The 57,671-nt window shown below is 64.5% G+C and carries 47 protein-coding genes, 1 tRNA gene and 1 pseudogene (1 of these 49 running past the window's edge); 22 read left to right on the forward strand and 27 right to left on the reverse strand.

Annotation, left to right across the window (positions count from 1 at the left end):
• Positions 1-1,065 (reverse strand): annotated as a pseudogene (locus CCR94_RS25235) (hypothetical protein); the annotation flags it as partial.
• Between the two features lie 150 nt (positions 1,066-1,215).
• Between CCR94_RS25235 and CCR94_RS19370 the strand changes: the two are divergent.
• The 4 genes from CCR94_RS19370 to trxA all read left to right on the forward strand — a co-directional run bounded on the left by CCR94_RS19370 (position 1,216) and on the right by trxA (position 8,148).
• Entirely contained in the window at positions 1,216-2,676 is a 1,461-nt protein-coding gene (locus CCR94_RS19370) for a sensor histidine kinase (RefSeq protein ID WP_104509469.1), read from the forward strand.
• On the forward strand, positions 2,673-5,567 hold the full coding sequence (locus CCR94_RS19375; RefSeq protein WP_104509470.1) for a bifunctional [glutamine synthetase] adenylyltransferase/[glutamine synthetase]-adenylyl-L-tyrosine phosphorylase: 2,895 nt from the start codon (positions 2,673-2,675) through the stop codon (positions 5,565-5,567). The genes CCR94_RS19370 and CCR94_RS19375 overlap by 4 nt, the downstream gene beginning before the upstream one ends.
• A gap of 102 nt (positions 5,568-5,669) precedes the next feature.
• A complete protein-coding gene (locus tag CCR94_RS19380; protein ID WP_104509471.1) occupies positions 5,670-7,691 on the forward strand; it encodes a YgiQ family radical SAM protein in 2,022 nt (673 codons plus the stop codon).
• Positions 7,692-7,821: 130 nt separating this feature from the next.
• Positions 7,822-8,148: a thioredoxin gene (gene trxA / locus CCR94_RS19385; RefSeq protein WP_104509472.1), complete on the forward strand. Its 327-nt coding sequence runs from the start codon at positions 7,822-7,824 to the stop codon at positions 8,146-8,148.
• Between the two features lie 53 nt (positions 8,149-8,201).
• Here the strand turns inward: trxA and CCR94_RS19390 are convergent, their stop codons facing one another.
• The 4 genes from CCR94_RS19390 to CCR94_RS19405 all read right to left on the reverse strand — a co-directional run bounded on the left by CCR94_RS19390 (position 8,202) and on the right by CCR94_RS19405 (position 11,807).
• Complete coding sequence (locus CCR94_RS19390) at positions 8,202-8,951, reverse strand: SDR family NAD(P)-dependent oxidoreductase (RefSeq protein ID WP_104509473.1); 750 nt, start codon at positions 8,949-8,951, stop codon at positions 8,202-8,204.
• A 218-nt stretch (positions 8,952-9,169) separates the two neighbouring features.
• Positions 9,170-10,024, reverse strand: coding sequence for an SDR family oxidoreductase (locus CCR94_RS19395; RefSeq protein ID WP_104509474.1), 855 nt, complete (start codon positions 10,022-10,024; stop codon positions 9,170-9,172).
• A complete protein-coding gene (gene queG, locus CCR94_RS19400) occupies positions 10,021-11,109 on the reverse strand; it encodes a tRNA epoxyqueuosine(34) reductase QueG (protein ID WP_244594144.1) in 1,089 nt (362 codons plus the stop codon). Before queG ends, CCR94_RS19395 begins: the two co-directional genes overlap by 4 nt.
• Positions 11,110-11,114: 5 nt before the next feature.
• Positions 11,115-11,807 carry a glutathione S-transferase family protein gene (locus tag CCR94_RS19405; protein WP_104509528.1) on the reverse strand — a complete coding sequence of 231 codons (693 nt, stop codon included), beginning with the start codon at positions 11,805-11,807 and terminating at the stop codon, positions 11,115-11,117.
• Positions 11,808-12,069: 262 nt separating this feature from the next.
• On the opposite strand from CCR94_RS19405, the gene CCR94_RS19410 reads away from it, so the two are divergent.
• Genes CCR94_RS19410 through CCR94_RS19425 form a run of 4 tightly spaced genes read left to right on the forward strand, consistent with a single transcriptional unit; the run spans position 12,070 to position 17,959 of the window.
• Positions 12,070-13,599, forward strand: a complete 1,530-nt coding sequence (locus tag CCR94_RS19410) for an N-acetylneuraminate synthase family protein (RefSeq protein ID WP_184421572.1) — start codon at positions 12,070-12,072, stop codon at positions 13,597-13,599.
• A gap of 2 nt (positions 13,600-13,601) precedes the next feature.
• Positions 13,602-15,611 carry a thiamine pyrophosphate-binding protein gene (locus CCR94_RS25735; protein ID WP_206605870.1) on the forward strand — a complete coding sequence of 670 codons (2,010 nt, stop codon included), beginning with the start codon at positions 13,602-13,604 and terminating at the stop codon, positions 15,609-15,611.
• 1 nt (position 15,612) lies between these two features.
• Positions 15,613-17,016 carry an NAD-dependent epimerase/dehydratase family protein gene (locus CCR94_RS19420; RefSeq protein WP_104509476.1) on the forward strand — a complete coding sequence of 468 codons (1,404 nt, stop codon included), beginning with the start codon at positions 15,613-15,615 and terminating at the stop codon, positions 17,014-17,016.
• A gap of 7 nt (positions 17,017-17,023) precedes the next feature.
• Positions 17,024-17,959 carry a glycosyltransferase family 2 protein gene (locus CCR94_RS19425; RefSeq protein ID WP_104509477.1) on the forward strand — a complete coding sequence of 312 codons (936 nt, stop codon included), beginning with the start codon at positions 17,024-17,026 and terminating at the stop codon, positions 17,957-17,959.
• A gap of 8 nt (positions 17,960-17,967) precedes the next feature.
• On the opposite strand, the gene CCR94_RS19430 is transcribed toward CCR94_RS19425, so the two are convergent.
• Complete coding sequence (locus tag CCR94_RS19430) at positions 17,968-18,930, reverse strand: glycosyltransferase (RefSeq protein ID WP_158254839.1); 963 nt, start codon at positions 18,928-18,930, stop codon at positions 17,968-17,970.
• 86 nt (positions 18,931-19,016) lie between these two features.
• Between CCR94_RS19430 and CCR94_RS25240 the strand changes: the two genes are divergently transcribed.
• Entirely contained in the window at positions 19,017-20,516 is a 1,500-nt protein-coding gene (locus CCR94_RS25240) for a radical SAM protein (RefSeq protein WP_158254840.1), read from the forward strand.
• Entirely contained in the window at positions 20,513-21,859 is a 1,347-nt protein-coding gene (locus CCR94_RS25245; RefSeq protein WP_158254841.1) for a lipopolysaccharide biosynthesis protein, read from the forward strand. Before CCR94_RS25240 ends, CCR94_RS25245 begins: the two co-directional genes overlap by 4 nt.
• A 4-nt stretch (positions 21,860-21,863) precedes the next feature.
• Here CCR94_RS25245 and CCR94_RS19440 read toward each other — a convergent pair whose 3' ends face one another.
• Genes CCR94_RS19440 through rfbF form a run of 5 tightly spaced genes read right to left on the reverse strand, consistent with a single transcriptional unit; the run spans position 21,864 to position 27,649 of the window.
• Positions 21,864-22,844, reverse strand: coding sequence for a UDP-glucuronic acid decarboxylase family protein (locus CCR94_RS19440; RefSeq protein ID WP_104509479.1), 981 nt, complete (start codon positions 22,842-22,844; stop codon positions 21,864-21,866).
• A 43-nt stretch (positions 22,845-22,887) separates the two neighbouring features.
• Positions 22,888-24,426, reverse strand: a complete 1,539-nt coding sequence (locus tag CCR94_RS19445) for a hypothetical protein (protein ID WP_104509480.1) — start codon at positions 24,424-24,426, stop codon at positions 22,888-22,890.
• A 1-nt stretch (position 24,427) separates the two neighbouring features.
• Positions 24,428-25,774 carry a lipopolysaccharide biosynthesis protein RfbH gene (rfbH, locus tag CCR94_RS19450; RefSeq protein WP_104509481.1) on the reverse strand — a complete coding sequence of 449 codons (1,347 nt, stop codon included), beginning with the start codon at positions 25,772-25,774 and terminating at the stop codon, positions 24,428-24,430.
• Positions 25,752-26,885, reverse strand: a complete 1,134-nt coding sequence (rfbG, locus tag CCR94_RS19455) for a CDP-glucose 4,6-dehydratase (protein WP_244594149.1) — start codon at positions 26,883-26,885, stop codon at positions 25,752-25,754. The genes rfbH and rfbG overlap by 23 nt, the downstream gene beginning before the upstream one ends.
• Positions 26,879-27,649 (reverse strand): glucose-1-phosphate cytidylyltransferase, encoded by a 771-nt coding sequence (gene rfbF, locus CCR94_RS19460; RefSeq protein ID WP_104509482.1) that lies wholly within the window; start codon positions 27,647-27,649, stop codon positions 26,879-26,881. Before rfbF ends, rfbG begins: the two co-directional genes overlap by 7 nt.
• A gap of 173 nt (positions 27,650-27,822) precedes the next feature.
• Between rfbF and CCR94_RS19465 the strand changes: the two genes are divergently transcribed.
• Complete coding sequence (locus CCR94_RS19465) at positions 27,823-29,682, forward strand: hypothetical protein (protein ID WP_104509483.1); 1,860 nt, start codon at positions 27,823-27,825, stop codon at positions 29,680-29,682.
• A gap of 70 nt (positions 29,683-29,752) precedes the next feature.
• Here CCR94_RS19465 and pnp read toward each other — a convergent pair whose 3' ends face one another.
• Positions 29,753-31,912: a polyribonucleotide nucleotidyltransferase gene (gene pnp, locus CCR94_RS19470; protein ID WP_104509484.1), complete on the reverse strand. Its 2,160-nt coding sequence runs from the start codon at positions 31,910-31,912 to the stop codon at positions 29,753-29,755.
• A gap of 224 nt (positions 31,913-32,136) precedes the next feature.
• Entirely contained in the window at positions 32,137-32,406 is a 270-nt protein-coding gene (gene rpsO / locus CCR94_RS19480; RefSeq protein WP_104509533.1) for a 30S ribosomal protein S15, read from the reverse strand.
• A gap of 260 nt (positions 32,407-32,666) precedes the next feature.
• Here rpsO and CCR94_RS19485 point away from each other — a divergent pair, with 260 nt between their 5' ends.
• The 3 genes from CCR94_RS19485 (at position 32,667) to CCR94_RS19495 (ending at position 35,549) form a co-directional block, all read left to right on the forward strand.
• Complete coding sequence (locus CCR94_RS19485) at positions 32,667-33,740, forward strand: OmpA family protein (RefSeq protein ID WP_104509486.1); 1,074 nt, start codon at positions 32,667-32,669, stop codon at positions 33,738-33,740.
• A 124-nt stretch (positions 33,741-33,864) separates the two neighbouring features.
• Complete coding sequence (locus CCR94_RS19490; RefSeq protein ID WP_104509487.1) at positions 33,865-34,791, forward strand: ABC transporter ATP-binding protein; 927 nt, start codon at positions 33,865-33,867, stop codon at positions 34,789-34,791.
• Positions 34,788-35,549, forward strand: a complete 762-nt coding sequence (locus CCR94_RS19495; RefSeq protein WP_104509488.1) for an ABC transporter permease — start codon at positions 34,788-34,790, stop codon at positions 35,547-35,549. The genes CCR94_RS19490 and CCR94_RS19495 overlap by 4 nt, the downstream gene beginning before the upstream one ends.
• On the opposite strand, the gene CCR94_RS19500 is transcribed toward CCR94_RS19495, so the two are convergent.
• Complete coding sequence (locus tag CCR94_RS19500; RefSeq protein ID WP_104509489.1) at positions 35,531-36,994, reverse strand: amino acid permease; 1,464 nt, start codon at positions 36,992-36,994, stop codon at positions 35,531-35,533. The two genes, CCR94_RS19495 and CCR94_RS19500, sit on opposite strands and share 19 nt — an antisense overlap.
• A 113-nt stretch (positions 36,995-37,107) precedes the next feature.
• On the opposite strand from CCR94_RS19500, the gene CCR94_RS19505 reads away from it, so the two are divergent.
• On the forward strand, positions 37,108-37,581 hold the full coding sequence (locus CCR94_RS19505) for a J domain-containing protein (RefSeq protein WP_104509490.1): 474 nt from the start codon (positions 37,108-37,110) through the stop codon (positions 37,579-37,581).
• Here the strand turns inward: CCR94_RS19505 and hemW are convergent, their stop codons facing one another.
• A complete protein-coding gene (gene hemW / locus CCR94_RS19510; protein ID WP_104509491.1) occupies positions 37,582-38,754 on the reverse strand; it encodes a radical SAM family heme chaperone HemW in 1,173 nt (390 codons plus the stop codon).
• 113 nt (positions 38,755-38,867) lie between these two features.
• On the reverse strand, positions 38,868-40,067 hold the full coding sequence (locus tag CCR94_RS19515) for an amino acid aminotransferase (protein WP_104509492.1): 1,200 nt from the start codon (positions 40,065-40,067) through the stop codon (positions 38,868-38,870).
• A 295-nt stretch (positions 40,068-40,362) separates the two neighbouring features.
• Between CCR94_RS19515 and rpoH the strand changes: the two genes are divergently transcribed.
• The gene (gene rpoH / locus CCR94_RS19520) at positions 40,363-41,271 is read left to right on the forward strand and encodes an RNA polymerase sigma factor RpoH (RefSeq protein WP_104509493.1); all 909 of its coding nucleotides are present in this window, start codon (positions 40,363-40,365) and stop codon (positions 41,269-41,271) included.
• A 61-nt stretch (positions 41,272-41,332) separates the two neighbouring features.
• Here the strand turns inward: rpoH and CCR94_RS19525 are convergent, their stop codons facing one another.
• Positions 41,333-42,454, reverse strand: a complete 1,122-nt coding sequence (locus CCR94_RS19525) for a hypothetical protein (protein WP_104509494.1) — start codon at positions 42,452-42,454, stop codon at positions 41,333-41,335.
• Between the two features lie 3 nt (positions 42,455-42,457).
• Positions 42,458-43,753 carry an adenylosuccinate synthase gene (locus CCR94_RS19530; RefSeq protein ID WP_104509495.1) on the reverse strand — a complete coding sequence of 432 codons (1,296 nt, stop codon included), beginning with the start codon at positions 43,751-43,753 and terminating at the stop codon, positions 42,458-42,460.
• Positions 43,754-44,200: 447 nt separating this feature from the next.
• Between CCR94_RS19530 and CCR94_RS19535 the strand changes: the two genes are divergently transcribed.
• Together CCR94_RS19535 and CCR94_RS19540 are read left to right on the forward strand one after the other, a co-directional pair.
• Positions 44,201-45,082, forward strand: coding sequence for an outer membrane protein (locus CCR94_RS19535; protein WP_104509496.1), 882 nt, complete (start codon positions 44,201-44,203; stop codon positions 45,080-45,082).
• Positions 45,083-45,280: 198 nt separating this feature from the next.
• On the forward strand, positions 45,281-46,189 hold the full coding sequence (locus tag CCR94_RS19540; RefSeq protein WP_104509497.1) for an outer membrane protein: 909 nt from the start codon (positions 45,281-45,283) through the stop codon (positions 46,187-46,189).
• Between the two features lie 102 nt (positions 46,190-46,291).
• On the opposite strand, the gene CCR94_RS19545 is transcribed toward CCR94_RS19540, so the two are convergent.
• Both CCR94_RS19545 and CCR94_RS19550 read right to left on the reverse strand, forming a co-directional pair.
• Entirely contained in the window at positions 46,292-46,555 is a 264-nt protein-coding gene (locus tag CCR94_RS19545) for a hypothetical protein (protein ID WP_104509498.1), read from the reverse strand.
• Positions 46,556-46,570: 15 nt separating this feature from the next.
• Positions 46,571-49,192, reverse strand: coding sequence for a sensor histidine kinase (locus CCR94_RS19550; protein ID WP_104509499.1), 2,622 nt, complete (start codon positions 49,190-49,192; stop codon positions 46,571-46,573).
• A 266-nt stretch (positions 49,193-49,458) separates the two neighbouring features.
• On the opposite strand from CCR94_RS19550, the gene CCR94_RS19555 reads away from it, so the two are divergent.
• The 3 genes from CCR94_RS19555 (at position 49,459) to CCR94_RS19565 (ending at position 50,555) form a co-directional block, all read left to right on the forward strand.
• Positions 49,459-49,824, forward strand: coding sequence for a phasin (locus CCR94_RS19555; protein ID WP_104509500.1), 366 nt, complete (start codon positions 49,459-49,461; stop codon positions 49,822-49,824).
• A complete protein-coding gene (locus tag CCR94_RS19560; protein ID WP_104509501.1) occupies positions 49,824-50,402 on the forward strand; it encodes a phasin family protein in 579 nt (192 codons plus the stop codon). The genes CCR94_RS19555 and CCR94_RS19560 overlap by 1 nt, the downstream gene beginning before the upstream one ends.
• A 76-nt stretch (positions 50,403-50,478) precedes the next feature.
• Positions 50,479-50,555: transfer RNA gene (locus CCR94_RS19565), tRNA-His, on the forward strand.
• Positions 50,556-50,962: 407 nt separating this feature from the next.
• Here the strand turns inward: CCR94_RS19565 and cmk are convergent.
• The 7 genes from cmk to ccmA all read right to left on the reverse strand — a co-directional run bounded on the left by cmk (position 50,963) and on the right by ccmA (position 55,773).
• On the reverse strand, positions 50,963-51,598 hold the full coding sequence (cmk, locus tag CCR94_RS19570) for a (d)CMP kinase (protein WP_104509502.1): 636 nt from the start codon (positions 51,596-51,598) through the stop codon (positions 50,963-50,965).
• On the reverse strand, positions 51,595-52,935 hold the full coding sequence (gene aroA, locus CCR94_RS19575) for a 3-phosphoshikimate 1-carboxyvinyltransferase (protein ID WP_104509503.1): 1,341 nt from the start codon (positions 52,933-52,935) through the stop codon (positions 51,595-51,597). Before aroA ends, cmk begins: the two co-directional genes overlap by 4 nt.
• A gap of 2 nt (positions 52,936-52,937) precedes the next feature.
• A complete protein-coding gene (locus CCR94_RS19580; RefSeq protein WP_244594146.1) occupies positions 52,938-53,519 on the reverse strand; it encodes a DsbE family thiol:disulfide interchange protein in 582 nt (193 codons plus the stop codon).
• Positions 53,516-53,659 carry a heme exporter protein CcmD gene (locus CCR94_RS19585; protein WP_104509504.1) on the reverse strand — a complete coding sequence of 48 codons (144 nt, stop codon included), beginning with the start codon at positions 53,657-53,659 and terminating at the stop codon, positions 53,516-53,518. The genes CCR94_RS19580 and CCR94_RS19585 overlap by 4 nt, the downstream gene beginning before the upstream one ends.
• Positions 53,656-54,399, reverse strand: a complete 744-nt coding sequence (locus CCR94_RS19590; protein WP_104509505.1) for a heme ABC transporter permease — start codon at positions 54,397-54,399, stop codon at positions 53,656-53,658. Before CCR94_RS19590 ends, CCR94_RS19585 begins: the two co-directional genes overlap by 4 nt.
• 61 nt (positions 54,400-54,460) lie before the next feature.
• Positions 54,461-55,132 carry a heme exporter protein CcmB gene (gene ccmB, locus CCR94_RS19595; protein WP_104509506.1) on the reverse strand — a complete coding sequence of 224 codons (672 nt, stop codon included), beginning with the start codon at positions 55,130-55,132 and terminating at the stop codon, positions 54,461-54,463.
• A complete protein-coding gene (ccmA, locus tag CCR94_RS19600; protein ID WP_104509535.1) occupies positions 55,132-55,773 on the reverse strand; it encodes a heme ABC exporter ATP-binding protein CcmA in 642 nt (213 codons plus the stop codon). The genes ccmB and ccmA overlap by 1 nt, the downstream gene beginning before the upstream one ends.
• Before the next feature lie 162 nt (positions 55,774-55,935).
• Between ccmA and acnA the strand changes: the two genes are divergently transcribed.
• On the forward strand, positions 55,936-57,671 hold the 5' portion of the coding sequence (gene acnA / locus CCR94_RS19605; RefSeq protein WP_104509507.1) for an aconitate hydratase AcnA. The gene runs 991 nt beyond the window's last position; the window shows 1,736 of its 2,727 coding nt (coding positions 1-1,736); it begins with the start codon at positions 55,936-55,938; the stop codon falls past the right edge of the window.

The raw sequence follows: 57,671 nt of genomic DNA on the forward strand, positions 1-57,671 counted from the left end.
TCCCGAGCCTGTCGCGGCTGCGGCCGCCTCGACGGGGGCGGCCGCAGCCGCGACAGGCTCGGGAGTTGACACGACGGGCGCGGGCGCCACGGGCGCGGGAACGGGCGCCACATGAACGGCCGGAGCGAGGGGCGCGACGAAACGGGCCGACGCGGCAGAGCCGGTCTGTAGTGCGAAACGGGCGCCCATCGCGGTAAACAGGGCGGCGACTTGGCCAAAGGCGCCTTGCTCGAAAGCTGGCGCGGGCTCGGCGACCGGCGCGGGGGGAACCTCGGCCTGAGCTTCGGGTTCGGCGATGGTTTCCGGTTCAGTTCCGGTTCCGGTTCCGGTTCCGATTTCGGCTTCGGCTTCGGGTTCAGGAATGGGGTCCGGCTTCGGATCCTTCAGGCGCGCGCGGGCCTGGAACACCGCATCGGGCGTGCGCGCGAAGCGCACGCGCGGCGCGTCGGCGTCCGCATCCTGGTTGACGCCGCGCATGGCTTGGGCGATGGCCAGCTTGGTCTCCTCAAGGCGCCGCGTGTCCTCTTCGATGCGCCGCGCTTCCGCCTCGGCGCGCAGGCGGGTCTCCTCGGCGACGCGGCGGGTCTCTTCCTCCAGCGCGCGCGCGCGCGCTTCTTCCTCGTCGCGGCGGCGCTGGATGAAGGTCTCGGGCGTGCGGGTGAAGCGCACGCGGCCGGGATCTGCGCTCCAGACCTCCGGCGCGGCCGGCGCCGGCTCGGCGGTCGCCGGCGTTTCGGGCTCGACCCAATCGCCGCGCAGCATCCGCCGCGACTTCAGCGTCGCGGCGGCTTCCTGTTCAGCCAGGTCTTGAGCGCCGGGGGCCGGCGCCGACGCCGGCGCGGCGGGCGAATCGATAAGGATGTCGCCGCTGCGGGGCAGACGGACATAGGTCTGGTAGGGCGTCGGCTGATCGTCGAAATCGAAGCTGCGGTCATAGGCGTCGATCTGGCGGAAATCCATGCCGTCATGGCCGTAATAGGCGCGCTGGGCGAGAAGCGGGACGCTCCTGTCGCGCCGGCTGGCTCCAAACAGACGCGCCAGCCATTGATCGAGAATCGTGAACATGGGGTACCCTACAGAACGCTACCGAACAGGATGAGACAATGAAGCCTCACGGTTAAAGAGCGGTTTCCCGTTTCGCATCCTCGTTATGACCAATCGCTAACTTGCCCGCGAAGCCGGCATGAATCATGGTGAAAAAAAAGGGGACGCGCCTTGCCGCCGGCGGAATTCAAGAACACGACATTGGCCCGCCTCGGTTCGGCGGACCGATTCTTTCGCACCACCTCGTTCAAGCTGGCGCTGGCCTATGTCATCATCGTCGGGCTCGGCTTCACCCTGGCGCTGGGTCATGTCGGAGACAATGTCCGCGCCCTGATCAACGAGCAGATCACCCAGACGCTCGACGTCGAATTGAAGGGCCTGACCGACCAATACGAGGAGGGTGGGCTCACCCAATTGGTGAATGTGGTGCAGCGGCGCGCGCAGGCGCCCGGCGCCTCCATTTATCTCGTCGCCGCCCCCAACGGGATCGGGATCGCCGGCAATGTGCTGGAATTGCCGGCGGACGTGCTGAGCCAGACCGCGCCGATGGAAATAGCCTATGAGCGGCCGGGCGAGGCGAACGTCCGCCGCCGGGCGCTGGCGCGCGCCTATGTCCTGCCGGACGGATTCCGACTTCTCGTCGGCCAGGATCTCGAGGACCGCGAGCGCCTTGGCCGCATTCTCAGCGCGGCCCTGATGGGATCGCTGCCCTGGCTGCTGGCGATCGGCGCGTTCGGCGGCTTTATCGTGGCGCGACGCCTGCTCCAGCGTGTGGACGCCATGAGCGCCAAGGCCACGACCCTGCTGCAGGAAGACCTTACGGGACGCTTGCCGCTGTCGGGCGCGGGCGACGAGATCGACCGGCTCGCGCAGAATCTCAACGCCATGCTCGACCGCATCGCCAAGCTGGTGGAGGGCATAAGGCAGGTGTCCGACAACATCGCCCATGATCTGCGCACCCCGCTGACGCGGCTGCGCAACAACGCCGAGCAGGCCCTGATGGCCGACCGGGGCGATTCGGCGGACGGCGATTCGGCGAGCCGACAGGCCTCGCTGAAGCAAGCGCTGGAGCATGTGATCGAGGAGGCCGACGGCCTCATCCGCATCTTCAACGCGCTGCTGCTGATCGCCCGCGCCGAGACCCACACTTCATCGGAAGGGTTTACCGAACTTGACGGGGCGGCGCTCGCCGCCGACATGGTCGAACTCTACGAACCCTCGGCGGAGGAGCGCGGCGTGCATCTCAAGGTCGCGGCGCGAGGCGCGGAAAAGTTTCGCGGTCATCGCGAGTTGATCGGCCAGGCCCTGGCCAATCTCATCGACAACGCCCTGAAATATGGCGAACCGCCGCTGCCCGGACAGTTCGGCGAAGTGACGGTGGGCGCGGCCGGCGACGCCCGCGCGGTCGAAATTTTTGTCGCGGATCGCGGGCCGGGCATACCCGCCGCCGACCGCGAGCGTGTGCTGGAGCGCTTCGTGCGGCTGGAGGCGTCGCGCTCGCGCCCCGGCTCCGGCCTGGGCCTGTCGCTGGCGGCGGCCGTGGCGCGGCTGCACGGCGGCCAGTTGCGCGTCGAGAACAATGAACCCGGTTTGCGCGTGACGCTGCGCCTGCCGCGCGAGGCCGCGTCATGACCGCGCTGGCGTTCCCCCGTCCGGCGCAAAAGACGCACGCGCAGGTCCGTCTCAAGGACCTGCTCGTGGAGGCGCCCGACCTCGCCGACCTGCCGCAATGGCCCGCCTTTCAACCTCTGGCCCTGGGGCTGGCCGACCAGTCGCCGTTCTTGTGGGGTCTGATCACGCGCGATCCCGACCGGCTCAAGCGCATCCTGCGCCAGGAGGAGCCGGAGGCGGCGCTGGACGCCGCTTTGGCGCCGCTCAAGGAATGCGGGACGGCCTCATGTTCGGAAGCCCGCGCGATGACCCTGCTGCGCAAGGCCAAGCAGGAAAGCGCGCTGCTGATCGCCTTGGCGGATCTTTGCGGCGTGTTCGACGTGGTGGCGACGACCGGGGCCTTGTCGCGCGCCGCCGACGCCCTCGTCGGGGCCGCCCTGCGCGCGGCTTTGCGGCTTGCGGGCGACAGGCTGGACTGGGGGGGCGGCGAACCCGACGAGTTGCGTTGCGGCCTGACCGTTCTGGCGCTCGGCAAGCATGGCGCGAGGGAGTTGAACTATTCGTCCGACACCGATCTCGTGGTGTTTTTTGACGGCCAGTCGCCGGTTCTGGACGCGGGACAAGGCGCCAAGACCAATGCCGTGCGCCTGACCCAGCATCTGGTCAAACTGCTGAACGAGCACACCGGCGACGGCTATGTCTTGCGCGTCGATCTGCGGTTGCGGCCCGACCCCGGCTCCACGGCGATCGCGGTCTCGCTCGACGCCGCGCGGCATTATTACGAGACGCTCGGCCAGAACTGGGAGCGCGCCGCCTTCATCAAGGCGCGGCCGATCGCCGGCGACATCGCCCTTGGCGAAGATTTCCTGGCCGAACTGTCCCCCTTCATCTGGCGCAAATATTTCGACTACGCGGCGATCGCTGACGTCCACGCCATGAAACGCCAGATTCACGCGGTCAAAGGCCATGCGGAAATCGCCGTCGCCGGCCATGACGTAAAGCTCGGGCGCGGCGGCATCCGCGAAATCGAATTTTTCGTGCAGACCCAGCAGCTCATTTTCGGCGGCCGCCGCAAGCAATTGCGCGGCTCGCGCACGCTCGACATGCTGAAACAGCTCCAGGCGGACCAGTGGATCACGCCGCAAGCGGTGGCCGAACTCAGTGAGGCCTATTGTTTTCTGCGCGGCGTCGAGCATCGGCTGCAAATGCTCAACGACCTCCAGACCCAGCGCCTTCCCGCCGATGAAGACGCGTTAAAGGCTTTCGCCCGGTTCTGCGGTTTTCCCGGCGTCGCCGGCTTTTCCGCCGCTTTGATCAAGCGGCTGCGCGCGGTGGAGAAACATTACGCCCGGCTGTTCGAAAGCGCGCCGGGCCTGGATTCGCGCGCCGGGAGTCTCGTCTTCACCGGCTCCGGCGACGACCCGGAAACGCTGGACACGCTGCGTGAAATGGGGTTTCGCGACCCGGCCGGCGCGGCCGAGACCGTGCGCGGCTGGCATTTCGGCCGCCGCCCGGCGGTGCGCAGCGCCCGCGCCCGCGAGGTGCTGACCGAGCTCATCCCAGCCCTGCTCAACGCCTTTTCGAAGTCGGGCGACGCCGATTCGGCCATCGCCGCCTTCGACGAGGCGATGGCGCGCATGCCGGCGGCGGTGGAGCTGTTCTCGCTGTTGAAATCGCATGAGGCGATGCGGCAATTGTTCGCCGACATTCTGGGCGGCGCCCCGCGCCTCGCCGAAGTGGTGGCGCAAAAGCCCAATGTGCTGGACGCGGCCATCGACCAGGGTCTGTTGGCCATCGTCGGCGACGAGGAGGATTATCTGCGCCGTCTCGAAGGTTTTCACGAGAGCGGGTCCAGCCTCGAAGACTTTCTCGACATCGCCCGCACCTTCGCCACGGAAGAAAAGTTCTTGATCGGCCTGCGGCTGTTCGCGGAGTTGATCGAGCCGGAGCAGGCGGCGCGCTCCTATTCGGCGTTGGCGGGCGCGCTGATTCGCGCTTGCCTGACGCGCGTCGAGGAGGTTTTCGTCGCCGAACACGGCGGCCCGCCGGGCGGCCGCTTCGCGGTGCTCGGCTTCGGCAAGCTCGGCTCGCGCGAAATGACCGCGACCTCCGATCTCGATCTGGTGGCGGTCTATGATTTCGACCCGGAAAACCCGGAATCCGACGGCGCCAAGCCGCTGCACGCCTCCGTCTATTACGGTCGCCTCACCCAGCGCCTGATCGCCGCGCTCTCGGCGCCGACGCGCCGTGGAAAACTCTTTTCGGTGGACATGCGGCTGCGCCCGTCCGGCAACCAGGGCCCGGTGGCGGCGCGGCTCTCGACTTTTGGCGCCTATCAGGCCGAACATGCGGAAATCTGGGAGCATATGGCGCTGACCCGCGCCCGGCCGATCGCGGGCGACGCCAGTTTACGCGAAGATGTCAGGGCGATCATCGACTCCACCTTGTTCGTCAAGCGCGATTTCGCCCTTCTGGCGAAGGAGGCGCTGACGATGCGGAGGTTGATCGAAAAGGAGAAGGGTTTTGCGGGGCCGTGGGATCTGAAACTGGCGCCGGGCGGGCTGCTCGACATTGAATTCATCGCGCAGACGCTGGCGCTGGCCCACGGTTTCAAGAAACGCAGTTTTCGCACGCAGGGCACGGCGGAGATTCTGGCGGCCGCGTCGGGCCGCGCGCTCGACCCGGACGTCGCGGCGCGGTTGGGCGAGGCTTTGGCTTTATTCTCCAAGGTGACGCAATGGCTGCGGTTGAGCCTCGGCGAGGGCGCCGATCCCGCCCAAGCGGCTGAGGGCGTCAAGCGGCGGTTGGCGGTGGCGGCGGGTCTGCCGGATTTTTCGCGGCTGGAGCGGGATTTGGCGGAACGGCGCAAGGAGGTGCGGCGGATTTTCGAGGCGTTCATGGCGGCAAGCTGAAGATCACCCGCCAATGTTGGACCTGCGGCGGCGCGGAGCCGTCGTCGAAAAGCCCGGCTTCGGCGTTATTGACGCCCTGACCCGAACGCGCGACAACCTCCGATGACCTTGAACCCGCAAACAGCGAAACCCCTGTTCTCCTACCGCAAATATTGGGCGCACCGCTTTGGCGTGGCCCCCTTCCTGCCCATGTCGCGCGCGGAAATGGAGGTTTTGGGCTGGGACTCCTGCGACATCATCCTCGTCACCGGCGACGCCTATATCGACCATCCCAGTTTCGGCATGGCCATCATCGGCCGCCTGCTGGAATCCCAGGGTTTTCGCGTCGGCATTATCGCGCAGCCCGACTGGAGCGGCGCGGAAGCTTTCAAAATTTTGGGAAAACCCAATCTGTTCTGGGGCGTGACCTCCGGCAACATGGATTCCATGGTCAACCGCTACACGTCCGACCGGAAATTGCGCCACAATGATTCCTATACGCCGGGTGGCGAGGGCGGCAAACGGCCGGATCGCGCCGTCATCGTCTATGCCCAGCGCTGCCGCGAGGCGTTTCCCGAAATCCCGATCGTCATCGGCGGCATCGAGGCCTCGCTGCGCCGCATCGCCCATTACGATTACTGGTCCGACAAGATTCGCCGCTCGGTGCTGATGGATTCCAAGGCCGACCTGCTGCTTTACGGCAATGCCGAGCGCGCCCTGGTCGAAACCGCCCACCGCCTCGCCAAAAAGGGTCTCGACCAGGATTTTTCCGACATTCGCGGCCTCGCCTTTATGCGCGACTCCGCGCCTGAGGGCTGGACCGAAGCCCCCGCCGACGACCTCGATGGAGACGAGGGCGTTCATGTCAAGGGCGACAATGTCGTGGTGCGCCTGCCCGCCTATGATCAGGTGGTGGTGGAACCGGAATCCTATGCCCGCGCCTCCCGCGTGCTGCACCGCGAGAGCAACCCCGGCAATGCCCGCCCCCTGATTCAAAAGCATGGCAAAAGGGAAGTCTGGCTCACGCCGCCGCCGATCCCGCTGACCACGCCGGAAATGGATGCGGTTTACGGCCTGCCCTACGCCCGCGCGCCGCATCCCGCCTATGGCGAGCGCAAAATCCCGGCGTGGGAGATGATCCGGCATTCCGTCACCATTATGCGCGGCTGTTTCGGCGGCTGTTCCTTCTGCTCGATCACCGAGCACGAGGGCCGTGTGATCCAGAGCCGGTCGGAAGACTCGATCCTCAAGGAAATCGAGGAGATCCGCGACAAGACCGAAGGGTTTACCGGCGTCATCTCCGATATTGGCGGCCCCACCGCCAACATGTACCGCATGGCCTGCAAGGACAAGCAGACCGAAAGCGTCTGCCGCCGCCTCTCCTGCGTCTATCCCGACATCTGCAAGAATCTGGACACCAGCCACGACGCCCTGATCCAGCTTTACCGCAAGGCCCGCGAACTCAAGGGGATCAGGCGGGTGATGGTGGCCTCCGGCGTGCGCTACGATCTCGCGGTGAAAAGCCCGGCCTATGTCAAGGAACTGGTCGCCCATCACGTCGGCGGCTATCTGAAAATCGCGCCGGAGCACACCGAGACCGGGCCGCTGTCCAAAATGATGAAGCCGGGCATAGGCGCCTATGACAAGTTCAAGGACATGTTCGACCGCGCCGCGCGCGAAGCCAATAAGGAATATTATCTCATTCCCTATTTCATCGCGGCCCATCCCGGCACGACCGACGAGGACATGATGAACCTCGCGCTCTGGCTCAAGCGCAACAAATACCGCGCCGATCAGGTCCAGACCTTTTTGCCCTCGCCGATGGCGCTCTCCACCGCCATGTATCATTCCGGCTTCAATCCATTAAAGCCCGTACGCCACGGCGCCTCCGAAGCGGTGGGCGCCATCAAGGGGCTGCGCCAGCGCCGGTTGCATAAGGCGTTTCTGCGTTACCACGATCCGGAAAACTGGCCGATGCTGCGCGAGGCTCTGAAAAACATGGGCCGCGCCGACCTGATCGGGCCGGGCAAGCATCAACTCGTGCCCAACTGGCAACCGGCGGGAACCGGCGGAAAGGACGCGCGGCCGGGTTCGGGGCAACGAAACGCCAAGGCGCGGAAATTCCTGACAAAAGGCGTGATCTAACGCCGTTTGGTCAACGCGCGTTCACCCCGTTCGCCCCAATCCGCGCCTTGACGGCGGATGCCGCCAACCCTAGGTTTCACGCAACTGGACGCGCCCAAGATTCGCGCCCTCCCCCATCAGCGAGGTTCTCATGTCCACCGTCAAAGTCACCGACGCCACTTTCGAATCGGACGTTCTGCAATCCGCCGAACCGGTGGTGGTTGATTTCTGGGCGGAGTGGTGCGGACCGTGCAAGATGATCGGCCCGTCGCTCGAAGACCTCGCCAAGGATTATGCCGGCCAAGTGAAGATCGCCAAGGTCAATGTCGATGAAAACCCGGGCATCGCGGGCAAGCTGGGCATCCGCTCCATTCCGACCCTGATGCTGTTCAAGGACGGCAAGGTCGCCTCGCAAAAGGTCGGCGCGGCGCCCAAGGGCGAACTCGACAAATGGATCAGGGCCGGCGCCGGCCTCTGATCGGTTGTTCCAAATAAAGGGGCCGCTCGTCGTCCGCGAGCGGCCCCTTTTTGTTACCGACGCTTCACCGCGAAACCGCCCCCCGCCTGGCAGGTCGGCATCAGCTCCAGATGGTTGATGTTGACATGCGGCGGCAACGAAACCAGCCAGGCCACGGTTTCCGCGATATCCTCCGGCGTCAGCGACTGCGTGCCCTCGTAAACCGCCGCCGCCTTGGCCTTGTCGCCGCCAAACCGCACCAGCGAGAATTCAGAACCGTCGGCCATGCCCGGCTCGATGTCGGTGGCGCGCACATTGTAGCCGGCGAGATCGCTGCGCAAATTCTGCGTGAACTGGCGCACGAAAGCTTTTGTCCCGCCATAGACGTGGCCGCCGCCATAGGCGTAATTGGCCGCCACCGAACCCAGATTGACGATCAGTCCGTCATTGCGCGCCACCATTTGCGGCAAGACCGCGCGGGTCATGTGCGCGAGGCCGGTGACATTGGTGGCGATCATCCGGTCCCAATCGCTGAGATCGGCCTCCCACGCCGGCCCAAGTCCAAGAGCAAGGCCCGCATTGTTGACGAGCACGTCGATCTCGCGCCAGCCTTCCGGCAGAGACGGGACGAAAGCGGCGATGGCCGCCGTATCCATCATGTCCAGCCGCCTCGGCAGGAGGTTCGGCCCGAGTTCCGCGGCCAGTTCTTCGAGCCGCTCCAGCCGCCGCCCCGTGGCGATCACCCGATGACCGTCGCGAATGGAGCGTCGCGCGATGGCCTCGCCAAAACCGGCCGTCGCGCCGGTGACCAACAACGTTTTCATGCAAATGTCCTGCGTTGGAGGGAGAACAGTCTGGCCCATCCTGTACCGGGATGGCAAATGACCAAAGGCCGGGATTATCCGCCCCTAAACCCGGGGTTCCATACGACTGCCGATGAGGGCCATGTCGAAGCTGGGAGGATCGAAACAGGCGTCGCCGGCGACGAGGATGATGGCGCGGGCGTTTCGGCCCAGCGCCTCCATGTCCACTCTGAATAATTCTAGGGCAAAAGCGCCTCTATCCCTTGCCGATATGTTGGAAATCGAAGTTTAACACCGAGATCGGCAACAATTTTCGCGTTGCGCACGCGCTTGTTGTCTCCATAAAAACTGCGCGCCATCGGCGAGAGTTGCGCCGCGACAAATTCCTGTTCCGGCGGCGGCTCGATTCCCAAAAGCTCGGCGGCATAGGTCACCACATCCTGCGGCGGCGCTGGTTCGTCGTCGGTGACATTATAAACCCCGCCCGGCGCCGAGCCGGTGAAACAGGCGTTGATCGTCTGGGCGATGTCGGCGACGTGGATGCGATTGAACACCTGGCCGGGCTTGATCAGGCGTTTTGCCGTGCCGTCGCGCAGTTTTTCGATCACGCTGCGGTCCGGCCCGTAAATGCCGGACAGGCGCAGAACATAAACCTGCTTGCCGGTTCGCGCGCCAAGGGCGAGCCAGTCGTTTTCCGCCGTCACCCGCCAGCGGGTGCGGTCATTGGAGGGGCGCAGCTCCGACGTCTCGTCGATCCAGGCGCCCTGGTGGTCGCCGTACACCCCGATGGTCGAGAGATAGACGATTTTGCGCAACCTTCGCGTCGCCGCGATTTTTTCCGCCAGTCGCCGCAGCACGGGGTCGCCTTCAGCGGTCGGGGCGGCGCTGACCAAGAGGGCGTCGGCGGCGTCCAAAGCTTCGATCAGGCGCGGGTCGATTGCGTCCGCGTCGCCGTCGAACGGGAGCAAGCGGCAACGGCCCTCGGCCGTGGCTTTTGGCGCGCGTTTGGTGGCCGTCACCTGCTGAAAAACCTGCGCCGCTTCGGCCGCATAAAAACCGGCGCTGTAGCCGAGCCCGAAGATCAGAAGATTCACGGGTAAAACCCCCATTCGGACCGGACGCTGGGGTCCGGCTCATTGTTTTGTGCGGCCAGAGTCGCAAATTCGTCGCGCGGCAGCAAGCGCGCCAAAGCCCAGACCGCCATGCCGCGCACCAGGGCTGACTCGTGGCCGAGCCGCGCCATCGCCAACGGCGCGAGCGAAACATCGCCGGAATTGCCGAGCGCGAGCAGGACGTTGCGCAGAAAGCGCGCGGAACCGACGCGCTTGATCGGATTGCCAGAGAAAAAGGCGCGAAACTCCCCCTCGTCCATCGTCGCCAGTTTGGTCAGCGGCGGCGCGACCAGATCGGCGCGCGCGCGAAATTTCGCCTCGTGGGCCTGTTGCGCGAATTTGTTCCAGGGGCAGACGGCGAGGCAATCGTCGCAGCCATAGATGCGATTGCCAATCTTTTCGCGCAAGTCGCGGGGGATCTGCCCCTTGGCCTCGATGGTGAGATAGGAGACGCACAGGTTCGCGTCGATTTTTCCCGTGTCGAGCGCGCCGGTCGGGCAGGCGTCGAGGCAGGCGCGGCACGAGCCGCAATGGTCTGTTTCCGGCGCGTCGGAGGCCAGGTCGAGGGTGGTGAAAATGCTGCCGAGAAACAGCCAGGAGCCAAAATCGCGCGACACCAGATTGGTGTGCTTGCCCTGCCAGCCGAGGCCGGCGGCGGCGGCGAGCGGCTTTTCCATCACCGGCGCGGTGTCCACGAACACTTTGACTTCGCCCGCCACGCCCAAAATTTTCGCGCGGGCGAGCAGCGCGCCCGCCAAAAGCTTGAGCTTGCCCTTGACGACATCGTGATAGTCGCGATGGCGCGCGTAAACGGAAATGTTGCCGGCCCGAGGCGGAACGGGGAGGATTTCCGGCCCGTAGTTCATGGCGAGCATGACCACGCTGCGGACCTCCGGCCAGAGTTTTAGCGGGTCGGCGCGCCAGTCGCGCCTTTCGGCCAGCCAATCCATGTCGCCGTGGCGGCCTTCGGCTATGAAGGTTTCGAGCGCTGCGGGGGCGTGGGGGATGGCGTCAGGTTTGGTGACGCGGCAGCCGTCAAACCCGAGTCTGGCCGCCTCGCCGCGCAAAAAGCTTAAAAGTCCACTTCCGCGTAAATCGGATTGACCGCGACGCCCGGCGCCCGATCCGCCAGCAGCGGGCGAAAACTCGGGCGGCTTTTCAGGCGCTGGTACCATAGTTTGGCCGCTTCTTCCTCGTCCCAGGGCACGTCGCCGAGAAAATCCACGCTCGACAGGTGTGCGGCGGCCGCGAGATCGGCGTAGGTCATGCGGTCGCCGCCGAGCCAGTTGCGGTTTTGCGACAGCCACGAGATGTAGCGCAGGTGATGGCGCACATTGGCGCGGGCCGCGCGCACCACGTCCATGTCCGGCGCGCCGCTGCCGATTTCGGTGGCCATGAAGCGCTTATAAACCTTCTCCGTCACCAGCCAGTTCGAGACTTCGCCGAAAAACTTGTCGTTGAACCAACTCATGAGGCGGCGGGTTTCCACACGCTCCAGCGGCGAGACCGGCAGCAGGCGGTGCGGTCCCAGCGTCTCGCCATAGGTTTCGTCGAGCCATTCGGCGATGACGCCCGCGCCGGGAATGACGTTGCCCTCGTCCGTCACCAGGACGGGGGTCTGGCCGGCGGGATCGAGCATGAGAAATTCGCGCCGGCGCTCGTGGACCCGTTCCTCAATCAACTCGGCCTCGACGCCATATTCGCCGAGCGACAGGCGAATGAAGCGCGAGAGCGGACAGAGCGGATGATGATAGAGCTGGATCATGCCCATCTTGTAGGACGTTTCGCGACGCGCCGCACCCTATAGAAGCCCGCACGGCGGTGAACAAGCCCTCAAGTTTGAATGAAAGGCTTAACGGGTCGTTAACATCATTTCATTAACCATCCCTGCCATCCCGGCGGGACGCTCAGGAAAACGTAATCGCGGACGTGTCTTCAATTCTGCGCAAGGAATTCACGAATTCTCACCCAGGGTCATGTTTGATGATCCGAGAACCGCCCTCTCTTGTTCCGGAAGGAAACGCGCGATGAATTTCCAACCCGCCGTCCCCAGCAAGAAACTTTTGCCCGAACGTCTTTTCGTGTTCGAACTCGCCAACAATCACATGGGCGATGTGGCGCATGGGCTGCGCGTCATCGACGAGATCGCCGGCGCGACGCAGGGTTTTCCGTTCAGCTTCGCCTTCAAGTTGCAATATCGCGATCTCGACACCTTCATTCATCCTGATTTCGCCGATCGGATGGACATCAAATACATCAAGCGCTTTTCCGAGACGCGGCTCGACCGCGACCAGACCCGCCGTCTGGTGGCGCGCATCAAGTCGCATGGTTTCCTCACCATGTGCACGCCCTTCGATGAAACCAGCGTGGACCGCATCGTCGAGGACGGTTTCGATATTCTGAAGATCGCCTCCTGCTCCTTCACGGACTGGCCGCTGTTGGAGAAGATCGGCGCCACGGACCTGCCGATCATCGGTTCGACCGCCGGTATCAGGCTGAACGATCTCGACAATGTCGTCGCCTTCATGCGCCACCGCGAAAAGGCATTTTCCCTGATGGCCTGCGTCGCGCAATATCCGACGCCCCGAGCCGACCTCCAGCTCAACCAGATCGACGTGCTGAAAGCCCGCTATGCCGATCTGCGCGTCGGCTATTCCACCCACGAAGACCCGTCCGAAACGCTGCCGGTGGCCATGGCCATCGCCAAGGGCGCGAGCATTTTCGAGAAGCACGTCGGCGTTCCCACCGAAAAATACGCCTTGAACACCTATTCCGCCGATCCCGCGCAGGTGCGCGTCTGGCTTGAAACCGCGCGCCAAGCTTTTGTCATGGCCGGCGTCGAAGGCGAGCGCATCGAGCCGAGCGCGGGGGAACTGAAAGCGCTGGCTGGACTGCGCCGGGGCGTGTTCGTCAAGCGCGCCGTCAAGGCGGGCGAACGGCTGCGCGACGTGGATGTGTTCTTCGCCATTCCCACTGAAACCGCGTCGATCACCGCCAACGACTGGTCGAAATACAACCAGTTCCAGGCCACCCAGGACATTCCCGCCAAGGCGGCGGTCACGAGCGAAAACACCGAGCTTAGGCAAGTGCGCGCAAAAGTGCGCTCGATCGTGGATCGCGTCAAAGCCCTGCTCGACCAGAGCCGCGGCGTCGTGCCGGGCGAGGCCGAGCTGGAGATTTCACATCATTACGGCATCGAGCGCTTCGACGAGTTCGGCATCACCATGGTGACCGTGGTCAACCGCAATTATTGCAAGAAACTGATCGTGGTGCTGCCCGGCCAGAAACACCCCGAGCAATACCACGAGAAGAAGGAAGAGACGTTTCACGTGCTGCATGGCGTGTTGCAACTGGAACTGGACGGTGTGAAACGCGTCTGCGGTCCAGGCTCCGTGATCACCATCACGCCGGGCATGCGCCACGCTTTCCAGAGCGAGACCGGCGCGGTGTTCGAGGAGATTTCCTCGACCCATTTCGTCAACGATTCCTTCTACACCGATCCCGCCATCGGCCAGAACGCCGAGCGGAAAACCCTTTTGCGGCACTGGATCGACTGACGATGACCATTCAGAACATCAAGGCGGAAGCCGACGCCATCGGCCCGGTCTCCGTGCGCCTCGCCGACTATGTCGCCAGCTTTGTCGCGAGCCAGGGCGTGAAAACCGTGTTCCTGGTGCCCGGCGGCGGCGCCATGTTCCTGATCGACGCCTTCGGCCGGTCCACGGAACTCGATTACGTTCCAAACCATCACGAACAGGCCTCAAGCATAGCGGCGGAAGCCTATGCCAGAGTCAACGGTCATCTCGGTTGCGCCGTGGTGACGACGGGGCCGGGCGCCACCAACGCCATCACCGGCTGCGCCGGCGCGTGGATCGAATCCGTTCCGCTGCTGATCCTGTCGGGTCAGGTCAAGCGCGCCGACCTCATCGGCGCCAGCGGTGTGCGGCAGATGGGGCCGCAGGAGGTCGAGATCGTCAAAATGGTGGCGCCGATCACCAAATATGCGGTGACCGTGCTCGACCCCGAAGACATCCGCTTCCATCTGGAAAAGGCGGTTCATCTCGCCACCACCGGCCGGCGCGGACCGGTCTGGCTCGACATTCCGCTCGACGTGCAGAATGCGTCCATCGACGTGTCCACCCTGCGCGGTTTTACGCCCGAACCGATCGCGCCGGCATGCGACCTGGAAACCGAGGCTGGCGCGGTGCTCGACGCCTTGCGAAAAGCCGAGCGGCCGCTGTTGCTCGCCGGCCATGGCGTGCGGCTGGCCGGCGCGGCGGAAATTTTTCGCGAGCTTTATGAAACGCTTGGCGTCCCCGTGGTCACCACTTGGAACGTGATGGACCTGATCCCGGCGAGCCACAGGCTGAGTGTCGGCAAGCCGGGAACCGTGGCTTTGCGCGCGCCAAACTTCGCCGTGCAGAATTGCGATCTGCTGCTGTCCATCGGCGCGCGGCTCGACAATGTCGTCACCGCCTACAATCCGAAAAAGTTCGCGCGTTCGGCGCAAAAGATCGTGGTCGATGTCGATCCCGCCGAGTTGAACAAGTTCCCGGAGGATTCCGGCATCAGCCGCAAGATCGAGGCGGACGCCAAGATTTTCGTCGAGACGCTGCTGCGGCTGGCGAAACAGGCGCCGGAGTCCCAAGCTCCCGGGTCTCAAGCTCCCGCGCCTCAAAAAGCCGCGCCGGAAAAGCCTTCGCCCATCTCAAGGCTGTCCGCCTTGTTCCGCCGGACGAAACCGGCTCCCGCGCCCGAACCCGCATCCAAGCCTGACGTCTGGCTCGACCATTGCGCGCAATGGAAGCGCAAATATCCGCTCGACGCCACGCCCTTCCCGACCTCGGGCAAGATCGGCCATTTCCATCTCACCAAGGCGCTCTCGGACGGCCTGCCGGACAACGCGCTGATCGTCACGGGGTCGTCCGGCCTTGGCGTGGAGTTCTTTTACACCGGCTTCGCCAACAAGCCGGGTCAGCGGGTGTTCCTCACCTCCGGCCTCGGCGCGATGGGCTATGGCATGCCCGCGATGATCGGCGCCTATATGGCCTCCGACAGAAAGCCCTTCTTCGGCGTCGAGAGCGACGGTTCGCTGATGATGAATTTGCAGGAAATGCAGACCATAGCCAGCCAGAACCTGCCGTTGCGCATGTTCGTCATCAACAATCGCGGCTATGCCTCGATCCGCGCGACCCAGCGCAATTATTTCGACGGCCGCTATGTCGGCACCGGCCCGGAAGCGCGGCTCGGACTGCCCGACCTGCCGGCGCTGGCCAAAGTGTTCGGCTGGGAGGCTTTCGTCATCGATGACGCCGCCGATCTCGAAGCGGGCATCGCGCGCGCGGTGGCGCACGAGGGCGGGCCGCTCTTGATCGACGTGCGCGTGGTCGAGAACGAAGCGCTGTTTCCGAAATCGGCGGCCCTGTTCAATGAGGACGGAACCATCCTGTCCATGCCGCTTGAGGACATGTCGCCGCTGCTGCCGCGCGACGAATTCCGCGCCAACATGATCGCGCCGCTCGATCCAGCTTCGGAAAACGTGCCGGCGCATCTGCTGCCGAAGGCCTGAGATGCGGACGCTGGACGGCTTTTCCGTCTCCGATCTCGACCAGGCGTGTGGCCGGGTTCAGCCGGCGCTGGCGGCGCTCGACGGCGCCTCGCTGTTCCTCACCGGCGGCACCGGCTTTTTCGGCCGCTGGTTGCTGGCCTTGCTGGTCCACGCGCGGGCGGAAAAACTTTTCCAATGCGACGTGACGGTCCTTTCGCGCGCGCCTGAAAAATTTCGCGCCGAGCATCCCGATTTCGCCGACCTGCCGTGGCTGCGGTTTTGCGAAGGCGATGTCGGCTGTTTCGAGTTTCCCAAGGGCCGCTTCACCCATGTCATCCATGCGGCGACGGACACCAGCGCCGAGGCCGACCGCAACCCGCGCCGTCTCGTCGGCTCTATCGTGGACGGGACGCGGCGCGTGCTGGATTTCGCCGAAATGACCGGGGTCAAGCGGCTGCTTTATGTCAGCTCTGGCGCTGTCTATGGCGCGCAGCCCGGCGATCTCGAAAAAATCCCCGAAGATTACGCCGGCGCCTGCGATCCGCTCGATCCGCGCACGGCCTATGGCCAAGCCAAGCGACTGGCGGAGAATTCTTGCGCCGTCGCCGCGCGCGACGGTCTGCAAACCGTGATCGCCCGAGCCTTCGCCTTTGTCGGGCCGGGCCTGCCGCTCGACGGCCATTTCGCCATCGGCAATTTCATTGCGGATGCGCTGGCGGGCCGCGAGATCCTCGTCAAGGGCGACGGGACGCCGCTGCGCTCTTATCTCTATGCCGCCGATCTTGCCGCCTGGCTCATAAGACTCTTGGTCGAAGGCGAGAGCGGCGCGGCCTATAATGTCGGCTCGGACGCGGCCATTTCCCTCGGAGATCTCGCGCATCTGGTTGCCCGACGCCTTGGCGCTCCCGGCGTGAAGATGGCTCAGTCGCCGGGCGCCGGCGGCCTGCGGTCGCGCTATATCCCCGCGATCGACAAGGCGCGGCGCGACCTTGGCCTCGACGTCTGGACCGGTCTTGAAGAAGCGGTCGCCCGCACGGCGGCTTACGCGCGCGAGCAAGAGACGACGCGCCGACCCGCGCCGGTTCACCGCAACGAGCATGGCGGCGGCAAGCAACTGACTTTCGTGGTCGATGTCGATGGCGTGGTCGCCAGCCTGACTCCGAGCAACGACTACAACCTCTGCACGCCGCTGACGGGGACGATCGAGATCGTCAACCGCCTCCACGACCAGGGCCATCGCATCGTCATGTTCACCGCGCGCGGTTCAGCCACCGGCCTCGACTGGTTGCAGGCGACACGCGACCAATTCGCCCGATGGGGCCTGAAATATCATGAATTGCGCTTCGGCAAGCCCGCCGGCGACTATTACATCGACGACCGGCTGATTTCGCTCGGCGAAATGCGGGCCCTCAGCGAACGGACATAAGCTCCCGATGAAAACCATCAGCATCGTCACGCCCTGCTACAACGAGGAGGCCGGCATCGCCGAATGCCATGAGGCCTGTCGCAAGGTGATGGAGAGCGAACTCTCCAACTACGCCTATGAGCATATCTTCATCGACAATTGTTCGACCGACCGCACCGTGGCGATTCTCAAGGAGATCGCGGCGCGCGACAAGCGCGTGAAAATCATCGTCAACGCGCGCAATTTCGGGCCGCAGCGCTCGCCGCACCACGCGACCTTGCAGGCAGGCGGCGACGCGGTGACGACCGTGCTGGCCGACTTGCAAACGCCCCCGTCGATCCTGCCGGCCATGGTCCGGCAATGGGAGGCGGGCTACAAGGCGGTGATCGCGGTGCGGCGCGGCGCGACGGAAGGGTTTTTCATCGGACTGGCGCGGAAAACCTTTTATGCCTTGATCAAGCGCCTCTCCAAGATCGAGCAGATTCCCAATTTCATGGGCTACGGCCTCTACGACCGCCAGTTCATGGATGTCGTGCGCACGCTCTACGAGCCGGAGCCCTATTTTCGCGGCCTCGTTTCCGAAATCGGGTTCGAGCGGGCCATCGTCGAATATGACCAGCCGGAGCGCAAGCACGGCAAGTCCCGCCACAGCCTGTTCGACCTGATCGATTTCGCCCTGATCGGCCTGACGACTTTTTCCAAGGCGCCGATGCGCCTGATGACCGTGATCGGCTTTGTCGTCGCCGGCTTGAGCCTGCTCAGCGCCTTCGTCTATCTCTGCGTGAAATTGCTGTTCTGGAGCCAGGTGCCGATCGGCGTCACCCCCATTCTGCTGGCGACTTTCTTCCTGGGCGCCGTGCAGCTTCTAGCGCTGGGCTTGCTCGGCGAATATGTCGGCCTGCTGCTGCAATATGCGCGCGGGTTTCCTCTGGTCGTCGAGAAGGAGCGGGTCAATTTCGATTGAGTCCCCGGTCAGGCGAGCAAGAACAGGCCGATATTCTTCAAGGACGAGTTGAACCAGAGTCCGTGCCGGACCAGCGCCAGCCTCCGTTCGAGCGGCCCGAGCTGCGGAAAACGTGCGAGCGCTTTCAACGCGGCCAATTCATCCGCAGGCAATCGCGCGGCATGAATATCGGCGAAGGCGCCGGCCTGTCGTGACGCCTGACCGAGCACGTGCTGGACGCGCTGGCGCGCGCTTGTCGGCGCGGACACGAGGCGGCCGAGCGCGCCCGACAAGGACGACGTGAACGGATCCTTGGTGGCGTTGGCCCCATGCCGGAGGTAGCGCATGGTGATATCGGGCAAAAGAATGAGCTGGCCAAACGCGATCGCCACCAGAGCCATCCACCAGTCCTGATAGACCGCGCCCGGCGGCATGGGCAGCGCCTGCGCGAGCAAGGCGCGGTTGACCGCCATGGTCGAACCCAGCGCGGCCGATTCCATCGCCGTGCGGCGCGTGGACGAGCGGGCGGGCGGACCGCTTCGGGTCCAGCGCCAGTATGAGGCCGCGACCAGGCGCCCCTCGTGATCGACCACCTGTGCGTCCGTGCTGATGGCGATGGGCGTGTGTTCGCCGAATTTCGCTTCCGCCGCGCGCAAGGCGCCAAGCGTCAGGGCCACGCGGTTGGGCAACCAGCGGTCGTCGGGGTCTGCGGTGAGAATCCAGGGCGCGGTCGTGGCGGCGAGGACCTTGTTGTAATTGCCGATAATGCCGAGATTGGGCGAGGGTCCCTCGCCATCGACGAGCAGCATACGCGGCCCCAGGCGGTCCCGCCATTTCCTCAGGACGTCGGCGGTTGCATCCGCCGAGCCGTCATCGCGCGCCACCAGACGCCACGCGCAATCCAATGTGGACAGATCTTCAATGAAATGATCGATCCATTGCGCCGCATTGTAGCAGGGAAATACAATGTCTATTTGAGTATCTGAGTGCAAATACTTGGTCTCGCTTGTTAACGACCCTTTAAAGCCTGCCAGCTAACGTAGCATAGCCTGATTCGTGCTTTTTGAGGAACCGACGCATGAAGTCGCCCGCCGACATGAAGGTCATCCAGATCGAGATCACGAACGCCTGCCCGTTGAAATGTTCGGGCTGCACGCGTCTGTGCGGGCATCATGAAGAACCCTTCTTCATGGATTTCGAGACCTTCAAGGCGGCCGTCGATTCCCTGAAGGGATTTGACGGCATCGTCGGCGTCATGGGCGGCGAGCCGACCATCCATCCCGAATTTCCGCGCTTCATGGACTATTATCGCGCCAACGTCGGCTACGACGATCATACGACCGGCTCCTACAAGCCGACCGGCGATTACATGCGCCACGTCCTCGCCAACACCTGGCACACCGATTACAGCAACAAGCGCGGTCTGTGGTCGATGATGCCGCCGAAATATTACGAGCATTTCGAACTCATCCAGGACACGTTCGCCTACCAGTCGCTGAACGATCATTCCAAGCCGAGCCTGCACCAGACCCAACTGGTGACCCGCAAGGAGCTGGGCATTCCCGACGAGGAATGGTTCAAGCTGCGCGATCGCTGCTGGGTGCAGAACCTGTGGAGCGCGTCGATCACGCCCAAGGGCGCTTTCTTCTGCGAGGTGGCGGCGGCCATGGACGCGACGCTGGGCGGCCCCGGCGGCTGGAAGATCGAGCCGGGCTGGTGGCAACGCAAGCCGGAAGATTTTGGGGACCAGCTTAACTGGTGCGAGATGTGCAGCGCCTGCCTGCCCATGCCGAGCCGTGACGCGCGCGACCAATGCGACGACGTTTCCCCCGTCTGGGCCGAGAAACTCGAAGGCATCAAGAGCCCCAAACTGCGCAAGGGGCTGGTCAATGTGTTCGACCCCCAGGTCTGGCAAAAGGACAAGCATTCGATCATCCAGACCCACATGCCCTATATGGACGATCAGGAAACCCGGATGGGCAAGGTCCGCGACCGCATGACGCCGCACAAGATCACCGAAGTGCTTTGGCTGACCTGCGCCCTGAAGGACGACGCCGCGCGCGCGCTGATCGACGCGATGAAAGCGGCGGGCCGGCTCGCCGCCATCGCCTCCCGCGACGAAAACGCGGCGGCGCTCGCGGAACAGGCGGGGGTTCCTTTCGTCTCCGGCGCGCATGCGCTCAAGGATCTGATCGCCGCGACAAACGGCAAGGACTGGGCCTTGCTCTGCAAGGACGCGGCCATGCCCGTGGAGTTCCTGGACTTCGCCAAAACCTGCGTGTTCAACCCCGGCGTCATCCATGGCGGCGGCCCAACCACGCTGGACTATCAGTTCTTCAACTTCCGCGCCCTGTCGCTGCGCAACGGCGGCGATCTCTTCAATCTCGCCAGCGCCTATCCGGCGCGCAAGGTCGTGACGCTGAAGTCTTGGAAGAAGAAGGACTACGTGCTTTCGGACGTCGGCATGTTCCTGCGCCGCCTGCTCAAGCGCTGGGTCTGGTTCAATCGCAAGATTCGCGGCAAGGAAGCGGCGCGCGGCTCCTTTGGCGCCTGGAAGGGAAACAAGGTGTCGGTGTGACGCCGGCGCGGGCGCCCTCTTCGCTCGCCGCGCCCGAGGAGAAACGCGGACGGCGCGCCGTCACTTCGTCCGTGGTGGGCGTCGGTCAGCGCCTGCTTCAGATCGCGAGCGTGCTGTTCATCATGCCGCTCGTCCTGCACATGCTCGGCCGGGACGGGTTTGGCGTCTGGTCCGCCGCCGTGTCGCTGTCGTGGATGGCCGTCACCGTGGATTTCGGCGTGGGGCAGGCCTTGCTGACCAGCGTCGCCCGCAATCGGGCGCGGGGCGACCTTGCGGAAATCCGGCGTGAAATCGGGGCGGCGGTGGCGCTGGCGTGCGCCCTTTGCGCCATCGGCGTCGTGCTCGCGCTCACGATCATCCCCGCAGTCGCCGCGCGGGAGACGGCGGACGCCTATCTGATCTCGGCGCTGTGCCTCGCGGCCAACATTCCCTTCAGCCTCTCCGGCAATATCTGGACCGGCTTGCAGCGTTTCAACATGGCGTTGATCTGGGAAGCGTTCCAGACGATCATCACGGTTTGCGGCCTGTTCGCGCTCACGCGCGAGAGCGCGGACGTGCGCTGGTATGTGGCCATCACGGCCGGCGGCCTCCTCGTCGCCAATGCCTGTAGCACCGTCCATCTCTTCGTCCGGCATCCCGAACTGCTTCCAAACTGGGGCGCCGGCGCGGCCGCGTGTTTCGTCCGCCTGCTGCGAAGCGGCGCGCCGTTCTTCCTGCTCGGCCTCGCGGCCATGCTGTCGATCAATCTCGACAGCGTGATCACTTTGTCGGCGCTCGGGTCGGACGCGGCCTCGCGCATGGCCGTGGCGCAGCGGGCGTGCCTGACCGCCTATGGCCTGCTTTGGGTGGTGACGCAGCCGCTCTGGCCCGCCTTTACCGATGCGACGACGCGCGGCGATCATTCCTGGGTTCGCCGCCACATTTTCACCGCCCTCGGCATCGTGGGTCTTTGCGCCATTTCCGGTTGCGCCGTTCTCGTCCTGTTTGGACAGCGCCTCGTTGCGATCTGGATGAACGGCGAACTAGAGATCGACCGGGCCATCCTGTTGGCAGCCTCCGCATGGATCATCGCGTTGAGCATGGGCCGCGTGGTCGATGTCCTGCTGAACGGGGTCGGCGCGGTCTGGTTTCAGGCCCGCATGGCTCTCGCGCTCGGCGTCGTCGCCTTCGCGCTGAAATTTGCCTTGGCTCCGGTCCTTGGCGTCGCCGGGATCGTCGGGGCGACCCCACTCGCCTATGCCCTGATTGTCGCGCCGGCCTATGTGGTCTGGCTGCGGCGCTGGCTGCGGCAGGGCGTCTCGACCGCGGCCGCCGCGCGAGACGAGGCGCTCGACACGGCGTGAAGTCTCAGCAGGCGCGGATGGCGCCGATCGCGCGGGAGGGTTCGTTGTTGCGCAGGTAATTCTCGAAATAGGCGATGGTCTTGCCAAGACCTTCCCGCAACTGAATCGTCGGGCGCCAGTCGAGGATCTCGTTGGCCTTGGCGATGTCGGGCTTGCGCTGCCGAGGGTCGTCCGAGGGCAAAGGCCGGAAGGTCACGCGCGATCGGGAACCCGTCAGTTCGATGACCTGCTCGGCCAGTTGCAGCATGGTGAATTCGTTGGGATTGCCGATGTTGATCGGCCCGACGGTTTCCGGCCCGGTCGCCATCATGCGGATCATCGCCTCGATGAGGTCGTCGACATAGCAGAACGAGCGGGTCTGCGCGCCGTCGCCGAAAATCGTGATCTCCTCGCCCTTGAGCGCCTGCATGATGAAATTGGACACGACGCGGCCGTCATTGGGATGCATGCGCGGGCCGTAAGTGTTGAAGATGCGCACGATCTTGGCGCTCAACTTGTGCTGCCGGACATAGTCGATCACCAGGGTCTCGGCGCATCGCTTGCCTTCGTCGTAGCAGGAGCGCAATCCGATCGGATTGACGTTGCCCCAATATTCCTCGGGCTGGGGATGCACGCTCGGATCGCCATACACTTCCGAGGTCGAGGCCTGAAGGAATTTGACCTTCAGCCTTTTGGCGAGACCGAGCATGTTGATCGCGCCGATGACGCTGGTCTTGGTCGTCTGCACCGGATCGAACTGGTAATGGATCGGCGAGGCCGGGCAGGCGAGATTGTAGATCTCGTCCACTTCGACATAGAGCGGGAAGGTCACGTCGTGACGCAGCAACTCGAACGCCTTGTGGTCGAGCAGATGGGTCACATTGCGCCGTGTGCCCGTGAAGAAATTATCGACGCAGAGAACGTCGTGCCCGGCCTCCAGCAGCCGTTCGCACAAATGCGACCCCAGAAAGCCTGCGCCGCCCGTCACGAGAATTCTCTTGTGCATTTTGACTTTCCTGAGTGGGGACGTGATTGCGCTTCAGGCCCGGTCAGCGGTCCTTGAGGACTGGATGATCGGGCCAGCAGCGACCGGCGCCCATTGTTTCGAACGATTCGTCGCGGGTGGGTTGCGGCAGCAACCAGCCCGGCGCGCCTCTGGTCGGCGCGATGTAATTGGTGGGGACGCCGCCAGGGGTCAGTTCATCGGTCGCCGTGATCAGATTGCAGGCGCTGATGTTGTAGCGCGGCAGCAGCAGGGCTTCCGAGATTTCGATCAGCGGGCCCCCCGCGCCGACAATGACCAGCGCGAGGCCGGTCATGCGCGCGAGACGTTGGGTGGGTTCGAGGGCGAGCAAGGTCGAAATGAAGGTGAACGCCAACAGGAACAAGGGCGCGATCGAGCCGCGCATGACGAGATCGTTGCTGGGGCCGAATTTGTAAAGCGGCAGCAGCAGGAGAAACCCAACCGAAATGACCAGGAGCGGCTTCAACTCCGGTCGCACGCGGGGCCACAGCGCCGCGAGAAACAGCGCATGGGGAATTTCGACCAGAAGGAACAGAGAATATGTGCTCCAGAACCCGGTCGCCCGCGCAACCGCGTCATGGGAGATGGAGCCGGCGTCGGCCACCAGATAGACGGCCACGGGCAGAAAACAGGCCGCCGCCGCGCCGCCGAGCCAGAACCGAAGCGATTTCGGCGCTTCCGCGCGGTCGCGCCAGACGAACCACACGAGGAAGGCGGGCGCCGCCAGCGGCGCGAGCGGCGACCAGAACAGCAAGGCCGCGAAGATCGCGCCCAAGGCGCCGAGATCGAGTTCGCGCCGCGCCACGGCCACCACCGCCAGCGCGAAGAACCAGCCGGGGAAGGCATGGTTGGGCACGTAAAAAATCTGGGTGACATGGGCCGAATACTGGAACAGGCGCGCCCACCATTCCGGTTCGCCGCGCATGGTCCAGACGCCGGTCTGAACGTAGTCGTGGATGATGGAGGAAAACCACGGCAGCAGATCGAGGCCGCTGAAGACAACCAGCAGCAACGCCATGGCGAGGCCGCCGCCGAGGATCGCGGCAAGGTAGAGCACAATGGCGAGCAGGAGCGCGTTCTGCGCCAGCAGCACGACATGGGCCGCCATCAGGCCGAAAAAATGTCCGACGAGGCCGGGGATCATGTACATGCCGAGCGGCGCGCGCAAAAAGTAAGTTTCGTCGCCAAGCCGGTAATATACCGGCGCGACATGGCGCGTGACATCGGCGAGCACGGCGTCGCGCGTCAGCCAATCGGCGTTGGCCCAGAACAGATGCGTTTCGCCGCCAAGCAGGCACAGCGTGAGCGCGACGAGGCCGCAGGTTCCCAACAAGCGCGCGTCAATCGGCGCATCGAGCAGGACGCCGGAGGCGCGATGGGTCAGCAGCAGCGCGGCGACGCCACAGCAGCCGATGAGAACCGCGATCATCGCCGGCGCGGCTAGGCCGGTCGCCCAGATCGCATTGCCGGCGACGAAAACCAGCCCGGCGGCGTTGAAGACCGCCCGGTTGGTGACGACGACGGCCTCGGGCTTGGCTTGGGGCAAGGCGTCCGTCGCCGTCATGTCAGGCGCTCTGGCGGGTTGCGGCGGGACGGCGCAAAGCTTCGCGCATGGCGTCGATCATGTGGTCGAGATGGGCGACCTCGAGTCCGGGATAGACACCGATCCAAAAGGTGCGGTCCACGACGATGTCGGCGTTGGCGAGCGCGCCGGCGATGCGGTATGCGCGATCCTTCATGTAGGGCTGGCGCACGAGATTGCCGCCGAACAGAAGCCGCGTCCCGATCCTTTCCGCGTTGAGTTGCTGGACGAGCGCGTCGCGCGAAACCGGCGCGGTCTCGCGCAGCGTGAGTGGAAAGCCGAACCAGGACGGCTCCGTCCCAGGCGTCGCCTCGGGCAGGATCAACACATCTTCAAGGCCGCGCAGGCCGTGTTTCAGATGCTCGAAATTGCGACGGCGGGCGGCGATAAAATCTTCGAGGCGGTCGAGTTGCGCCAGTCCCACCGCCGCCTGCATGTCGGTGATCTTCAGGTTGAAGCCGAGATGCGAATAGACATATTTGTGGTCGTATCCCTGGGGCAAATCGCCGAGTTTCCAGCCATAGCGCTTGTTGCAGGTGGCGTCCTTGCCGGGCGCGCAATAGCAGTCGCGGCCCCAGTCGCGAAAACTCTCCATGATCTTGGCGAGTTGCGGATTGTCGGTGAAGACGGCTCCGCCCTCGCCCATGGTGATGTGATGGGCCGGATAAAAACTCAGCGTGCCGATGTCGCCGAACGTCCCGACATGCCGGCCATCGACGGTGGCGCCGAGCGCGTCGCAGCAATCCTCGATCAGCCACAGGCCATGCTTGTCGCAGAGCGCCTTGATCGCCTTGACGTTGAACGGATTGCCCAGCGTGTGCGCGACCATGATCGCTTTTGTCTTGGGACCGATGGCGGCCTCGAGCGCGGCGACATCGATGTTGTAAGTGGGGATGTCCACATCGACGAAAACCGGAATCGCGCCCCAAAAAATCGCCGGATTGACGGTGGTGGGAAAGCCGGTGGCGCAGGTGATGACCTCGTCGCCCGGCCTGATCTGGCGGTCTTTCAGGCGCGGCGAGGTCAGCGCCGAGAAAGCCACCAGATTGGCCGAGGAGCCGGAATTGACGGTCAGCGCATATTTCGCTCCGACGCGCGCGGCGAGTTTTTGCTCGAAGGCGTCGTTGAACCGTCCGGTGGTCAGCCAGAAATCCAGCGCCGCATCGACCAGAGTCTGCATTTCGCGCGCGCCATAGACCCGGCCGGAGACCGGGACGCTCGCGCCCGGCGCGAACGCAGGCTGGCGGTGCGCGAGGTCGTGGTAGCGCCCGACCAGATCGAGGATTTGCGCGCGCAGGGCTTCGGCTTCAGGCGATTCTTTCGGCTGCATGCTGTTCCTGGGTCGCGCCCGACTCATGCGCGGGAAAGGGAGAGGTCAACCGCACACGCTGACCGAGATAGGCGTCGATCTGGTCGAAGGTTTTTCCGCGCACGTCCGCGCCCGTTGCGTGGGCGCGATACCAGCGCGCCGTCCAGTCCACGGCCTCGTCGAAGCTCAGCAGCGGCCGCCAGTCGAGCTTCTCGCGCGCCTTGCTGGCGTCGAGGCGCAAAAGACCGGCCTCGTGCGGATGCGCGGCGCGATCGGGGGTCCAGCGCGCGCCGGGGCCCCAGGCGGCGATGAAGCGGGTGATGAGCGCCTCGACATCCCGCTCGCTATCGGGACCGGGGCCGAAATTCCAGCCGTCGGCGAAAGCTTCACCGTGACGCGCGGCTTGTTCGGCCAGCATGAGATAGCCCGACAGCGGCTCCAGCACATGCTGCCAGGGACGCACCGCCTTTGGCGCGCGCACGTCCAGCGGACGACCGGCGGCAAAAGCGCGCACGGCGTCGGGAAGGATGCGGTTGTCGGCGAAATCGCCGCCCCCGATCACATTGCCCGCGCGGGCCGTGGCGATGGTCGCCCCTTGGGCGAAGAACGAGGCGCGATAGGAGGCGGTGACGAGTTCGGCGCAGGCCTTGCTGTTGGAATAGGGATCGCGGCCGCCCAACGGATCGGTTTCGCGATAGCCCCGGAGCCATTCGCGATTGTCGTAGCATTTGTCGGTGGTGACGTTGACCAGCGCTTGCAGATTGGGGCAGGCGCGCGCGGCTTCGAGCACGTTGACCGAGCCCATCACATTGGTCTGGAAGGTGGCGACCGGATCGGCATAGCCGGATTTCACCAGCGGCTGGGCCGCCATGTGGATGACGATTTCCGGATCGGCGGCGATCATGACGCGGCGCAGCCTGTCGAGATCGTTGACGTCGCCGCGCACATCTTCAAGCGTGTCGCCGACCGACAGGAGATCGAACAGGGACGGGTCGGTGGGGGGGGCGAGGGCGTAGCCGGTGGTCTCGGCGTTCAGCCGCGCCAGCATCAGCGACAGCCACGCGCCCTTGAAGCCGGTGTGGCCGGTGACAAAGACGCGTTTCCTGCGCCAGAACCCTGAGTCGATCACCATACCCTCCATGGCGCCGCCCCGCTCGCCCATTGCTCTTCGAGAAAGGTCTTGTCGCGCAACGTGTCCATCGGCGCCCAGAAACCGGGATGGCTGTAGGCTTGAAGCTCGCCCATGGCGGTGAGCCTGCTCATCGGTTCGCGCTCCCAGACGGTGTCGTCGCCGTCGATCAGGTCGCAGACCTTGGGCGACAGCAGAAAGAAGCCGCCGCTGATCCAGCCGCCCTCGTCATCGGGCTTTTCGGTGAAGGCGGTGACGCGCGCGCCGTCGAGTGCGATGCTGCCGAAGCGCTTGGCCGGCCGCACGGCGGTGACGGTGGCGAGTTTGCCATGGGCGCGGTGGAAGGCGAGTTGGCGAGTGAGGTCGATGTCGCCCACGCCGTCGCCGTAAGTGAGGGCGAATGCGTCGTCATCTCCGACAAAATCGCGAATGCGCTTGATGCGACCGCCGGTCATGGTCTTCTCGCCGGTGTCGATCAGCGTCACGCGCCAGGGTTCGGCATGTTCGCGATGCACTTCCATCCGGTTGGCGCGCATGTCGAAGGTGACGTCCGACATGTGCAGGAAGTAGTTCGAGAAGAATTCCTTGATGTAATAGCCTCTGTAACCGAGACAAATCACGAATTCGTTGAAGCCATGCGCCGAATAGATTTTCATGATGTGCCAGAGAATCGGACGCCCGCCGATCTCGATCATGGGCTTGGGCCGGACCGCCGTTTCCTCGGCAAGCCGTGTGCCCATCCCGCCGGTCAGGATAACCACCTTCATGAAATTGCCTCGACTCGCGGCGAACCCGCGTGGGAATCGGGCCATCGTTCCGGGGCCAGCATGGCTGACGCGGCGTAAAGGATACGTTAAGGCGGGCTGCGGCGGCCCTTGCGTAAGCGTTCCTTAAGGCGCGCGTGGCAGAACGGAACCGATACAATTCCGGGAGCGAAGGCGTGACGCAATATTTTGGGACCGCTTCCGGCGCGCCTGCGGCGGGCGAGGCGCGGGCGGGCGATCTTGGCGCCTGGGCGCCCTGGCTGGCGGTTCTCGTCGCGCTGGCCGGCTATCTCCTTCTCGGGTCCGATCGTGTTCTCGACATCTGGCGCCATGGCGCCTTTTACGACACCGACGACGCCACGCGCATGGTTCAGGTGCGCGACCTCCTCGCAGGACAGGCCTGGTACGACATGACGGCTTGGCGGTTCGATCCGCCCCACGGCATGTTCTCGCACTGGGCTCGTGTCGTCGATGCGCCGCTCGCCGCGCTGGTGCTGCTGTTCCGGCTGTTTCTCGATGGCGTTCTCGCCGAGCGCGCCGCCCGCATCGCCTTTCCCGCTCTGCTCGCAATGGGGCTTTTCGTCGCCGGCCTTTACGCCGCGCGCGTGTTCGCCGGCCGCTCGATGCGGCTGTTCGGCGTCGCCGCCATGCTGTTTTGCGGCGTGCTGTTCTGGCAATTTCCCGCCGGACGCATCGATCATCACGCGCCGCAGATCACCGCGCTGCTGGTCGCGGTTGCGGCCATGGCGGCCTGTTTCGGCAAGGTCGAAACGCGCAAGGCGTCCGCGCTTTCCGGCGTCATGACCGCGCTGAGCCTTTCGATCGGGCTGGAAAACCTGCCCTTTCTCGCCCTCGTCGCCGCCGCGCCCATGGCGCTGTATGTCTGGCGCGGCCTGGAGGCGCGCGAAACCCTGTACGGCTTCGCCTGTGGCCTTGCCGGCGCGCTGATTCCGCTGTTCCTGGCGACCGTCGGTCCGAAGCACTGGTTCTTTCCCGCCTGCGACGCGCTTTCGGCGCCCTATGTGCTCGCCTGCCTTGCCGGATGCGTCGCCTATGCGCTGATGGCGCGGTTTGGCGCCGCCTCGCCGCCGCGCGCGCGCCTCGCCGTCGCGGGCCTCGCCTGCCTTTGCGCCGTTGCGCCCCTGGGCTTGATGCCGGCCGCCTGTCTGGCCGATCCCTATTACGGGATCGATCCGCTGGTGCGGAAATACTGGCTGGATCCCAATCCGGAAGTCATTTCCATTGTGCGACAGGCGCAACTCGACGCCAATCTCGCGCTGCTCTTGGTTGCGCCCACCCTGGTCGGACTTGTGGCCGCGCTGTTCGGCGTCTGGCGCTGCTCCGGAAGCGCCCGCGCGCGCTGGGCGTTTCTGGCTGCGCAGATCGCGCTCGGCGTCGTGCTCGGCGCCTTGCATATCCGCATCTTCTCGACGGTGATGCCGCTGGTCGCCATCGGCCTGCTGGCCCCGGTCGCCTTCATCCGCGAGGCCGTCGAAAGCCGCGTTTCCGAACAAACCCGCGGTCTCATTGGCGCGCTGACCGGCCTGATCGCGTTGTTCGCGCTGTCCAACATGGGCCTGATGATCGAGCTTCCCGAGATCGGGCCTGCCGCGCCCACCGATATCGGCGCCGGGCGCGACCGCTGCATGAATTCCGCCAGCTACGAGCCGTTGCGGGCGCTGGAGCCGGGCCTCGCCGTCTCCATGATTTCGCCGGGCGCCTATCTGCTGGCCCATACCGACCTCGGCGTGATGGCCGGTCCATACCATCGCAATCGCGGCAATCGCGGCGCGCTCGACATTCTGTTCGCGCCCCCGGACAAGGCGGAAGCTCTCGCGCGCGCGGCCGGCGCCCGCTATGTCATCCTGTGCTGGGGTGCCGATGCGGCGGCCTCGTGGAAAAGCTGGTCGCCCGACGGGCTGGCGGCGCGGATCGCGCAAGGTTCCGTTCCCGGGTGGTTGCGGCCGGTACAGGTCGAGAATACGCCGGTTCACGTTTACGAGCTTGTGGGCGCGGGCGAGAACAGCGCGAACTGAACGAACGGTCCAGACAGCAAAAAGGCGGCCGCTTGGGCCGCCTTTCGCATTTTTAGTTTAGCGCGAAAACTTACGACTGCTCTTCGGCGGCTTCGGCTTCCTTGGCTTCCGCCTTGGCCTTGGCTTCGAGGTCCTCGCCGGTCTGCTGATCGACGACGCGCATCGACAGCCGCACCTTGCCGCGATCGTCGAAGCCGAGCAGCTTCACTTTGACCTTGTCGCCTTCCTTGACCACGTCGGTGGTCTTGGCGACGCGGGTGGCGGCGAGCTGGGAAATGTGGACGAGGCCGTCCTTGGCGCCGAAGAAATTGACGAAGGCGCCGAAGTCGGTGGTCTTGACCACGGTGCCGTCATAGATCAGGCCGATTTCCGGATCGGAGGCGATCGACTTGATCCAGTTGATGGCGGCCTTGATGGAATTGCCGTCGCTGGAGGCGATCTTCACCGTGCCGTCGTCCTCGATGTTGATCTTGGCGCCGGTCTTTTCCACGATTTCGCGGATCACCTTGCCGCCGGAGCCGATGACTTCGCGGATCTTGTCCACCGCGATCTTCATGGTTTCGATGCGCGGCGCAAACTCTCCGAGCTCCGCGCGGGCGTTGGTGATCGCCTTGGACATTTCGCCGAGGATGTGCAGGCGGCCGTCCTTGGCCTGGCCCAGCGCCACCTTCATGATTTCCTCGGTGATGCCGGCGATCTTGATGTCCATCTGCAACGAGGTGACGCCATATTCGGTGCCGGCCACCTTGAAGTCCATGTCGCCGAGATGGTCCTCGTCGCCGAGAATGTCGGAGAGCACCGCGAAGCGCTCGCCTTCGAGGATCAGGCCCATGGCGATGCCGGCGGTCGGACGCTTGAGCGGCACGCCGGCGTCCATCAGCGCCAGCGAGGCGCCGCAGACCGTGGCCATCGAGGACGAGCCGTTGGACTCGGTGATCTCCGACACGACGCGGATCGTGTAGGGGAATTCGGCCGAGGTCGGCAGCATCGGGTGAACAGCGCGCCAGGCGAGCTTGCCATGGCCGATTTCGCGGCGGCCGGGTGAGCCGATGCGGCCGGTTTCGCCGACGGAATAGGGAGGGAAGTTGTAGTGCAGCAGGAAGCTTTCCTTGTAGGTGCCTTCCAAGCTGTCGATGAACTGCTCGTCCTCGCCCGTGCCCAGCGTGGCGACCACCAAAGCCTGCGTTTCGCCGCGGGTAAAGATGGCGGAGCCGTGGGTGCGCGGCAGCACGCCCACCTGCGCCACGATCGGGCGCACGGTTTTCAGGTCGCGGCCGTCGATGCGCATGCCGTCGTCGAGGATGTTCCAGCGCACGACCTTGGCCTGCAATTCATGGAACACGTCGGCGATGAGCTGCTTGTCGAATTTCGCGTCGCCGCCCTCGGGCAGCAGCGCGGCATTGACCTTGGCCTTGATGGCGTCGATCGCCTTGTAGCGGTCCTGCTTGACGGTGATCTTGTAAGCTTCGCGCAGTTCGGCCTCGGCGATTTCCGCGATGGCCTTCTCGACCTCGCCCTTCTCGGCCGGGGCGAAGTCGCGCGGCTCCTTGGCGGCGCGCTCGGCGAGGCGGATGATGGCCTCGATCACCGGCTGGAAACCGGCGTGGCCGGCCATGACGGCGGCCAGCATGGTCTCTTCCGAAAGCTCCTTGGCTTCGGATTCGACCATCAGCACGGCGTCGGCGGTGCCGGCCACGATGAGGTCGAGGTCGGAGGTCTTGGCCTCGTCAACGGTGGGGTTGACCTTGATTTCGCCGTTGATGTAGGCGACGCGGGCGCCGCCGACCGGACCCATGAAGGGCACGCCGGACAGGGTGAGCGCGGCGGAGACGGCGACCAGGGCCAGAATGTCCGGATCGTTCTCCATGTCGTGGCTGAGCACGGTCACGATCACCTGGGTGTCGAAGTAATAGCCGTCCGGGAACAGCGGGCGGATCGGACGGTCGATCAGGCGGGAGAGCAAGGTCTCGCGCTCGGAGGGACGGCCCTCGCGCTTGAAGTACCCCCCAGGGATACGGCCAGCCGCGAAGGCCTTTTCCTGATAGTTGACGGTCAGCGGAAAGAAGTCCTGGCCGGGTTTGGCTGTCTTGGCCGAGACCACGGTGGCGAGCACGGTGGTCTCGCCATAGGTGGCGAGCACGGCGCCGTCGGCCTGACGGGCGACGCGGCCCGTCTCAAGCGTCAGCTTGCGGCCGAACCAATCGATTTCTTCGCGGTGGATTTCGAACATTCGTCTGTCTCTCTCATGGTTGTGGGTCGCGCCAACCATGTGCAAGACGACGAGAGGCCGTTTTTCGCGGCATCCGGTGATCCTGCCATGGTCCGGTCGGACCTGTCGCGGCGGCCCCTGCCGCCAGCGGGTGAGACCGCCTCTTGCGTGGCGGGATTTCGGCAATCCCGCCTGAAGCGCGGCCTCAAGGAAAAGCGGCCGGCAAAAGCCGGCCGCGAAAAGTTTTAGCGGCGGATGCCGAGACGCTCGATCAGGGTCTTGTAGCGCCCCTCGTCATTCTTCTTGACGTAGTCGAGAAGCTGACGCCGCAACGAAACCAGCTTCAGAAGGCCGCGACGCGAATGGTTGTCCTTCGCATGGGTCTTGAAATGCTCGGTCAGGTTGACGATTCGTTCGGTCAGGATGGCGACCTGAACTTCCGGCGAGCCGGTATCGCCCTGCTTGGCGCCGTATTCCTTGATGAGCGCGGTTTTGCGCTCTGCCGTGATCGACATCGGATACCCTTTCTGATTGGGATATTGAGGTTCGAAAATTTCGAGGCCGCTCCGGGATGTCGTCCAGCGCGGTCGCAAATCTCCGTCTCCAGCGAACATGTTCGCGGGAATGGCGCGCTTATACACCAAACGCGCGCAATCGCCAGCACAAAGCGACTTTCCCTATGGAAAGCACAAAATTCCCACTTCACGCAGCGAACAAAAAGTTTAGTTTAAGGCCCCGGTATCGACCAAATCAGGCTCGTCGGGAGTAATTCGCAATGATTAATATTTTCGCCCACTATTGGGGCTGGCTCCTTCTTGTCACGGCCATCGGGTTCGTCGGCGGCATGATGGTGCACCCCGACGAGGAGGATCGCGGCTTTCCGTTCTGGTTTCTCCCGTTGGCGGGCCTGTTGCTCCTGGGTTACCTCGCCAGCGAGTTCAACCTGATCGGCGGAGACCTTTCGGTCGGGGTCGAGGGCGGCGCGATCGCCTTTGTCGGATTCACGCTCGGCGCGCTGGCCGGCGGCTTCGGCAAGAAGTTCGGCTTGCGCTGGGGACCGCTGCTGGTCGCAGCGCTGGTGTGGGTCTGCGGCCTCTACATGACGCCCCCGACGGGACTTACGCCGCCCCCGGCGACCGCCGCCGCTCCGGCTTCGGACGCCGCGGCCAAGGCCGAAGCGGACGCCAAGGCTGCCGCTGTCAAGGCGGAAGAAGAGGCCAAGGCCGCTGCGGTCAAGGCTGAAGCGGACGCCAAAGCCGCCGCCGCCAAGGCGGAAGAAGAAGTCAAGGCCGCCGCGGCCAAGGCTGAAGAGGCCAAGAAAGCCGAGGCTAAGGCGGCAGAGGCCAAGCCGGCTCCGGTCCCCGCGCAGGAACCCGTCGCCGCGCCCGAACCGGCGGCCGCCGCCGCTCCCGCGAGTCTGGCTGACAAGAAGGCGGCCGCGATCGCCGCCGCCGCCGCCCTGCCGGCGACCGGCCCGCTCGACGTCGGCCAGTGCCAGACCGCGCTGTCCGGCCTGGTCGCCAAGGAGAACATCAAGTTCGCCGCCGGCGGCGCCAAGCTGGCGCCGGAGTCGAAGCCCTTGATCGGCAAGATCGGCGCGGCGCTCGCCCGTTGTCCCGCCACCGTCAAGGTCGAGGTCTCCGGCCACACCGACAACGCCGGCGAAGCCGCCAAGAACAAGGCGCTGTCGAAGAGCCGCGCGCAGGCCGTCGTGGATGCGCTCAAGGCCAAGGGCGCCAAGGCCGGCCAACTCGCCGCCGTCGGCTACGGTCAGGAAAAGCCGGTGGCGTCGAACGACACCGCCGAAGGCAAAGCCGACAACCGCCGCATTGAATTCGCGGTGAAATAACCAGCAGGCTGGGTTCGAGGGCGCCGGCGCAAGTTCGATCTTGCTCCGGCGCCCTTGCTTTTTGCGGGTCGCCTGTTGTCTTGACCAGACAGATTCACGCCAGGGATTTAGGGATTAAGGGCTCTTGACCACGATTCTCGCCATCGAGCGCCTGAACAAGACTTATGACAACGGTTTTGTCGCGCTGAAGGGTGTAGATCTTTCAATAAGCAGCGGTGAGATTTTTGCGCTGCTCGGGCCTAATGGCGCGGGCAAGACCACGCTGATCGGCATCGTCTGCGGCCTGGTGCGCGCGAGTTCGGGAAAGGTGACGGTGGACGGCAACGACATCGCCATCGACTACCGCAAGGCGCGCCAAACGATCGGGCTGGTGCCGCAGGAACTGTCCACCAACCAATTCGAGACCGTGATGGATGCGTTGCGCTTTTCGCGCGGGCTGTTCGGCAAGGCGCCCGATCCCGGTCATCTCGAACGCATCCTGCGCGATCTTTCGCTGTGGGATAAGAAGGACGAGCGCATCGGCGCGCTCTCCGGCGGCATGAAACGGCGCGTGCTGATCGGGAAGGCGCTCGCCCATGAACCGCGGATCCTGTTTCTCGACGAGCCGACCGCCGGGGTTGACGTCGAACTGCGCCGGGACATGTGGGAGATGGTGCGCCGCCTGCGCGAACAGGGGGTCACGATCATCCTCACCACCCATTACATCGAGGAGGCCGAGGACATGGCCGACCGGATCGGGGTGATCGACCAGGGCGAACTCATGCTCGTCGAGGAGAAGCGCGCCCTGATGCGCCGCCTCGGCCAGGTTCACGTGACCATCGGCCTCACCCAAAAACTCGACGCGCCGCCGGAAAACCTGTCCGGCGCCAAACTCGACCTCTCGCCCGACGGCATGACCCTCTCCTTCACCCAGAAGGGCCAGGATTGCGACGCCGCCCTCGCCGCCCTGCTGAAAACGCTGGTCACCGAGGGTATCGAATTCCGTAGCGTCAATTCGGAGCGTTCCTCGCTGGAGGACATATTCATCGATCTGGTGGGGCGACGCCGATGAATGTTTACGCCATCCGCGCCATCTACACCGCGGAACTGGGCCGCACCTGGCGCACACTTTTCCAGAGCATCGCCTCGCCGGTGCTTTCGACCGCGCTCTACTTCGTGGTGTTCGGCTCGGCCATCGGTTCGCGCATGCAAGCGATCGACGGCGTTTCCTATGGCGCCTTCATCGTGCCGGGCCTGATCCTGCTCACCGTGTTGACCGAAAGCGTTTCCAACGCGTCGTTCGGCATCTACCTGCCGCGATTCACCGGCCAGATCTACGAATTGCTGTCGGCGCCGGTTTCGGCTGTGGAGGTTATCGCCGGCTTTGTCGGCGCGGCGGCGACCAAATCGGTGATCCTCGGCCTGATCATCTGCGCCACCGCGCGTCTGTTCGTGCCGTTCGAGATCGTCCATCCCGTGCTGGCCTTGCTTTATCTCGTGCTGATCTCCGCGACCTTCGCCTTGTTCGGCTTCATTCTCGGGCTGTGGGCGGACGGTTTCGAGAAATTGCAGATCATTCCGCTGATGGTGATCTCGCCGCTGACTTTTCTTGGCGGCACCTTCTATTCCATCGACATGCTGCCGGGCGTGTGGCGGCAGGTCGCCCTGTTCAACCCCATCGTCTATCTGATCGAAGGGTTTCGCTGGGCTTTTTACGGCATCTCCACGCTGGCGCCGCTGATCAGCCTCGCCCTCACCTTCGGCATGCTGGTTTTGTGTTCGGCCGTCGTGGTCTGGATTTTCAAGACGGGCTACCGGCTGCGAACCTGAACGGGCGTTCCCCTTTTCGCGTGACGCTGGCCATAGGCGAAATAGACCGCCATGCCCACGCCGAGCCAGATGAACAGCCGCGCCCAGGTTTCCCAGGGCAGGCCCGCCATCAGGCCGAGACAGGCGAGCACGCCGAGCGCGGGAAGGGCCGGCGAACCCGGCACGCGGAACGGACGCGGCGTTTCCGGATGGCTGTGGCGCAGATACATCACGGCCATGCAGACCAGGGCGAAGGCCGCGAGCGTGCCGATGCTGACCATTTCGCCGAGGACATCGATGGGAAGCAGGCCGGCGAGCGCTGCGACGCAGAGGCCGACCAGCGCCTGGCTGGCCGCCGGGGTGCGGAAACGCGGATTGATCCGGGCGAACAAGCCGGGCAGCAGGCCGTCATTGGCCATGGCGAAGAGAATGCGCGCCTGCCCGAACAACAGCACCAGAATAACCGTGGTGAGGCCGGCAAGCGCCGCGAATTTCACCACCACCGCCAGCCAGGGCAAGCCGATGGCGTCGATCACCGCTGAAATGGGATCGGGCCGGTCGAGCGCCGCAAAGGGAACCACGCCGGTCAGCACGGCGGATACCCCGATGTAGAGCACGGTGCAGACGGCGAGCGAAGCGATCAGGCCGACGGGCACGGTGCGTTGCGGATCCTTCGCCTCCTGCGCCGCCGTCGACACGGCGTCGAAGCCGATATAGGCGAAGAAAACGACGGCCGCGCCGCGCAAGACTCCGCTCCAGCCGAAATGGCCGAACTCCCCGGCGTTTTCGGGGAGGAACGGCGCCCAGTTCGCCGGGACAACGTGCAAACCGCCGGCGATAATCACCACCAGCACCACCGCCAGCTTGAAGCCGACCATCACATTGTTGACGCGAGCGGATTCGCGTGTGCCCAGCACGAGCAGGCTGGTGATGGCGAGCACCACCAACGCCGCCGGCGCGTTGAACAGGCCGCCCCCCCCCACCAGGGGAGACGTGAATTGCGCGGGGAGGTGAAGGCCGAGGCTCGCGAGCAGGCTCACCAGATAGCCGGACCAGCCGACCGCGACCGTCGCCGCGCCCATGGCGTATTCCAGCACCAAATCCCAGCCGATGACCCAGGCGAAGATTTCGCCCAGCGCGATATAGACATAGGAATAGGTGCTGCCGGAGACCGGAATCAGCGCCGCGAGTTCCGCATAGCACAGGGCGACGATGGCGCAGGCGAAGCCGGCCAGCGCGAAGGACAGGACGACGGCGGGGCCGGCATAGCGCGCGGCCGCCGCGCCGGTGAGAACAAATATGCCGGCGCCGATGATGGCGCCGATGCCCAGCGCCGCCAGCGAGACCGGCCCGAGGCTGCGATTGAAGGTTTGGGACTCGTTCGTTCCGCCTCTGGCGTCGTCAATCGTCTTGCGCGCGAAAAAATTCTGTTTCAAGGCGGCCTCACAAACCTGTCGGGGCGCCATGCTAATGCGCGCAAGCCACTTGCAGCAAGACTAAGCGCGCCAAAACTTTAGGCGCCGGAACGAGGCGGGTTGGCTCCGATCGTGCTTCGTGTCCGTCGCAAGCGGGAATCGACATGGGCGACAAGCGGGAATGGGTGGTCTGGAACGGCTCCATCGGCATTCTGGACATGGCGGCGCTTGGCCGCATTGAACGCGGCAGCGCGTGGCTGGCCGAACCCTATGATGTGGTCGGCCCCTTCAGTCTGGATCAACTGGAGACGACCGGCCGCGTCGTCTTTCAGGCCTGCCTGGTGATGTCGAGGGTGCGGTGGCAGGCGGAGCAGGTCGATTTGCGTCGAGAGGCCCAGGCGCGGCGTCGCGAATACGCCAGCCGGTTCGCCTTGTTCAACGCGGACAAGAGCGATGAGGGATACCGCGCCGTGCTCGACCTTCCGGAGAAAGGTCCGTTGAGCGCGGGGAAGATCAATTCCGCCTTCCGCCACCTCGCCAAAAAGGCGCATCCCGACGCGGGCGGCGATCACGACAGCTACATCCGCCTGAGCGAAGCCCGCGACATTCTGCTGGAGCGCGCCGCCGTCGCCACTTGATCAGGCGGCGAGATCGGCCACCACGGCGTCGAGCACCGGAAAGCCTTCCGACGTCACGCGGATGCGGCCGTGGCGGGTATATTCCACCATGCCGTGGGCGATGAGATCGGCGACGCGCGAGGCCTCGAAACGCTTGCCGGTGAGGGTCTGGAAGCGCGCGGGATCGATGCCCTCCGTCAGGCGCAGGCCCATCAACAAAAATTCGTCGCCCTGCGCCTCGGTCGAGAGGTTTTCGTCCTCGACCAGCCCATTGCCCTCGGTTTCGACCACGGTAAGCCACATTTCCGGATGCGGCTCGGTCGCCTGCGCCCTTCTTCCTCCGCGCGCGCCGATGATGCGGCCGTGGGCGCCGGGACCGACGCCGGCATATTCGCCATAGCGCCAGTAGATCAGATTGTGGCGGCTCTCGCAGCCGGGCCGGGCGTGATTGGAGATTTCATAGGCGGGCATGCCCGCCTTTTCCATCAGTTCCTGCGTGACATCCCACAGGGCGCGGCCGACATCCGCCTTGGGCATTTTCAGCTTGCCGGCGTCGAACAGCCGCTCGAACATCGTATCCGGCTCAATGGTAAGTTGGTAAAGCGAAAGATGTTCAGGGGCGCGTGCGAGCGCTTCGGTCAGCTCCGCCGCCCAGGCCCGCGGCGTTTGGCCGGGCCGGGCGTAAATCAGGTCGAACGAGGCGCGCGAAAAGGTCGATGTGGCCACGTCGAGCGCGCGCATGGCCTCTTCGACGCTGTGCATGCGCCCGAGCATTTTCAGGTCGGCGTCGTTGAGCGCCTGTACGCCCAGAGAGACGCGATTGACGCCCGCCGCGCGATAGCCGGCGAAACGCGTCGCCTCGACGCTGGTCGGGTTGGCCTCCAGCGTGATTTCCGCCTGGGGATCGAGCTTCCAGTTCTTGCCGATCGCCTCGATGATCCGCGCCACCGTTTGGGGCGACATCAGCGAGGGCGTGCCGCCGCCGAAAAAAATCGAGCGGACCACGCGGCCGGGCGTGAGCGCGGCGCGGTGCTTCAGTTCGGTGAGAATGGCGCTGAGATAGCGGTCTTCTTCATAGGACCCGCGCCGCACATGGCTGTTGAAGTCGCAATAGGGGCATTTGGCCAGACAGAAGGGCCAATGGACGTAAACGCCGAAGCCGGGATCCTGCGGTTTGGGTGCGATTGAAGCCATGAGTCCTTATGCCATGCCGCGCCGCTGTGGTCACGCGGAGGCTTTACGGATTGTTCACCTTCCTTGCGCGGAGGTTAACGGCGCCGGGGAAAGACCGGCGCCGGCTTTTCGCGTCACGCCTCCTGCATCACCTTGGCGATGGATTCGGCGACATAATCAATATTCTTCTCGTTCAGCGCCGCGACGCAGATGCGGCCGGAATCAAGCGCATAAACGGCGTATTTCTCGCGCAGGAGAATCGCCTGCGGTTTGGTCAGTCGCGAATAGGAGAACATGCCGTTCTGCCGCACAATGTAAGAAAAATCGCGGTCGGGCGCGCGCTCCGCGAGCTTGTCGGCGAGCAGCCGCCGCATCTTCTTGATGCGGACGCGCATGGCGCCAAGCTCCTCGTCCCATTGCCTGCGCAGGGCGGGGTCGGCGAGCACGGCGGCGGCGGCGGCGGCGCCGTGGCTGGGAGGCGAGGAATAGGTGATGCGGGCGATGCGCTTGATCTGGCTGAGCACGCGGGCGCGCTCCTGCGCGCTCGCCGTCAGCACGCTCAGCGCGCCGACGCGCTCGCCGTAAAGCGACAGCGATTTCGAGAAGGAGAAGGACACGAACATCGGGCCGCCGTCGGAGGCGAACAGGCGCACCGAAAAGGCGTCGGTCTCAAGGCCTTCCGCAAACCCCATATAGGCGGTGTCAAGGAAGGGGGTCAGATTTCTCGCACGCACGACCCGCGCGATTTGACGCCATTGGTCCTGCGACAGGTCGAGGCCGGTCGGATTGTGGCAGCAGGCATGCAGCAGCACCACGTCGCCGGCGGGGATGATTTCCAGCGTCGCGAGCAGGCCGGCGAAATCCAGTTCGCCGTCGGCGCCGTAATAGGGGTAGGTTTCGACGGTGAAACCTGCGGCCGAGAACAGCGCGCGATGGTTCTCCCAACTCGGATCGCTGATCCAGACCCTGGCGTTCGGCGTCACCACCTTGACCATTTCCGCGCCCAGCTTGAGCGCGCCCGTGCCGCCCAGCGCCTGGACGGTGACGACCTTGGCGAGGTCGCAGGAGTCGGCGAAGACCAGTTGCGCCACGACGGCGTTGTAGTGGGCGTAGCCGTCGATCGGCACATAGGTGTGCGGGCCGGCCTTGGCGAGCATGGCCTCTTCGGCCTGCTTGACGCAGGCGAGCAGCGGCACCTTGCCGTTCTCGTCCTGGTAGACGCCGACACCGAGATTGACGCGATGGGGTGTCTTGTCGGCGACATAGGCCTCGGTGAGGCCGAGGATCGGGTCGCGAGGCAGTTCTTCGACTTGAGCGAACAGGGCGTTGGTCATGGCTCTCTCGAAATAAGGCTGTTTGCCGCTTGTTAGCGCAAAGCGCGCGAAAAGTCAGACGCAAATTCTAAAATTGCCGGCCAAGGAACTCTCGACGGCGATCCGACGTTACCAAATTGTAATAGGGAGGAAAGCGCCTCGCCCTCTTTCGGCCATGGTTCCCGGTCCCTATATGTTCCGTTCGAAAGCCGGTTGCGCCTCTCCCAAGGGAACGGTGTATACCGGTTTGGAAACAGCCGGCTGTTGCGGCTGGTTCGGACGCGCCGCGAACGGGCGTCCGCGTTTGGAGGGTTAGATGGCTGCTGCGCTCCCTGTTCTTGCCGGCGACTCCGGCCTGTCGCGTTACCTTGATGAAATCCGTCGGTTCCCGATGTTGGAGCCGCAGGAGGAATATGTCCTCGCAAAACGGTGGCGCGAACATTCCGACGGCCCGGCCGCGCACCGGCTGGTGACCTCGCATCTGCGTCTCGTCGCCAAGATCGCCATGGGCTATCGCGGCTACGGCCTGCCGATCGGCGAAGTCATCTCCGAAGGCAATATTGGCCTGATGCAGGCCGTCAAGCGGTTCGAGCCGGAGAAGGGTTTTCGCTTGGCCACCTATGCTATGTGGTGGATCCGCGCGTCAATTCAAGAATATATCTTGCGGTCGTGGAGCCTGGTCAAAATGGGCACCACCGCGAACCAGAAGAAGCTGTTCTTCAACCTGCGCAAGGCCAAGAGCCAGATCTCGGCTTTGGACGAAGGCGACCTCAAGCCGCACCAAGTGGACACCATCGCCACGAAGCTCGGCGTCAGCAAGCAGGAAGTGGTTGAGATGAACCGCCGGCTCGGCGGCGACGCCTCGCTCAACTCGCCGCTGCGCGAGGACGGCGACGGCGAATGGCAGGACTGGCTGGTCGATGATTCCGCGAGCCAGGAGAGCCTGCTCGCCGAGGCCGAGGAAAGCGACAACCGCCGCGCCGCGCTGTCTCAGGCGCTCAACGTGCTTAACGAACGCGAAAGGCGGATTTTCGAGGCGCGTCGCTTGAGCGACGAGCCCATTACGCTGGAAGATCTCTCGACGGAGTTCGGGATTTCCCGAGAGCGCGTGCGCCAGATCGAGGTGCGCGCCTTCGAGAAAGTGCAGCAGGCCGTGCGCGAGAGCGTCGCGCGCGTCGAAGCGGCGCCGCGGCGTCCGCTCCTGACGGCCGCCGCGCGCGCCTGAACCTCTTCCGCCAAGACGGGCCGCCACCAAGACGGGCCGCCGCGTTTCCGCGCGGCGGCTTTTATTTGCCGTTCCACTCCGCGAGAACGTCGGAGAAGACTTTCCGTCCGCCGGCGCCTTTCTCCATGGTGATCTTGGCGATCGAGCCATTGGCAAGACTTAGCTGGATGTCCATCCAGTTCGGCGCGTCGAGGAGCGCGCGATTCTGTTCGGCGCTCGTCTGGTTGAGGCCGGCCAGAAAGGCGTTGGCTGCGATCTGGACCGGCAAGCCTTGCAGCGCCACGCCCTTTGGCGCCTCGTCGGCGCGCATTTCCGGCATGCCGATCGCGTTGATGGCGCCAATCGGCGAGCCATCCCCTGGAATGAACCGCACATTGATCGTATGCGAGAAGGACAGCGACGGATCGAAATTCTTCTCGATCACCAGCGTGGTCTTGAGCTTGGCGTCGGGAATGTCGACGTCGGCGTGAATGGCGCTGACCAATTGCTGATTGGGTCCGCGATTGGTGGAATCCCGGCGCCAGACCACGGTTCCGACATAGGTCTTCACGCCGCCGGGTTCGGACGGGTCGCGTGTGAGCACGGCGGCGCGATAGGCGATCGGCAAGGTTGGCCCGGCGTTCGGTTCGGGTTGCGCGACGTTTTCCCCGCCGACGCGCTGGCCTATCTTGGCGCCGGACTCCGGGTTCGCGTTCTCGGTTGGCGGCGCAAGTTTGGCGAGGTCTTCCGGACGATCGCGCAACTTCCACGCCGCGAAGCCGACCAGCGCGCCGACGCCGGCGAGAGCGCCGAGAATGATGACCAGGCGTCGCAGTCCGCCGCTTTCCTGCTTGACCGGCCTGGGCGCGGCCGGACGCAGATTGTCCCGCGTCGAAGCCTCGTCGCGGCTCGGTTCACCCTCGGGGGCTTCGTCGCCGGGATAGGCGTCGGCGGGCGACGGCGCTTCTTCCGCGCGCGCTTTCGCGATGGCGGCCACGGCGAATTCGCTCTCAAGCCGTGCGACGGCTTCGTCGAGCGCCTGGGCCTCGCGGTCGATTGCGCCCTGGGGGGGCGGCGGCTGCATGGCGTGGAGCTGCCCGAGCAAAGCCTTTTTCGCTCGATCGTAAATGGCCTTGCGCGTTTCCGGCGTGGAGTTCGGCAGTGCGGCGACCGCCCGCGCCAACAGGGGGTAGTAGTCAGCCATGTATTAATCCTGGAAAGGATTATGCATCAAAATGGTGTCGTCACGCTCGGGGCTGGTGGACAGCAGCGCGACGGGCGCCTGGATCAATTCCTCGACCCTGCGAACATATTTGATCGCCTGCGCCGGCAGTTGCGCCCACGAGCGCGCCCCGCCGGTCGGCTCGCGCCAGCCCTCGATCGTCTCGTAGATCGGCTCGACCTGGGCTTGGGCCGCCTGGGAGGCCGGCAGATAGTCGATGGTCTCGCCGTCGAGCCGGTAGCCGACGCAAACTTTTATCGTTTCGAATCCGTCAAGAATATCCAGCTTGGTCAGAGCGATTCCGTCAATCCCCGAAGTTTTCACGGTCTGGCGGACCAGAACGGCGTCGAACCAGCCGCAGCGCCGCGCGCGTCCCGTCACCGTGCCGAATTCGCGACCACGCTCGCCGATGGCGCGGCCGGTCTCGTCGTTCAATTCCGTTGGAAAGGGGCCTTCGCCGACACGGGTCGTGTAGGCCTTGGCGATGCCCAGCACATAGCCGATCGCCTTGGGCCCAAGTCCGGCGCCGGTGGCGGCGTTGGAGGCGACGGTGTTGGACGATGTGACAAAGGGATAGGTGCCGTGGTCGATGTCGAGCAAGGCGCCTTGCGCGCCTTCGAACAGGATGCGCTTGCCGGCGCGGCGCAGGTCGTCGAGCAGCGACCAGGTGCGGTCCATATAGGGCAGGACCTGGGGCGCCACCTCCTCCAACTCGGCGCGGATCGACTCAGGCTTGATTTCCTCCAGGCCGAGGCCGCGGCGCAGCGCGTTGTGGTGGCTGAGCAGTCGGGCGATCTTGCCGTCCAGCGTGGAGAGATCGGCGAGGTCCATCACGCGGATGGCGCGGCGGCCGACCTTGTCCTCATAAGCCGGGCCGATGCCGCGCTTGGTGGTGCCGATTTTCGCGTCGGCGGAGGCGGAATTTTCGCGCAGGGCGTCGAGTTCGCCATGGAGCGAGAGAATCAGCGGCGCGTTCTCGGCGATGCGCAGGTTGTCGCGGGAGATGGCGACGCCCTTTTCGCGCAGGGCCGCGATTTCCTTTACAAGATGACGCGGATCGACGACGACGCCATTGCCAATGACGGAGAGTTTTCCCGGACGAACGATGCCGGAGGGCAGCAGCGACAGCTTGAAGGTGACGCCGTCGATCACCAACGTATGACCGGCGTTGTGGCCGCCCTGGTAGCGCACCACCACATCGGCTTCCACTGAAAGCCAGTCAACGATCTTGCCCTTGCCTTCGTCGCCCCACTGGGCGCCGACCACCACCACATTCGCCATCGAACCCAACTTCCATCAACTGCGCGGCGCTGGCGCGGAAACCTCGCGCCGCTGTCAAATCCGGCGTGGCTTCCTCCCGGCTGACGAGCCTTGGAGAGAAAGCGCCGGACGCCCAGCCTCGTCGGGGCGGAACTCCTGATGCGACCGAGGCTTTTTCACGGTCAAGCCGTAGCGGATCGGATCGCTTTAGTAAAGCATTTCCCTGCGTGACGCACTGAGCGGTGTGCCGAAACAAAACAACTTGCGGGGATTATAATGAAAAAATGCGGTTAAAGGTTAGGGTTAAGAGCTGTTTAAGTAATTGCTGGCAACACTTGCGGTCGTCAAAGCCATGTCGGCGTCCAGGGCTGATGAGGATTGACGGCGACTTCGGCGCCCGCGTCGCCAGTTTTCGTTGTGTTAACCGCATGGTCCGTCGCGGCTGTGCCCCGAAGAAGGAAATTCGCCATGGGCCGCTTCAAAGCCCTTACTCTCGCGAGTGTGCTTGCACTCGGCGCGGCTCAGGCGGCCCAGGCCGCCGACCTCCTGCCTCCCCCGCCTCCGCTCGAAGAGCCGTCACTGCGTGGCGCGGTGATCGACGAACCGAGCGGCTTCTACCTCCGCGGCGACATCGGGGTCGGCATCAACGACGTCTCCAGCCGGAGTTCGACTTTCGCGGATCCGGCGACCATGTCTTCGCTCAACGCCTGGTATGGGTCTTCCGAGGCGAGCGCCAGCTATCTGCTCGGCATCGGCGGGGGCTACAAGGTCAACAACTGGTTCCGTGTGGACGCGACGGGTGAATATCGCGGCAACGCGCTCTACAAATCGAAGAACTACTACACCCAGGCCAATTCGCCGGCCTGCGTCGGCTTGCCGAGCGGAACGTGCGGCGACAAATATTCGGGATCGGTGAACATTGGTCTTTTCCTGCTCAACGCCTATCTGGACGCGGGAACCTGGTACGGCGTCACCCCCTACATCGGCGCGGGCGTCGGCGCGGCCGCCTGGTCGATGGGCAATGTGACGGACCAGAGCATGCAGGTTCAGGTCGCGGGAAACCAAGACCCGATCGGATCGGGCGTCAGCGATGCGACCTCCGGCGTGAATCTGGCTTGGGCTCTGATGGGCGGCTTATCCTGGGACGTCGCCGAGAACGTGAAAATCGATCTTGGCTATCGCTATGTAGACATGGGTCGGATCAACACCGGCACAATTCTCTGCAACGCGACGTGCTGGTACGAACGGCAGCACTTCGATCTCGCCTCCAGCGACGTGCGTCTTGGCTTGCGCTGGATGGCGGCGGCGGCCCCGGCGTTCGAGCCCCTGCCGGTTCGCGCCAAATATTGATCGGCGCCTTCAACGGCAAACTCAAAGGCGGGGGCGGAAGCTTCCGCCTTTTGCTTTAGGGCGTTGCACTTCCTTCCGCAGAGGAAATTAAATACGAAAACGTCTTTCAGCAAAGCATTAAGGTTAAGTCGACATTAACCCTCCCTGTTCATTCTGCATTCAACTTGAACGAGACGTGGAAGACCGAAGAGGTTCGTTATGCGGAGAGTCACGAAGGCGGCGGCGGTCGCTACGGTTGTGCTGGCCGGCGGCGTTGCGCAAGCCCTGGCTGCCGACATGAGCCTGCCGCCCATGTACGAGCCCGAATCCCAGCCCATGGTCGAGTTCGGCTCCGGTTGGTACCTGCGCGGCGACCTCGGCTATTCCAGCATTTCCCTGCCGATGGGCTCGCCGCCCGGCAGCGTGTCAGGTTCGTCAGCGCCGTCTTCGGCGGCGAGTTTCTTGAGTAATCGCACTGTCCACGATGGCGTGCTCTCGTCGTCTGTCGGCGTCGGCTACCAGTTCAATCAATGGTTCCGCGCGGATGCAACCTTTGACTGGCGCGAGAGCAATACAGTCAAGGTCAATAGCTATGGCTTGAACTGTGCGCTCGACGAAAATATTTATGACTCCGCCACCGGAACAACCACGGCCCGCCTGACCAACAACGGCTCCTGCTATAAGACTGACAGCACAACAATCAAGACTTGGACCGGCTTGGTGAACGTCTACGGCGATCTGGGCACATGGTGGAGCGTGACTCCGTACGTCGGTGGCGGCATTGGCTTGACGAACATCCGCGCCAAGGCCGACGAAGACTGGTACTGGGCATATGGCGGGGCTTATGGCGGCGCCGGCCACAACCTCTACAAGTCCACCGCCGCAGGCGTCGCGGTCCATTATGGCTATGCGGGGGATGTCGGCCCGTCGCAGGTGCGCACCAATTTCTCCTTCGCGCTGATGGCCGGCCTCGCCTACGATATCGCGCCACATCTGAAACTCGACGTGGGCTATCGTTATCTCAACATGGGCTCGCTCAGCGTCATCAACGCGTCTGGCAACACGGTGCGCAAGACCCTCGATGCGCAGGAAGTGCGCGCCGGCCTGCGTTGGACCCCAGACCTTTGAAGCGTTTTCACGCGAAACGGATGCCGGTTCGCGTGATGAAAATAAGTTAAAATAGAAACCTATAGCCTCGATCCGGTTCAATCGGATCGGGGCTGTAAAATTTCAGGTCTCGTCGTCGCCCGACGCGCGGTCTTCCGCATCGGCGCATCGCGCGCCGATCGCGGCGGCGAGCCTCCCTTCGAGGGAAGCGCCGCGCTCGCTGTAACTCAAGGACGCCACGGCGGCGTTGAGCGCCGATTCGCGGCGGCGAAAGGCCGAGACTTCCATCGATCCAGGCGCCGGCACGCGGGCGTCGTCCCAGCCGAACGAATCGAACCAGGCGAAATCCTCGGCTGTCAGTCCTGCCTCGCGCAGACGTTCGCGCATGTCCCGTCTCCCGGTTCAGCTTCGCCGCGACGCCTGTTCCATCGCGCGAATCTGGTCAGCTTGCGAATTCGTGACGACCGCGCCCTGCGCCAGGGGGAAGCCGACTTCGACAAGCGTGCCTTCATTCTTGCGGCTGCGAATGACGAACTCGGCCTGATTGGCTTCGGCCAGCGCCTTGGTGAGCGGCAGGCCGAGGCCGGTGCCGCCGGCTTTCGACGAGACTTGGCGGAACGGCTCCAGCGCCGCGCACAATTCCGCGTCGTTCATGCCTATTCCCGTGTCCTTGACCCGCAACAGCAGCACCTTGCCACCGCCGGAGGCGGACGAAGCAATCGAGGTCGAGACGATGACCTGGCCGCCCGGCTCATTGTAGCGCACGGCGTTGGCGAGCAGATTGAGCACGATCTGGCGCAGCGCGCGTTCGTCGACGAGCGCGGGCGGCAGGCCAGGCGCCAGCGCCAGTCTGGTGATGACCCTTTCGCGATTGGCCTGCGGCTGGATCAGCGAAACGCATTCGGCGACGATCTGATTGGCGTCCACGGCCGAAATATTCAGGTCGAGCTTGCCGGCCTCGATCTTCGACAGGTCGAGCAGATCGTTGACGAGGCTCATGACATGGGCGCCGGAGGCGTGGATGTCCTTGAGGTAATCCTTGTAGCGCGCGTTGCCGACCGGGCCGAACCGCTCGTCCATGATGACTTCGGTGAAGCCGAGAATGGCGTTGAGCGGCGTGCGAAGCTCGTGCGTGACGCAGGTGAGATACTCGGTCTTGGCCCGACTTTCGGCCTCGGCGATTTCGGCGCGGCGTTGCGCGTCCCGCAGCGCCAGCTCGTTCTCGCGGGCGCCAGCGGCCCGGAAGACGGCGCAATATTTGCCGGCGTCGTTCATCCGAACGAAGCTGACCTCCAGCGGCAGGGCCTCGCCGGAGCGGGACAGGCCGTTCAGGCGCAGCGGCGGCGCGGCGGCGCGCGATGCGAGTTGAGCAAGCGCGGCGACGAACTCCGCGTGGCCGTCCGGCGCGATCAATTCGCGCATATTGGCGCTCTCGTCGCGCGCGCGCCCGAATAAATTTTCCGCAGCTTCGTTCAACCCGAGCAGATCGCCGTCGCCATTGAACAGCGCGACGCCGTCCGCCGAGGCCTTGAGGATGGCCATGACATCGGCGGCTTCCGCCTCGCGTTGGCGCAGGCTCGTCTCCAAGGCCGCGGCCCTCGCTTCCAGGCCCGCGGCCCTTGCCTCCAAGCCCGCGATCCCTGCCTGTACGCGCGATGAATGGCGGACCACCAAGGCCTCGGCGGGCGCTCCGTCCCAGGACGTCGGCGCCGCGTCGACCTCGACGGCAAGCTCCAGTCCGCCGCGCATCTTCAGGATGCCGGCGCCCATCGCGTTTGCATCGATTGCGCCGGCGCGGAAAAATTCCGCCGCATCGGCGCAGCCCAGCCAGTTCAGCAGGGTCCGATTGACGCGCAGCCAGGCGCCGTCGCGGCGGATAGCCAGCCCGACGGGCAGGGAATCGAAGAAATCGTCGAACGACGCATCGCCTGCGTTCGCAACCTCGGCGTCACCCGGCGCGGCGGATGCGTTTTCGCCGTCGCGCGCCCGCGGTTCGCCCTGGGCGCCCAGCGTGCGGGCGATCTCCCGGAAGGCCTGGCGCTCGTGGGGCGCCAGAGTCACCAAAGCCGCCGGCTCCTCGCGGCTGTCGAAGGCGGCGGAGAGGCGCGGCGGCGGGAAGGGCAGGACGACGCCGGAGCAGTCCGGCGTCGGCTCTGGCGCGGCCTCATCCCGGATGTCAGGCTCCGATGCGTCCGTGCGCGCTATTTCCCGCAGCCGGTCGAGTTGGATGACTCCGAACCCGCGCCACCCGTCAAATCCTTTTTCGCGGTCGAAGGCGGGCAGGGCGCCGAGTGAAACGGGCGCGGCGGCGAGGGCGCCGTCGATCGGCCAGATCACCTCGACTCCGCTGAAGGTGACGCGACCGTTGAGCGCCGCCGCCAGTCGCCCCTCGGGGTCCATGCCCAACGCGCGCGCGGATTCGATCAGGTCGCGCCCGACCAGCGTCGCCGCCGCGCCGCCAAAGATTTCCGCGAGCGGCGGCGTGACTTCGGTAACGACATTGAGCGTATCCGTGCGCCAGAGGAAGCGTGCGGGCTTAAGGCCGGGATAGCGGCGCTCGAGCGCGCGCTTCAACGCGTCGCAGGCCTGCGAGTTTTGGACGGCGGGCATGTCGGCCGAAACCGGGATGGATCGGGCTTGGACTCCGCGCAGGCGCACGCCCAGGCCAGCGAGGACGTAAATCTGCGTGTGGGTGTTGGCGCGCCGGCAGAGAAATGTGATCTTTGCGCCGGGACCGAAGTCGAAACGCTCGATCCGGCTGGCGCCCGCCGGCAGGGGGCGCAGCCGTTGCGCCACGGCCTGGGCGGGAGCCGCATTCGGGGCAAGCGCGCCCTCTTGAAGGTCGGAGACGGAGTCCGCGCCAAACAGCGCCAGCGCCGCCGCATTGGCGTGGACAAGGCGCATGGACGCGCCTTCCGTGACCAGGACGGGCGCGCCGGCGCGCGCGAGCGAGGCGACGCCATTTTCGGCAAGAGCGGCGGCGATGTCCGCCCGAACTTCCTCTGTCGCCTGAATTCCGCTCATCGTCCCGCCCAGTGATCTTTAATGAAAGATTAAACACGTAAGCGCATGGGAATCCAGTTTTGATCCAGGACATTTCGTTGCGTTGCGTGCTATGGTGAACAATCAGTTAATTCCAGCGGTCGACGGAGGGATCCCACGGTCCATGTTGCACTGCACAATCCTATTTGCAGCGCAGCATTTTTCGTGTTAATCATCCGCGCGTAAAGTTCATTGGCCCGGGAGTGTGGGAGCGCTGGAACCCCGGGCGCAAGCTTACAGGATGTCCCATGACCAATCTCAATCTGGAAGTCCCGCCGGAAGTTCGCGAATTCGCCGAAAAGACGGTCGAGCAGGCCCGCAAGGCGTTCGATGGCTATGTCGCCGCCGCTCAGAAGGCCGCGGCCCAGACCGAAACCGCGGCGGAGAATGCGGCCGCCGGCATGAAGGACCTCAGCTCCAAGGCGATCTCCTACGCCGAAGCCAATGTGAAGGCCGCTTTCGACCTTGCGGAAAGCTTGGTCAAGGCTAAGGATCCGAAGGAAATCCTGTCGATCCAGTCCGAATATCTCAAGGCGCAGATCGCCGCCGTGCAGGAACAGGCCAAGGCCCTTGGCGACGCCGTCAAGACCGCCATGACTCCGGACGCCAAGTGATGGCCACGCCTCCACGCAGGGCCGCAAAGGCCAAGCCGCCGGCGGAAACCGCCCAGTTCGCCCAGTTCACTGAGGCTTCGGAGGCGGTGGCGCCAGAACCCGAGTCGGTCGGCGTAGCGCCCGAACCCGAAACTGAGCCTGAAACTGAACCCGCGTCCGCGTCCGCGCCGGAACCGGCGGCGGCGGAGCCCGCCGCTCCAGCTCCGAAGGTCGAAACGCCGGCTCCGGCGTCGAAGGCCGAGAAGCCGGCGAAAGCCGCCGACGCGAAGGCGCCCGAACCCGTCCATGCGACGGAAAACGCCTTCACCGCCGCGAGCAAGAGCCTACAGGCCTTCTCCACCAAGGCGATGGAGGCCTATCAGGTCAATGCCGCCGCTTCGATGGACTATATGAAGGCGCTCGCGGGCGTCCGCACTGTCTCCGAGGCCGTCGCTTTGCAGAGCGAACATATGCGCAAGCAGTATGAAGCGATCACCTCCCAAGCCAAGGAGCTGACGGCGCTCGCCCAGCAGGTTGCGGCGGACGCCACCGGTCCGCTGAAGGATCAGTTCGGCAAGGGATTCAAGTCGTCGAGCTGAGTTTTCCCGAACGTCATTTTTCGCGCGCGAATGCTCTTGCATTCGCGCGCCTCTTTTTATAGGGTCCGCCCGCGTTGCCGCCATAGCTCAGTTGGTTAGAGCGCTAGATTGTGGATCTAGAGGTCCCCTGTTCAAACCAGGGTGGCGGTACCATCTTTCTTAATAATGCAGTGTCTCCGCGAAGGTTGGCTCCACTTTGCGCGATCGGGAGATGTTCGCGCCAATTTCGTCGACGACAATCATCCCTATGCGCCTTTCCCGGCCAATCGGGCTAAAGGAAAGGCCGCTGACACAACGTCAAATTTGGGGGTATTGGACGCGAAAGCCGCCCCTCGGGAGGCGAAGATTCCAAGCGAATTTACAATCCGCGGGGCATCCAACTCGCAGAGTGCGGCGGATCGTGCTGCGCCCGCACTCATCCAGGCGCGGAAGCCGCGCCTCGAAACGAAGCTGAATCGCTGTTTCGTCAATTATCCATCAGGGATAGGATTCAAGCTGAGCCTTGGGAAGCCCACGCGGCCGGCGATTAAGTTGTATCGCCGTGTCGCCTTAGGGGCCAATCAGGCGCGTATGGCTTCCATGGCCGCTTCGGTTACGGCCAAGGCCGCCGCGAGCGCCGCTTCCACATTCATGTCGGTGGTGTCGAGGATCTTGGCGTCGTCGGCCGGCTTCAACGGGGCGTCGCTGCGGTCACGGTCTCGCGCGTCGCGTTTCCTGATATCTTCGAGGATGGCGTAATAATCGACGTCCTCTCCGCGTCCGCGCAGTTCGAGCGCGCGCCGCTGGGCGCGCGCCTCCGCGCTGGCGGTGACGAAGATTTTTACGGTCGCATTCGGCGCGATCACCGTGCCAATGTCGCGCCCGTCGAGCACGGCGCCTCGCGGCCGCTGGGCGAAGGCGCGCTGCATGTCGATCAGAGCCGCCCGGACCGCGGGAATGGCGGCGACCACGGAAGCCGCTTCGCCCATTTCCCGTCCGCGCAGACGATTTTCGTCGAAGTCGGTCAGCGCCAGGCCGCGCGCGGCGGCCACCGCCTTGGCCACATCGTCGAGCCTTGCGTCACTGTCCATCAAGGTGCGCGCGGTCGCTCGATACAGCAGGCCAGTGTCGAGATGCGGCAGGCCATAATGGGCGGCGAGCCGGCGGGCGAGGGTTCCCTTGCCGGAAGCGGCGGGTCCGTCAAGCGCAATGATCATGAGAAGAAATCCGCGCCGAGCTCCGCGAGCAACGGCTTGAATGTGGGAAATGACGTGGCGATCATGGTCTCGTCGTCGACGGTCACGGGGTTTTGCGAGGCGAGGCCCATGACGAGGAAGCTCATGGCGAGGCGATGATCGAGATGGGTCTCCACCAAACCGCCGCCGCCGCAGGCTCCTGCGCCCTCGACGATGAGATCGTCGCCTTCGATGGTCGCGCTGACGCCGTTGGCGCGCAGGCCAGCCGCCGTGGCGGCGAGCCGGTCCGATTCCTTGACCCGCAATTCCTGCAAGCCGTTCATGCGGGTCGCGCCTTTGGCGAAGGCGGCGAGCACGGCGAGAATGATATATTCGTCGATCATGGCCGGGGCGCGGTCGGCGGGCACATCGACGCCGGTCAGCGCGCTATGGCGGACCCGCAGGTCGGCGACCTGCTCGCCCCCCTCTTCGCGGATCTCCAGCACGTCAATGTTCGCCCCCATTTCCAGCAGCGTGGCGACAAAACCGTTGCGCAGCGGATTGGTCATCACGCCCTCGACCACCACATCGGACCCTTCGACCAGCAGGGCGGCGGCGATCAGGAAGGCGGCCGAGGACGGATCGACCGGGACGGCGATCGGTCTCGGCGAAAGTTCCGGGCGGCCCTCCAGCGTGATCTTGCGGCCATGGTCGCCGAACGGCTCGCAGGTGAGCGTCGCGCCGAAATAGGTGAGCATCTTTTCGGTGTGATCGCGGCTGGCTTCGGTTTCGATCACCGTCGTGCGGCCGCGCGCATTCAGACCCGCCAGCAGCACGGCCGACTTGATCTGCGCCGAAGGAACGGGGGTGCGATATTCGATCGGCGCGGGATCGCGCGTTCCCTTGAGCAGAATCGGACAGCGCCCGCCTTCGGCCTGTTCAAGAACTTCGGCGCCCATCAAGACCAGAGGGTCCAGGATGCGTCGCATCGGCCGTTTGCGCAAGGAAGCATCGCCATCGAAGCGGGCGGTGATCCCGTGGCCGCCGACAACGCCCATCATCAGGCGCGATCCGGTTCCAGCATTGCCGAAATCCAGCGTCTCCGCCGGCGCCAGCACTGCGCCGAGGCCGACGCCGCGAACAGTCCACTGTCCCTCGCCAACGCGCTCAATTTTTGCGCCAAGCTGCGCGCAGGCGCGCCCCGTGTTCAGCACGTCCTCGCCTTCGAGCAGGCCGGAGATCCGCGTCTCGCCGACGCAGAGCAGGCCAAGCAGGAAGGCGCGGTGCGAAACGCTCTTGTCGCCCGGCGGTCTGACGCGGCCTTTCAATGGGCCGCAGGCCTTGCTGGTCAGCGGTTTGGGCGTGGTCGCATGTGACATGGTCAGCGCAGCGTCTTTTCGATTTCAGGCAGCACTTTTTCGCGCAGCGCCTGTTCAGTCATCGGTCCGGTGTATTTGTAGGCTACGGTTCCATCGCCACGAACGACAAAAGTCTCGGGCACGCCGGTCAAACCCCAGTCGATGGCGGCGCGGCCCTTGATGTCCATGCCGATGGCCACATAGGGATCGCCTTCGGTCGAGAGAAATTTCAGCGCGTTGGCCGGTTCGTCCTTGTAGGCGACGCCAACGAGACGGACGTCATTGATCTTCAGCAGCGGATCATCGATCAGCAGGCGCAGGCTCGGATGCTCGACCCGGCAGGGCCCGCACCAGGAGGCGAACAGATTGACGACGGTGGTGCGGCCCTGGCGCAGATCGGCGTCGGAAAGGCCGGGCTTCCCGCTCCCTGGCAAGGGCTCCAGGGCGAAAGCGGGCGCTTGGCGCCCAATCAGGGGCGAGGGGAGAACCGAGGCGTCGCGGCCCTGGCGTTGTTCGAACATGTAGAGGAACAGACCGGCGAGCAGGCCGAAGCCGATCAAGGGCAGAGCCGACAGAAAACCCCTTTTCGCGGGCTGCTCGGTCACGGCCTGTCCTCCCGGCCGTCGAAGCTGGTGAGTTTTCGCCGCAAGTCACGGTAATCGGCGGTGATCTTGAACATCATCGCCCCGATGACGACGGCCGCGAAAGCATAGGCCGCGAAAATGAAGCCGGAATAGTCTTTCACGCCGTCGCCTCCGCTTTTTCCTCGGCATGGGCCGCGTCAATGCTCAGACGCCGAAGCCTGCGGCGCAGGATCTCGTTACGGATCGCCATGAGGTGAAGCGTGAGAAAAAGAAAGCTGAAGCCCAAAGCCATGATCAGCAATGTCCACAGCATGGAGCCGGATATGGCCGGGCCGCCGACGCGAAACACCGACGCCGGCTGATGCAGCGTGTTCCACCAATCGACGGAGAACTTTATGATGGGAATGTTCACGACGCCGACCAGGGTGAGGATCGCAGCGGCGCGCGCCGCTTGCGCGGGCTCCTCGATCGTCCGCCACAGGCCGACCAGGCCGAGATAGATCAGGAACAGCACCAGCACCGAGGTGAGGCGCGCGTCCCAGACCCACCAGGTTCCCCACATCGGCTTGCCCCAGAGCGAACCCGACACCAGGCACAACAGCGTGAAGGCGGCCCCGAGCGGCGCCGCCGCCTTTTGCGCGGCGTCGGCGAGCGGGTGGCGCCAGACGATCGTGCCGAGCGCGGCTGAGGTCATGATGATGTAGCACATCATGCTAAGCCATGCCGAGGGCACGTGAAGATACATGATCTTGACCGATGCTCCCTGCTGGTAGTCGTCGGGCGCGACAAAGAAAGTCAGATACAGTCCGACGATCAGGAGAAGCGCGGTCGCCGCGGCAAGCCAGGGAATGAGCCTTGCGGCAAGCGCAAGGAAGTTGGTCGGATTGGCGTATTTGAGCATCGCGGATCCATCGATAATACGGGATTGATTAGGCTTGCGCGTCGGCAAAATCAATCGTTCTTCATGCGTCGCGGGAGCGCAGCGCGGCGGCCGCGGCGAAAGGCGCTCCCGCCACGGCGGCCAGAGACAGGCCGCACAGGATCAGTATGGGGATGTGAAACGGCACGGTCCCGCCGCTGGCGGCGGTTGCGGCGGAGACGCCGAAAATCAGAACGGGCGTCGTGAGCGGCAGAATCAGGACCGCCATCAGCAGGCCGCCGCGCCGCAGGCCGGCCGTGAGCGCCGCGCCAATGGCGCCGAGCATGGTGAGCGCCGGCGTGCCCGCGAGCAGCGAAAGCGAAATACCCGCGAGCGAAGCCGGCTCCATCGCGAGCGTCAAGCCGAGCAGAGGCGAGGCGACGATGAGCGGCAGCGCCGTGGCGATCCAATGCGCGACGCATTTGACGAGAACCACCAGCTCCAGCGGTGTGGCGGCCGTGAGCAGCAAATCCAGCGAGCCATCGTCGGCGTCGGACTGAAACAGGCGATCGAGGCCAAGCAGCGTCGCCAGCAAGGCGGCGATCCAGAGAATCGCCGGACCGATTCGCGACAGCAGATTGAGGTCCGGGCCGATGGCGAAGGGGGTGAGGCTGACCAGAATGAGGAAGAACACGACCCCCATGGCGCCGCCGCCGCCGACCGAGCGCGCAAGTTGTAATTCACGCCAGAACAATGCGGAGAGAGCAGATTGCATCATGCGTTTCCAATGGCCCCGGCGTCCGTGGCGCTCAGATCAAGCACGGCGGCGTCGATCAGTCCGAGCGGCGCGTGGGTCGCGGCGATGATCATGCCGCCCGAGGCGCGATGGCGCGCGAACGCTTCGCCGAGGATTTCCTGCGAGGCGACATCGAGCGCGGTCGCCGGTTCGTCGAGAATCCACAGCGGGCGTGGCGACACGAACAGCCGCGCCAGGGCGACCCTGCGCTTCTGTCCCGCCGAGAGATAGGCCACGGGAAAATCCGCCAAACGTTTCAAACCCATGCGGTGCAGCGCCTGGGAGGGCGCAAGACTTTCCCCGGACGAGGGCGTGGCGAGCATGCGCGCCCAGAATTCCAGATTTTCCGAGGCGGTCAGCGCCGACTTCAAGCCGTCGGCATGGCCGACGTAATGGCAAAGCTCCGGCAGCGGCGCCTCGGAGGCTTCGCCCGCGTGGGTCAGTTCGCCGCCGCTGAGCGGCAGAAAGCCGGCGATCGCGCGCAACAGCGTCGATTTGCCCGCGCCGTTGCGGCCGAGCGCGACGAGGGCTTCGCCCGCGCGCAATTCGAAATGGATATTCTTGACGATGGCGCGTCCGCCGCGATCGACGCTGACGCTGCGCGCGCTCAGAGAGGTCAATGCAAATTGTTGATTCAACGCGGTGAATTCCTCTCTCTCGCGTGTCCCGCAAAACGAATTTTATCCGAGCCCCCGCAACTTTTGTTTGTGTAGCGCGCGCATGAGGAATTATCTATAAGCCTTCTCGATCATCTTATCCCTCTTTTTCGGGACCCCGCACCGATGGCCTCTCTCGACAGCTTCAAATGCCGCAAGACCCTCAAGGTTGGCGCGAAAACCTATCATTACTATTCTCTTAAAGCTGCGGAGAAGAATGGTCTCGAAGGCATTTCGAAGCTGCCCTATTCGATGAAGGTGCTGCTCGAAAATTTGCTGCGCAATGAGGACGGGCGCTCGGTCACGAAAGAAGATATCGTTGGCGTCGCCGAATGGCTTGGGAACAAGGGCAAGGTTGAACGGGAAATCGCCTTCCGCCCCGCGCGCGTCCTGATGCAAGATTTTACAGGCGTCCCGGCGGTGGTGGATCTCGCCGCCATGCGCGACGGCATCGAATCGCTGGGCGGCGATCCCGAAAAGATCAACCCGCTCGTGCCCGTCGATCTCGTGATCGACCATTCGGTGATCGTCGATCACTTCGGCTCCAAGAGCGCGCTCAAGCAGAATGTCGATCTAGAATACTCCCGCAATGGCGAACGCTACACCTTCCTGAAGTGGGGGCAGGGCGCGCTGGACAATTTCCGCGTCGTCCCTCCGGGCACCGGCATCTGCCACCAGGTCAACACGGAATATCTCGCCCAGACGGTCTGGACGCGGAAGGAGAAGTTTCAACCGGCGCGCGGCAAGGCCGTCACGGTCGAGGTCGCCTATCCCGACACCGTGGTCGGCACCGATTCGCACACCACCATGGTCAATGGTCTTTCGGTGCTCGGCTGGGGCGTCGGCGGCATTGAGGCGGAGGCCGCCATGCTCGGCCAGCCGCAATCCATGCTGCTGCCGGAAGTGATCGGTTTCAAGCTGAACGGCAAACTGAAAGAGGGCGTCACGGCCACCGATCTCGTTCTGACCGTCACGCAAATGCTGCGCAAGAAGGGCGTCGTCGGCAAATTCGTGGAATTCTTCGGCTCTGGCCTCGACGGGCTGACGCTGGCGGATCGCGCCACCATCGCCAATATGGGACCGGAATATGGCGCGACCTGCGGCTTCTTCCCGATCGATTCGGAAACCATCGATTATCTAGACAAGACCGGCCGCAAGCCGGCGCGCGTGCAGCTCGTCGAAAAATACGCGCGCGCCCAGGGCCTGTTCCGCACCCGCGCCGCCGCCGAACCGGTGTTCACCGATACCGTGGAACTCGATCTCGCTTCGGTCGTGCCGTCGCTCGCCGGCCCGAAGCGGCCGGAAGGCCGCATCGCGCTGGACAGCGTCGCGGCCGGTTTTTCCTCGGCCATGGAAACCGAATACAAGAAGATCGCTTCGCTCTCCGAACGCTACAAGGTCGAGGGCGAAGAGTTCGACATCGGCCACGGCGATGTCGTCATCGCCGCCATCACCTCCTGCACCAACACCTCCAATCCCAGCGTTCTCATCGGCGCCGGCCTGTTGGCGCGCAACGCCGTCGCCCTTGGCCTGACGGTCAAGCCCTGGGTCAAGACGTCGCTCGCGCCGGGCTCGCAGGTGGTCGCCGAATATCTCACCAAGGCGGGCCTGCAAAAGCCGTTGGACAAGCTCGGCTTCAACCTGGTCGGGTTCGGCTGCACCACCTGCATCGGCAATTCCGGCCCGCTGCCGGAAAAGATTTCCAAGTCGATCAACGCCAATGGCGTCGTGGCGGCGGCTGTCCTCTCGGGCAATCGCAACTTTGAAGGCCGCGTCTCGCCGGACGTCCAGGCCAACTATCTGGCTTCGCCGCCCCTGGTCGTCGCCTATGCCCTCGCGGGTTCCATGCAAAAGGATCTGAC

Source organism: Rhodoblastus sphagnicola (genome assembly GCF_002937075.1).
Lineage (GTDB): Bacteria > Pseudomonadota > Alphaproteobacteria > Rhizobiales > Beijerinckiaceae > Rhodoblastus > Rhodoblastus sphagnicola.

Coding starts and splice junctions, on each gene's coding strand:
- CCR94_RS19375 (WP_104509470.1), top strand. CDS start 2,673: ATGACCGCGCTGGCGTTCCCCCGTCCGGCGCAAAAGACGCACGCGCAG.
- CCR94_RS19380 (WP_104509471.1), top strand. CDS start 5,670: ATGACCTTGAACCCGCAAACAGCGAAACCCCTGTTCTCCTACCGCAAA.
- trxA (WP_104509472.1), top strand. CDS start 7,822: ATGTCCACCGTCAAAGTCACCGACGCCACTTTCGAATCGGACGTTCTG.
- CCR94_RS19390 (WP_104509473.1), bottom strand. CDS start 8,951: ATGAAAACGTTGTTGGTCACCGGCGCGACGGCCGGTTTTGGCGAGGCC.
- CCR94_RS19405 (WP_104509528.1), bottom strand. CDS start 11,807: ATGATCCAGCTCTATCATCATCCGCTCTGTCCGCTCTCGCGCTTCATT.
- CCR94_RS19410 (WP_184421572.1), top strand. CDS start 12,070: ATGAATTTCCAACCCGCCGTCCCCAGCAAGAAACTTTTGCCCGAACGT.
- CCR94_RS25735 (WP_206605870.1), top strand. CDS start 13,602: ATGACCATTCAGAACATCAAGGCGGAAGCCGACGCCATCGGCCCGGTC.
- CCR94_RS19420 (WP_104509476.1), top strand. CDS start 15,613: ATGCGGACGCTGGACGGCTTTTCCGTCTCCGATCTCGACCAGGCGTGT.
- CCR94_RS19425 (WP_104509477.1), top strand. CDS start 17,024: ATGAAAACCATCAGCATCGTCACGCCCTGCTACAACGAGGAGGCCGGC.
- CCR94_RS25240 (WP_158254840.1), top strand. CDS start 19,017: ATGAAGTCGCCCGCCGACATGAAGGTCATCCAGATCGAGATCACGAAC.
- CCR94_RS19440 (WP_104509479.1), bottom strand. CDS start 22,844: ATGCACAAGAGAATTCTCGTGACGGGCGGCGCAGGCTTTCTGGGGTCG.
- CCR94_RS19445 (WP_104509480.1), bottom strand. CDS start 24,426: ATGACGGCGACGGACGCCTTGCCCCAAGCCAAGCCCGAGGCCGTCGTC.
- rfbH (WP_104509481.1), bottom strand. CDS start 25,774: ATGCAGCCGAAAGAATCGCCTGAAGCCGAAGCCCTGCGCGCGCAAATC.
- rfbG (WP_244594149.1), bottom strand. CDS start 26,885: ATGGTGATCGACTCAGGGTTCTGGCGCAGGAAACGCGTCTTTGTCACC.
- rfbF (WP_104509482.1), bottom strand. CDS start 27,649: ATGAAGGTGGTTATCCTGACCGGCGGGATGGGCACACGGCTTGCCGAG.
- pnp (WP_104509484.1), bottom strand. CDS start 31,912: ATGTTCGAAATCCACCGCGAAGAAATCGATTGGTTCGGCCGCAAGCTG.
- rpsO (WP_104509533.1), bottom strand. CDS start 32,406: ATGTCGATCACGGCAGAGCGCAAAACCGCGCTCATCAAGGAATACGGC.
- CCR94_RS19485 (WP_104509486.1), top strand. CDS start 32,667: ATGATTAATATTTTCGCCCACTATTGGGGCTGGCTCCTTCTTGTCACG.
- CCR94_RS19495 (WP_104509488.1), top strand. CDS start 34,788: ATGAATGTTTACGCCATCCGCGCCATCTACACCGCGGAACTGGGCCGC.
- CCR94_RS19500 (WP_104509489.1), bottom strand. CDS start 36,994: ATGGCGCCCCGACAGGTTTGTGAGGCCGCCTTGAAACAGAATTTTTTC.
- CCR94_RS19505 (WP_104509490.1), top strand. CDS start 37,108: ATGGGCGACAAGCGGGAATGGGTGGTCTGGAACGGCTCCATCGGCATT.
- hemW (WP_104509491.1), bottom strand. CDS start 38,754: ATGGCTTCAATCGCACCCAAACCGCAGGATCCCGGCTTCGGCGTTTAC.
- CCR94_RS19515 (WP_104509492.1), bottom strand. CDS start 40,067: ATGACCAACGCCCTGTTCGCTCAAGTCGAAGAACTGCCTCGCGACCCG.
- rpoH (WP_104509493.1), top strand. CDS start 40,363: ATGGCTGCTGCGCTCCCTGTTCTTGCCGGCGACTCCGGCCTGTCGCGT.
- CCR94_RS19525 (WP_104509494.1), bottom strand. CDS start 42,454: ATGGCTGACTACTACCCCCTGTTGGCGCGGGCGGTCGCCGCACTGCCG.
- CCR94_RS19530 (WP_104509495.1), bottom strand. CDS start 43,753: ATGGCGAATGTGGTGGTGGTCGGCGCCCAGTGGGGCGACGAAGGCAAG.
- CCR94_RS19535 (WP_104509496.1), top strand. CDS start 44,201: ATGGGCCGCTTCAAAGCCCTTACTCTCGCGAGTGTGCTTGCACTCGGC.
- CCR94_RS19540 (WP_104509497.1), top strand. CDS start 45,281: ATGCGGAGAGTCACGAAGGCGGCGGCGGTCGCTACGGTTGTGCTGGCC.
- CCR94_RS19545 (WP_104509498.1), bottom strand. CDS start 46,555: ATGCGCGAACGTCTGCGCGAGGCAGGACTGACAGCCGAGGATTTCGCC.
- CCR94_RS19550 (WP_104509499.1), bottom strand. CDS start 49,192: ATGAGCGGAATTCAGGCGACAGAGGAAGTTCGGGCGGACATCGCCGCC.
- CCR94_RS19555 (WP_104509500.1), top strand. CDS start 49,459: ATGACCAATCTCAATCTGGAAGTCCCGCCGGAAGTTCGCGAATTCGCC.
- CCR94_RS19560 (WP_104509501.1), top strand. CDS start 49,824: ATGGCCACGCCTCCACGCAGGGCCGCAAAGGCCAAGCCGCCGGCGGAA.
- cmk (WP_104509502.1), bottom strand. CDS start 51,598: ATGATCATTGCGCTTGACGGACCCGCCGCTTCCGGCAAGGGAACCCTC.
- aroA (WP_104509503.1), bottom strand. CDS start 52,935: ATGTCACATGCGACCACGCCCAAACCGCTGACCAGCAAGGCCTGCGGC.
- CCR94_RS19590 (WP_104509505.1), bottom strand. CDS start 54,399: ATGCTCAAATACGCCAATCCGACCAACTTCCTTGCGCTTGCCGCAAGG.
- ccmB (WP_104509506.1), bottom strand. CDS start 55,132: ATGCAATCTGCTCTCTCCGCATTGTTCTGGCGTGAATTACAACTTGCG.